This is a genomic window from Rhodococcus sp. MEB032 (genome assembly GCF_030208925.1).
In the GTDB taxonomy this organism is placed as follows: Bacteria; Actinomycetota; Actinomycetes; order Mycobacteriales; family Mycobacteriaceae; genus Rhodococcus_F; species Rhodococcus_F qingshengii.
Window position 1 is genome coordinate 1 of record NZ_JARVSY010000004.1, and the last position, 57,096, is coordinate 57,096.

At 62.9% G+C, this 57,096-nt stretch carries 57 protein-coding genes (1 of these 57 only partly in view); 29 read left to right on the plus strand and 28 right to left on the minus strand.

Translation table 11 applies throughout. The features are described from left to right. From QRN54_RS05460 to QRN54_RS05470, 3 genes are all read left to right on the plus strand, one after another. A partial coding sequence (locus QRN54_RS05460) for an ABC transporter permease (RefSeq protein WP_007730130.1) occupies positions 1 to 766 on the plus strand: 766 nt, incomplete at its 5' end. A 132-nt stretch (positions 767 to 898) separates the two neighbouring features. Then, positions 899 to 2,350: a M20/M25/M40 family metallo-hydrolase gene (locus QRN54_RS05465; protein WP_285181717.1), complete on the plus strand. Its 1,452-nt coding sequence runs from the start codon at positions 899 to 901 to the stop codon at positions 2,348 to 2,350. 113 nt (positions 2,351 to 2,463) lie between these two features. Next, positions 2,464 to 3,315, plus strand: coding sequence for an adenylate/guanylate cyclase domain-containing protein (locus QRN54_RS05470; RefSeq protein ID WP_007730127.1), 852 nt, complete (start codon positions 2,464 to 2,466; stop codon positions 3,313 to 3,315). Between the two features lie 18 nt (positions 3,316 to 3,333). Here QRN54_RS05470 and thiD read toward each other — a convergent pair whose 3' ends face one another. Beyond that, positions 3,334 to 4,176, minus strand: coding sequence for a bifunctional hydroxymethylpyrimidine kinase/phosphomethylpyrimidine kinase (thiD, locus tag QRN54_RS05475; protein ID WP_003945044.1), 843 nt, complete (start codon positions 4,174 to 4,176; stop codon positions 3,334 to 3,336). Positions 4,177 to 4,413: 237 nt separating this feature from the next. Here thiD and QRN54_RS05480 point away from each other — a divergent pair, with 237 nt between their 5' ends. Beyond that, complete coding sequence (locus tag QRN54_RS05480) at positions 4,414 to 4,764, plus strand: GNAT family N-acetyltransferase (protein ID WP_042453439.1); 351 nt, start codon at positions 4,414 to 4,416, stop codon at positions 4,762 to 4,764. A 44-nt stretch (positions 4,765 to 4,808) separates the two neighbouring features. Here the strand turns inward: QRN54_RS05480 and QRN54_RS05485 are convergent, their stop codons facing one another. From QRN54_RS05485 to QRN54_RS05495, 3 genes are read right to left on the minus strand one after another with little or no spacing between them, the layout of a single operon-like run. Further along, positions 4,809 to 5,609, minus strand: coding sequence for an exodeoxyribonuclease III (locus QRN54_RS05485; RefSeq protein ID WP_042926198.1), 801 nt, complete (start codon positions 5,607 to 5,609; stop codon positions 4,809 to 4,811). A 16-nt stretch (positions 5,610 to 5,625) separates the two neighbouring features. Then, the gene (locus QRN54_RS05490) at positions 5,626 to 6,567 is read right to left on the minus strand and encodes an N-acetylglutamate synthase, CG3035 family (protein WP_202426378.1); all 942 of its coding nucleotides are present in this window, start codon (positions 6,565 to 6,567) and stop codon (positions 5,626 to 5,628) included. Between the two features lie 10 nt (positions 6,568 to 6,577). After that, the gene (locus tag QRN54_RS05495; protein WP_003945053.1) at positions 6,578 to 7,177 is read right to left on the minus strand and encodes a peptide deformylase; all 600 of its coding nucleotides are present in this window, start codon (positions 7,175 to 7,177) and stop codon (positions 6,578 to 6,580) included. 244 nt (positions 7,178 to 7,421) lie between these two features. Here QRN54_RS05495 and napA point away from each other — a divergent pair, with 244 nt between their 5' ends. The 5 genes from napA to QRN54_RS05520 all read left to right on the plus strand — a co-directional run bounded on the left by napA (position 7,422) and on the right by QRN54_RS05520 (position 11,903). Continuing rightward, the gene (gene napA / locus QRN54_RS05500; protein ID WP_007730120.1) at positions 7,422 to 7,772 is read left to right on the plus strand and encodes a nucleoid-associated protein NapA; all 351 of its coding nucleotides are present in this window, start codon (positions 7,422 to 7,424) and stop codon (positions 7,770 to 7,772) included. 53 nt (positions 7,773 to 7,825) lie between these two features. Then, a complete protein-coding gene (locus QRN54_RS05505; RefSeq protein WP_054827817.1) occupies positions 7,826 to 8,416 on the plus strand; it encodes a LytR C-terminal domain-containing protein in 591 nt (196 codons plus the stop codon). A 95-nt stretch (positions 8,417 to 8,511) separates the two neighbouring features. Then, positions 8,512 to 9,213 (plus strand): superoxide dismutase[Cu-Zn], encoded by a 702-nt coding sequence (gene sodC / locus QRN54_RS05510; RefSeq protein ID WP_007730117.1) that lies wholly within the window; start codon positions 8,512 to 8,514, stop codon positions 9,211 to 9,213. A 90-nt stretch (positions 9,214 to 9,303) separates the two neighbouring features. Further along, complete coding sequence (locus QRN54_RS05515; protein ID WP_003945034.1) at positions 9,304 to 10,428, plus strand: glutamate--cysteine ligase; 1,125 nt, start codon at positions 9,304 to 9,306, stop codon at positions 10,426 to 10,428. Between the two features lie 107 nt (positions 10,429 to 10,535). Further along, positions 10,536 to 11,903 carry a phosphatase PAP2 family protein gene (locus tag QRN54_RS05520; protein ID WP_003945056.1) on the plus strand — a complete coding sequence of 456 codons (1,368 nt, stop codon included), beginning with the start codon at positions 10,536 to 10,538 and terminating at the stop codon, positions 11,901 to 11,903. Here the strand turns inward: QRN54_RS05520 and mnhG are convergent. From mnhG to QRN54_RS05550, 6 genes are read right to left on the minus strand one after another with little or no spacing between them, the layout of a single operon-like run. Beyond that, complete coding sequence (gene mnhG / locus QRN54_RS05525) at positions 11,869 to 12,213, minus strand: monovalent cation/H(+) antiporter subunit G (protein ID WP_003945045.1); 345 nt, start codon at positions 12,211 to 12,213, stop codon at positions 11,869 to 11,871. The genes QRN54_RS05520 and mnhG overlap by 35 nt on opposite strands. Beyond that, entirely contained in the window at positions 12,210 to 12,479 is a 270-nt protein-coding gene (locus QRN54_RS05530) for a monovalent cation/H+ antiporter complex subunit F (RefSeq protein WP_003945061.1), read from the minus strand. The genes mnhG and QRN54_RS05530 overlap by 4 nt, the downstream gene beginning before the upstream one ends. Beyond that, a complete protein-coding gene (locus QRN54_RS05535; protein ID WP_003945063.1) occupies positions 12,476 to 13,048 on the minus strand; it encodes a Na+/H+ antiporter subunit E in 573 nt (190 codons plus the stop codon). Before QRN54_RS05535 ends, QRN54_RS05530 begins: the two co-directional genes overlap by 4 nt. Next, on the minus strand, positions 13,045 to 14,745 hold the full coding sequence (locus QRN54_RS05540) for a Na+/H+ antiporter subunit D (RefSeq protein WP_003945059.1): 1,701 nt from the start codon (positions 14,743 to 14,745) through the stop codon (positions 13,045 to 13,047). Before QRN54_RS05540 ends, QRN54_RS05535 begins: the two co-directional genes overlap by 4 nt. Then, positions 14,742 to 15,374: a Na(+)/H(+) antiporter subunit C gene (locus tag QRN54_RS05545; protein WP_003945054.1), complete on the minus strand. Its 633-nt coding sequence runs from the start codon at positions 15,372 to 15,374 to the stop codon at positions 14,742 to 14,744. The genes QRN54_RS05540 and QRN54_RS05545 overlap by 4 nt, the downstream gene beginning before the upstream one ends. Beyond that, the gene (locus QRN54_RS05550; RefSeq protein WP_007730104.1) at positions 15,371 to 18,208 is read right to left on the minus strand and encodes a Na+/H+ antiporter subunit A; all 2,838 of its coding nucleotides are present in this window, start codon (positions 18,206 to 18,208) and stop codon (positions 15,371 to 15,373) included. The genes QRN54_RS05545 and QRN54_RS05550 overlap by 4 nt, the downstream gene beginning before the upstream one ends. A 190-nt stretch (positions 18,209 to 18,398) precedes the next feature. On the opposite strand from QRN54_RS05550, the gene QRN54_RS05555 reads away from it, so the two are divergent. After that, complete coding sequence (locus tag QRN54_RS05555) at positions 18,399 to 18,824, plus strand: NUDIX hydrolase (RefSeq protein WP_007730102.1); 426 nt, start codon at positions 18,399 to 18,401, stop codon at positions 18,822 to 18,824. On the opposite strand, the gene QRN54_RS05560 is transcribed toward QRN54_RS05555, so the two are convergent. The 3 genes from QRN54_RS05560 to QRN54_RS05570 form a co-directional block, all read right to left on the minus strand. Continuing rightward, positions 18,781 to 20,160, minus strand: a complete 1,380-nt coding sequence (locus QRN54_RS05560; RefSeq protein ID WP_223304380.1) for a hypothetical protein — start codon at positions 20,158 to 20,160, stop codon at positions 18,781 to 18,783. The genes QRN54_RS05555 and QRN54_RS05560 overlap by 44 nt on opposite strands. A 67-nt stretch (positions 20,161 to 20,227) precedes the next feature. Then, positions 20,228 to 21,655 (minus strand): hypothetical protein, encoded by a 1,428-nt coding sequence (locus QRN54_RS05565; RefSeq protein ID WP_073512164.1) that lies wholly within the window; start codon positions 21,653 to 21,655, stop codon positions 20,228 to 20,230. Positions 21,656 to 21,664: 9 nt separating this feature from the next. Beyond that, positions 21,665 to 22,300 carry a TetR/AcrR family transcriptional regulator gene (locus QRN54_RS05570; RefSeq protein ID WP_042926208.1) on the minus strand — a complete coding sequence of 212 codons (636 nt, stop codon included), beginning with the start codon at positions 22,298 to 22,300 and terminating at the stop codon, positions 21,665 to 21,667. A gap of 128 nt (positions 22,301 to 22,428) precedes the next feature. Between QRN54_RS05570 and QRN54_RS05575 the strand changes: the two genes are divergently transcribed. Genes QRN54_RS05575 through QRN54_RS05585 form a run of 3 tightly spaced genes read left to right on the plus strand, consistent with a single transcriptional unit; the run spans position 22,429 to position 25,517 of the window. Then, entirely contained in the window at positions 22,429 to 23,697 is a 1,269-nt protein-coding gene (locus QRN54_RS05575) for a cytochrome P450 (protein ID WP_285181719.1), read from the plus strand. Between the two features lie 45 nt (positions 23,698 to 23,742). After that, entirely contained in the window at positions 23,743 to 24,495 is a 753-nt protein-coding gene (locus QRN54_RS05580) for an isocitrate lyase/PEP mutase family protein (RefSeq protein ID WP_007730096.1), read from the plus strand. Positions 24,496 to 24,497: 2 nt separating this feature from the next. Next, positions 24,498 to 25,517 carry a DUF2804 domain-containing protein gene (locus tag QRN54_RS05585; protein ID WP_285181720.1) on the plus strand — a complete coding sequence of 340 codons (1,020 nt, stop codon included), beginning with the start codon at positions 24,498 to 24,500 and terminating at the stop codon, positions 25,515 to 25,517. 88 nt (positions 25,518 to 25,605) lie between these two features. Here the strand turns inward: QRN54_RS05585 and QRN54_RS05590 are convergent, their stop codons facing one another. Continuing rightward, positions 25,606 to 26,844 (minus strand): HNH endonuclease signature motif containing protein, encoded by a 1,239-nt coding sequence (locus QRN54_RS05590; RefSeq protein WP_285181721.1) that lies wholly within the window; start codon positions 26,842 to 26,844, stop codon positions 25,606 to 25,608. Between the two features lie 198 nt (positions 26,845 to 27,042). Here QRN54_RS05590 and QRN54_RS05595 point away from each other — a divergent pair, with 198 nt between their 5' ends. Next, positions 27,043 to 27,195 (plus strand): hypothetical protein, encoded by a 153-nt coding sequence (locus tag QRN54_RS05595; protein ID WP_047268844.1) that lies wholly within the window; start codon positions 27,043 to 27,045, stop codon positions 27,193 to 27,195. A gap of 90 nt (positions 27,196 to 27,285) precedes the next feature. Here the strand turns inward: QRN54_RS05595 and QRN54_RS05600 are convergent, their stop codons facing one another. The 7 genes from QRN54_RS05600 to QRN54_RS05630 form a co-directional block, all read right to left on the minus strand. Continuing rightward, entirely contained in the window at positions 27,286 to 28,908 is a 1,623-nt protein-coding gene (locus QRN54_RS05600) for an amidohydrolase (RefSeq protein WP_042450439.1), read from the minus strand. Positions 28,909 to 28,917: 9 nt separating this feature from the next. Further along, positions 28,918 to 31,095, minus strand: coding sequence for an AAA family ATPase (locus QRN54_RS05605; protein WP_003941536.1), 2,178 nt, complete (start codon positions 31,093 to 31,095; stop codon positions 28,918 to 28,920). 21 nt (positions 31,096 to 31,116) lie between these two features. Further along, the gene (locus QRN54_RS05610; RefSeq protein WP_029254795.1) at positions 31,117 to 31,947 is read right to left on the minus strand and encodes a CDP-alcohol phosphatidyltransferase family protein; all 831 of its coding nucleotides are present in this window, start codon (positions 31,945 to 31,947) and stop codon (positions 31,117 to 31,119) included. A gap of 59 nt (positions 31,948 to 32,006) precedes the next feature. Then, positions 32,007 to 32,720 carry a phosphatidylserine decarboxylase gene (locus QRN54_RS05615; RefSeq protein WP_003941540.1) on the minus strand — a complete coding sequence of 238 codons (714 nt, stop codon included), beginning with the start codon at positions 32,718 to 32,720 and terminating at the stop codon, positions 32,007 to 32,009. A gap of 72 nt (positions 32,721 to 32,792) precedes the next feature. Next, complete coding sequence (locus tag QRN54_RS05620) at positions 32,793 to 33,812, minus strand: DNA polymerase III subunit beta family protein (protein WP_042450437.1); 1,020 nt, start codon at positions 33,810 to 33,812, stop codon at positions 32,793 to 32,795. After that, complete coding sequence (locus QRN54_RS05625) at positions 33,802 to 34,254, minus strand: hypothetical protein (protein ID WP_007733713.1); 453 nt, start codon at positions 34,252 to 34,254, stop codon at positions 33,802 to 33,804. The genes QRN54_RS05620 and QRN54_RS05625 overlap by 11 nt, the downstream gene beginning before the upstream one ends. Positions 34,255 to 34,288: 34 nt before the next feature. Further along, on the minus strand, positions 34,289 to 34,759 hold the full coding sequence (locus tag QRN54_RS05630; protein ID WP_003941500.1) for an SRPBCC family protein: 471 nt from the start codon (positions 34,757 to 34,759) through the stop codon (positions 34,289 to 34,291). A 189-nt stretch (positions 34,760 to 34,948) separates the two neighbouring features. Between QRN54_RS05630 and QRN54_RS05635 the strand changes: the two genes are divergently transcribed. After that, positions 34,949 to 36,340 (plus strand): amino acid permease, encoded by a 1,392-nt coding sequence (locus tag QRN54_RS05635; RefSeq protein ID WP_165639224.1) that lies wholly within the window; start codon positions 34,949 to 34,951, stop codon positions 36,338 to 36,340. On the opposite strand, the gene QRN54_RS05640 is transcribed toward QRN54_RS05635, so the two are convergent. Beyond that, entirely contained in the window at positions 36,312 to 37,565 is a 1,254-nt protein-coding gene (locus tag QRN54_RS05640; RefSeq protein ID WP_165639225.1) for an NAD(P)/FAD-dependent oxidoreductase, read from the minus strand. The genes QRN54_RS05635 and QRN54_RS05640 overlap by 29 nt on opposite strands. 156 nt (positions 37,566 to 37,721) lie before the next feature. Further along, positions 37,722 to 38,867 (minus strand): PucR family transcriptional regulator, encoded by a 1,146-nt coding sequence (locus QRN54_RS05645; RefSeq protein ID WP_003941492.1) that lies wholly within the window; start codon positions 38,865 to 38,867, stop codon positions 37,722 to 37,724. Positions 38,868 to 38,949: 82 nt separating this feature from the next. Here QRN54_RS05645 and QRN54_RS05650 point away from each other — a divergent pair, with 82 nt between their 5' ends. The 3 genes from QRN54_RS05650 to groL all read left to right on the plus strand — a co-directional run bounded on the left by QRN54_RS05650 (position 38,950) and on the right by groL (position 42,273). Next, a complete protein-coding gene (locus QRN54_RS05650) occupies positions 38,950 to 39,735 on the plus strand; it encodes an HAD-IIA family hydrolase (protein ID WP_020906711.1) in 786 nt (261 codons plus the stop codon). Between the two features lie 81 nt (positions 39,736 to 39,816). Continuing rightward, positions 39,817 to 40,374 (plus strand): DUF6764 family protein, encoded by a 558-nt coding sequence (locus QRN54_RS05655; RefSeq protein ID WP_019744475.1) that lies wholly within the window; start codon positions 39,817 to 39,819, stop codon positions 40,372 to 40,374. Between the two features lie 273 nt (positions 40,375 to 40,647). Continuing rightward, positions 40,648 to 42,273: a chaperonin GroEL gene (groL, locus tag QRN54_RS05660; protein WP_003941476.1), complete on the plus strand. Its 1,626-nt coding sequence runs from the start codon at positions 40,648 to 40,650 to the stop codon at positions 42,271 to 42,273. A gap of 154 nt (positions 42,274 to 42,427) precedes the next feature. On the opposite strand, the gene QRN54_RS05665 is transcribed toward groL, so the two are convergent. Then, complete coding sequence (locus QRN54_RS05665; RefSeq protein ID WP_054781533.1) at positions 42,428 to 43,264, minus strand: DUF559 domain-containing protein; 837 nt, start codon at positions 43,262 to 43,264, stop codon at positions 42,428 to 42,430. A 565-nt stretch (positions 43,265 to 43,829) separates the two neighbouring features. Between QRN54_RS05665 and QRN54_RS05670 the strand changes: the two genes are divergently transcribed. The 7 genes from QRN54_RS05670 (at position 43,830) to QRN54_RS05700 (ending at position 48,519) form a co-directional block, all read left to right on the plus strand. Next, on the plus strand, positions 43,830 to 43,973 hold the full coding sequence (locus tag QRN54_RS05670) for a hypothetical protein (RefSeq protein ID WP_153212751.1): 144 nt from the start codon (positions 43,830 to 43,832) through the stop codon (positions 43,971 to 43,973). Positions 43,974 to 44,022: 49 nt separating this feature from the next. Further along, on the plus strand, positions 44,023 to 44,154 hold the full coding sequence (locus QRN54_RS05675) for a hypothetical protein (RefSeq protein WP_003941467.1): 132 nt from the start codon (positions 44,023 to 44,025) through the stop codon (positions 44,152 to 44,154). A gap of 55 nt (positions 44,155 to 44,209) precedes the next feature. Then, positions 44,210 to 44,404, plus strand: a complete 195-nt coding sequence (locus QRN54_RS05680) for a hypothetical protein (protein ID WP_031331808.1) — start codon at positions 44,210 to 44,212, stop codon at positions 44,402 to 44,404. Positions 44,405 to 44,871: 467 nt separating this feature from the next. Continuing rightward, positions 44,872 to 46,332: a wax ester/triacylglycerol synthase domain-containing protein gene (locus QRN54_RS05685; protein WP_058038503.1), complete on the plus strand. Its 1,461-nt coding sequence runs from the start codon at positions 44,872 to 44,874 to the stop codon at positions 46,330 to 46,332. 136 nt (positions 46,333 to 46,468) lie between these two features. Continuing rightward, the gene (locus tag QRN54_RS05690) at positions 46,469 to 47,914 is read left to right on the plus strand and encodes a wax ester/triacylglycerol synthase domain-containing protein (RefSeq protein WP_064688296.1); all 1,446 of its coding nucleotides are present in this window, start codon (positions 46,469 to 46,471) and stop codon (positions 47,912 to 47,914) included. A 212-nt stretch (positions 47,915 to 48,126) separates the two neighbouring features. Then, positions 48,127 to 48,312 (plus strand): hypothetical protein, encoded by a 186-nt coding sequence (locus tag QRN54_RS05695; RefSeq protein WP_223304379.1) that lies wholly within the window; start codon positions 48,127 to 48,129, stop codon positions 48,310 to 48,312. Between the two features lie 63 nt (positions 48,313 to 48,375). Continuing rightward, on the plus strand, positions 48,376 to 48,519 hold the full coding sequence (locus QRN54_RS05700) for a hypothetical protein (protein ID WP_003941503.1): 144 nt from the start codon (positions 48,376 to 48,378) through the stop codon (positions 48,517 to 48,519). 93 nt (positions 48,520 to 48,612) lie between these two features. Here QRN54_RS05700 and QRN54_RS05705 read toward each other — a convergent pair whose 3' ends face one another. Then, positions 48,613 to 48,816 carry a PspC domain-containing protein gene (locus tag QRN54_RS05705; protein ID WP_003941534.1) on the minus strand — a complete coding sequence of 68 codons (204 nt, stop codon included), beginning with the start codon at positions 48,814 to 48,816 and terminating at the stop codon, positions 48,613 to 48,615. Positions 48,817 to 48,961: 145 nt separating this feature from the next. Here QRN54_RS05705 and ppk2 point away from each other — a divergent pair, with 145 nt between their 5' ends. Continuing rightward, the gene (gene ppk2 / locus QRN54_RS05710) at positions 48,962 to 49,876 is read left to right on the plus strand and encodes a polyphosphate kinase 2 (protein WP_037129644.1); all 915 of its coding nucleotides are present in this window, start codon (positions 48,962 to 48,964) and stop codon (positions 49,874 to 49,876) included. Between the two features lie 51 nt (positions 49,877 to 49,927). Further along, positions 49,928 to 50,761 carry an alpha/beta hydrolase family protein gene (locus QRN54_RS05715; RefSeq protein ID WP_020906717.1) on the plus strand — a complete coding sequence of 278 codons (834 nt, stop codon included), beginning with the start codon at positions 49,928 to 49,930 and terminating at the stop codon, positions 50,759 to 50,761. A gap of 4 nt (positions 50,762 to 50,765) precedes the next feature. On the opposite strand, the gene QRN54_RS05720 is transcribed toward QRN54_RS05715, so the two are convergent. From QRN54_RS05720 to QRN54_RS05730, 3 genes are all read right to left on the minus strand, one after another. Continuing rightward, positions 50,766 to 52,817: a prolyl oligopeptidase family serine peptidase gene (locus QRN54_RS05720; protein ID WP_285181722.1), complete on the minus strand. Its 2,052-nt coding sequence runs from the start codon at positions 52,815 to 52,817 to the stop codon at positions 50,766 to 50,768. Positions 52,818 to 52,901: 84 nt separating this feature from the next. Further along, positions 52,902 to 53,918: an alpha/beta hydrolase gene (locus tag QRN54_RS05725; RefSeq protein WP_003941485.1), complete on the minus strand. Its 1,017-nt coding sequence runs from the start codon at positions 53,916 to 53,918 to the stop codon at positions 52,902 to 52,904. Between the two features lie 255 nt (positions 53,919 to 54,173). Beyond that, positions 54,174 to 55,223, minus strand: coding sequence for an alpha/beta hydrolase (locus QRN54_RS05730; protein ID WP_021343370.1), 1,050 nt, complete (start codon positions 55,221 to 55,223; stop codon positions 54,174 to 54,176). Between the two features lie 344 nt (positions 55,224 to 55,567). Between QRN54_RS05730 and QRN54_RS05735 the strand changes: the two genes are divergently transcribed. Next, positions 55,568 to 56,443: a dipeptidase gene (locus tag QRN54_RS05735; protein WP_502944041.1), complete on the plus strand. Its 876-nt coding sequence runs from the start codon at positions 55,568 to 55,570 to the stop codon at positions 56,441 to 56,443. A 49-nt stretch (positions 56,444 to 56,492) separates the two neighbouring features. After that, positions 56,493 to 57,096, plus strand: the 5' portion of a protein-coding gene (gene lpdA, locus QRN54_RS05740; protein ID WP_003941477.1) for a dihydrolipoyl dehydrogenase. It continues 800 nt past the right edge of the window; only the first 604 of its 1,404 coding nucleotides appear in the window; the start codon lies at positions 56,493 to 56,495; its stop codon lies beyond the right edge, outside the window.

Below are 57,096 nucleotides of genomic sequence, written 5' to 3' on the forward strand. Positions count from 1 at the left end.
TGTTCTCAGTGCTGAACGTATCAAGATCACCACGACCAAGTCGCCGCTGTGGTGCTCGGTCATCATCGTCGTGCTCGCGCTCGGCTTCGCGGCCATCATGGGCGCGGTTGCCAAGTCGGCTCTGACGTCCTCCGACGTCCAGGGAGCACCGGACCTCGACACCGCCGTTGCCACGGCCGGCATCTCGGGTTTCGGAATCATGGTTCTCATGATCATGGCGGCCCTCGCGGTCACCAGTGAGTACCGCTTCGGGACCATCCGCACCACCTTCCAGGCCGTTCCGAACCGTGCCTCGGTTCTGATCGCCAAAGCCGGCCTCATCGGTGCTTTCGGTGCTGTACTGACATTTGTTCTCGCCTTCGGCGCGTACGCCATGGCCAAGGCCATCGCCGGTACCGAGGCGAGTGCCGGATTGACTCTGTCGAGCGGCAGTGACTGGCGCGCGATCTACGGCATCCCGATCTACGCCTTCCTGTGCGTGATTCTCGCTGTCGGCGTCGGATCGATCATTCGCCAGTCGGCCGGCGCTATTGCGTTGCTCCTGCTCTGGCCGCTGCTCATCGAGAGCCTGTTCGGACTGTTCGGCAGCTTCGGCGAGAAGATCACCCCGTTCCTGCCGTTCGCGAATGCAAACCACTTCCTCAGTGCGAGCAGCGGTGGCGTCGACTTCCACTGGGGACCCTGGGGCAGCCTGATCTACTTCGCGGCCTTCGTTCTGGTGATTTTCGGAGCAAGTATTGTCATCGTGAATCGTCGCGACGCCTGATCTTGTCGCTCCCTCGGTAGGTGTTGTCGGGAGACCTACCGAGAACCAGGAGTGACAGCAGAGTAGGGACCCAGTACGAAAAACCATTCGTACTGGGTCCCTTTCCTGTGCTTCGGCCGATATCCTCCGAAGATGAGACTCTTCGGTGTGGTTGTGGTCGCAATGGCTGGAGCACTCGTGGTGAGTGGATGCTCGTCGGGAAGTGAAGCGGCCGTCCCGACAGACCCGGTTGCATTCTCCGAGACCGTCACCGTCGACGCCGTGACCGGGCATCTGGAGCAACTCGAGAAGATCGCCGCCAACAACGAGGGCAATCGATCGGCCGGTACCCCCGGCTATGACGCCAGTGTCGACTACGTGGCAAACCTGCTCGAAGACAAGGGTTTCGAGGTCAGCACCCCGGAATTCGACTTCAGCTCCTTCGATCCCGGCACCGAATCCCTGAAAGCCGCTGACGGCTCCGATGTTCCGGTGCGGGCGCTGACATATTCCACTTCCACGGGACCGACCGGAATCACGGCGCGTCTGGTGGCGATTCCCGCCGACGAGACCCCCGGTTGCGAGGCCACCGACTACGACGGCCGCGACGTGAACGGTGCAATCGTGCTGGTCACCCGCGGAGTGTGCCCGTTCGGCGACAAGCAGAAGATCGCCGCTGATCGCGGCGCGGCGGCGTTGCTGGTTGCCAACAACGAGGACGCAATGCTGGGCGGGGCTACCTTGGGTGAACCCGAAGACGCCCGCATTCCGACCGGCGGGGTGAGTAAGGCGTCGGGCGAGGCTCTTGCCGCAGCGCCCGGAGACCTCACGCTGATTCTCGACACGTCGACGGAAACGACGAAGTCGCGCAACGTGATTGCGCAGACCAAGACCGGCGCGACCGACAACGTGGTTGTCGTGGGCGCCCACCTGGACAGTGTGCCGGAAGGTCCCGGAATCAACGACAACGGAAGCGGTACCGCAGCCGTACTGGAAACCGCGCTGCAGATGGGAAGCTCACCGAGCATCGAAAATGCCGTGCGTTTCGCTTTCTGGGGAGCGGAAGAAGTGGGATTGGTCGGCTCCACCCGCTACGTCGAGGGTCTGAGCGATCAGGAACGGGCCGACATCGCCCTGTACCTGAATTTCGACATGCTCGGTTCGCCCAACGCCGGATACCTGGCTTACGACGGCGACAACTCGGATGCCGTCGAGGAGGGGCCCGGGCCCGAGGGGTCGGCGGGCATCGAGCGCACCTTCGTCGATTTTCTCGCCGGGCGAGGGATTGCGGCGGACGGAACGGACTTCGACGGGCGCTCCGACTACGGCCCGTTCATCGAGATCGGGATCCCGGCGGGTGGCGTGTTCAGCGGCGCGGACGAGCGCAAGACGCCGGCACAGGCCGAGAAGTGGGGCGGAGAAGCGGAGGAGACCTTCGACCCGAACTACCACAGTGCCCAGGACAACCTCGCGAACATCGATCGCGAAGCGCTCGCTGCCAACGCTTCTGCAGTAGCCTTCGGAGTTGCGACGTATGCCCAGGATTTGAGCGGGCCGAACGGAGTTCCCGTCGGCGATGCCCGGACACAGGCCAGAACCGAATGATCGACTGACCGAATGATCGACTGACCGAATGATCGACTGTGCGAGCGACCAGGAGGCCACTGTGCGAGAACGGCGGCAGCACACTGTCTGTAACTCTGAGTTACGCTTGAGTTATGGCTGATCTGTCCCCGGAGAACACCGACACGGCAGGTGCTTCTTCCTCCTCGGTTCGAGGCGTCGTCGACGTCGTCTTGAACTCTGCGGCAGAACTTAACCGTCGGCAGCAGCTCATCGACGCGCTACGACGCCTCAGGCGGGCACTACCCGGTGATCCAGGGTTCGGGGACCCGCTCTCGCTCGCCGGCCCCGGCGGTGCCCGCGCCGTGGCGCGCGTCGCTGACAGATTGCTCGATCAGAAGCCGGCAGCCACTCGCGAAGTGAGCCTCGGAGCACTGCAGGTGTGGCAGGCAGCGCTGGAAAAGATGGGCCGCGGACGTGGCGATCAAGAACTGACCATCGTCTTCACCGATCTGGTGGGCTTCTCCACCTGGTCGCTCGCAGCCGGTGACGGCGCGACGCTGACCCTTCTGCGTGCGGTGGCGCAGGCCGTGGAAACTCCGATCACCGACAACGGCGGACACGTCGTCAAACGGATGGGCGACGGTCTGATGGCAGTGTTCATTCGCCCGGATGCGGCTTTGAAGGCGGTGTTCACCGCGCAGGACGCGCTCGCGGAAGTCGATCTCGACGGATACACCCCACGCATGCGCGTCGGCCTACACACGGGTACCCCGCGTCAGATCGGTGACGACTGGCTCGGCGTCGACGTGACCATCGCCGCCCGGATGATGGGCCTGGGCGGCGACGGCAACGTCATGATGTCGGCGACAACTCTCGAGGAACTCGAAGCCGGCACCCTGGAGGATCTCGATCTCACGATCCGGCCATGGCGGCGAGGGTTTTTCGCGACCACGCCCAACGGAGTTCCCGTCGACCTGGGAATCTGGCGCGTGCGCCGGAACTAGCGCCCTGGACCTCGAGCGCTAGACCTGGAGCCGCCAGAGCGGGGACACCGGACCGTGTCCCGCGCCGAGGTCGTACGACGCCTCGAGACACTTGGTCACCCACTCCTTGCCGAACGCCACCGCGTCCGGAACGGAATAGCCGTGTGCGAGAGCGCAAGTGATCGCAGCAGCCAGCGTGTCTCCGCCGCCGTGATCGTTGCCGGTGTCGATCCGGGCACTGCTGAATTCGAGGAAACGGTCGCCGTCGAACAACAGGTCGGTGGACAACTCCGAAGTACGAAGGTGGCCACCCTTGACGATGGACCATTGAGCGCCGAGCGCATGCAGCGCTTCTGCCGCTTGGCGGGCGCTCTTGTCGTCGACGACCTCGATACCGGTGATCAACCGAACCTCGTCGAGGTTCGGAGTGACCACCGTGGCTGCCGGAATCAAGGTGTTGCGGACCGCGTCGAGAGCTTCTTCGTGCAACAGCGGATCGCCGTGCATCGACGCGCACACCGGGTCGACCACGAGCGGAATCGGACGGTCGCGGCCGATCCCAACCTCGGCGGCAACCGCGGCCACCGCTTCGATGATCGTCGTCGACGCGAGCATTCCCGTCTTCGCCGCACCGACGCCGATGTCCGAGACCACGACGCGCACCTGGTCGGCGACGATCTCCGGCGGAATCTCGTGGAATCCGCTGACTCCCACCGAATTCTGGACCGTCACTGCGGCGACGGCCACGCAGGCGTGCACTCCGCACATCGCCATCGTGCGGGAATCGGCTTGAATGCCGGCTCCGCCACCGGAGTCGGTTCCGGCGATGGTCAATGCCCGAATCGGGGTCTGTCCGGCGGGGGTCAGGGGCAGCAGCTTCACGACGACGAGCCTACCGATCGGACCTGGGGAAACGGCAGCTCGGTCCCACCTCTCGCGGGAACGACGGCGCGAACTGCGATTGCGATCCGGTCGTTCCCGGTGCAAAAATTGGTCGAACCCGGGACAGCGTCGTCGGTAGCTGATTCTATGAGTGGCATGGATCACAGTTATGGAGAGCGTGCGAACGCAGCTGTCGCCGATCGCGCAGGTGCACATCGTGCCGTGGAGGTCGCCGCAATGAACGACATCGAAAATTCGAAAACCGGAACCTCACCGGAAGTCACGCTCGTGGACAATCCGTCGCACGAACGATTCGAACTGCTCTCCGACGACGAGTTGGTCGGCATCCTCGGATACCGCGACGAAGACGAGATTTCGGGGAGCGGAGCCGAAGCGGGCGACGTGGTTGCGTACATGCATACCGTCGTCAAAGAGGAGTACGGCGGGCAGGGACTGGCAGCCGTACTCGTGCAGTTCGCAATGGACTGCGCCCGTGAACGTGATTGGTCGGTACGGCCCGTGTGTACCTATGTTCAGCGGTACCTCGGCGAGCATCCCGAGTATCTGGAACTGCTCGTCGAGGACTAGAAGCCCGAGGGTGCAAACAGACGATCAGGCTCCGAGATTCACGATCACCCGAGATTCACGATCACCGGAGCGTGATCGCTGGCGCCCTTGCCTTTTCGCTCGTTTCGATCGATCTCGGCCGCCTCGACGCGTGCTGCGAATGCCGGTGAGCCGAGGATGAAGTCGATTCGCATACCCTGCTTCTTCGGGAAGCGAAGCTGCGTGTAATCCCAGTACGTGTACACGCCGGGACCGGGTGTGTACGGGCGAACTACGTCCGCGAACCCGGACTCGGTGAAGGCGGTGAACGCAGCTCGTTCCGGCTGCGACGTGTGGGTCTTGCCCTCGAAGAAAGCGGGATCCCACACGTCGTCGTCCGTGGGAGCGACGTTCCAGTCGCCGACCAGGGCGATCTGCGCGTCGGGATCCTGCTTGAGCCAGCCCTCCGCGTCGTCGCGCAGCTTGGCCAGCCAATCCAGCTTGTAGGCGTAATGCGGGTCTTCCAGCTCACGGCCGTTGGGGACGTACAGGCTCCACACCCGCACACCGCCGCAGGTGGCACCGATCGCACGTGCCTCGCGGACCGGGTCTGCCTCGGGATCCTTGTCGAATCCGGGCTGATCCTCGAATCCGATCTGCACGTCGTCCAAGCCGACGCGGGAAGCGATGGCGACACCGTTCCACTGGCTCAACCCGACGTGGGCGACCTCGTAGCCGATCTCCTTGAAGCGTTCGTACGGAAACTGCTCGTCCTTGCACTTGGTTTCCTGCATTGCCAGGACGTCGACGTCGGATCGACCGAGCCAGTCGATGATCCTGTCGGTACGGGCACGGACGGAGTTGACGTTCCAGGTAGCGATGCGCACGAGGGCAAGCCTAGCGTCAGCCGCCGACAGGATCGGTGGCGTATCGGTAGCGGTGGTGTTCGACGAATCCGAGCTGCTCGTAGAGCGCGATCGCCGCGAAGTTGTCCGCCGAAACCTGGAGGTACGCGTGCGTCGCACCGTTCTCACGACCCCAGGAGAGTAGATCTCCGCAGATCAGCGACCCGATTCCGTGACGACGGTGTTCAGGGGCGACGTGAATGCCGGTCAGTCCTACCCAGCGTTTGTGGTCGGGTGCCTCGGTGAGCGCAGCGCGCCCGATGGCAAGCGTCGTGTCGGTGTTTCCGATCGCGCCGAAAGTTGCAGTGCCCACGACAGCCGTGAGGACCGCCTCGACGTACGCCGGATCGCCGTGGGCGTCGTACATCGACAGCCAGTTGTGGTCGGGGCGGTCGGCGAACGAGGTGACCGGAGGACCGAGCGGCAGCGTGACATTGCCCAGATCGGCGGCCATCACGATGGTTTCCTTCTCGCTGCTCCACCCGTCCGGAGCGGTGCCGAGTCGATCGGGGAGGAGCAGCAGGGTCGGCAGTCCGCGGTCACCGAACCACTGGCGTATCCGCTCGATGGTGCTCGCGTCGAAGCCGGCAACCGCCCCCGCACCACCGAGCGGCAAAGCCGAATTGGCGCGGCCGGTGACACCGTGACCGGCGCGCAGCAACCAACCGTCGATCCACGCCTGCTCGACCCCCGGCCACGCCGCCGCAGCAGCCGTTTCGAGGTTTCGAATCTCGCCGATGCGAATCGGGCGGGCCGAGAGACTCTTGAGCGCGATCACCTGATCGGCGGAGACCTGGACCAGCCGACCGTCGCCGGCGCGAACGGCGATGGGATCGGCGCCCTCGAGGATGCCGATGACGTCGGTCATGGGATGCGAATAGCCGGGTGGGAGCTTGTATCGCAAAACCACCCGGCTACCGATCGAAATGTTGCCGTTCAGAGCAGAATTCTCAGTCTTCGTAATCGTCGTCGTCGTGACCGAACGGATCGTCGACGGTCCCCGGCGTCCAGGTCAGACCGGGCTTGCCCCAACCGGAACGCTTGATGATCTTCTTGGCAGCGCGCGCGTTGCGGCCGATCAGTACGTCCGTGTAGAGGAAACCGTCGAGATGCCCGGTCTCGTGCTGGAGCATCCGTGCGAAGAATCCGGTGCCCTCGACCTCGATCGGGTTGCCGTCGGCGTCGGTGCCGGTGACCTTCGCCCAATCGGCGCGACCCGTCGGGAACTGCTCGCCGGGAACGGACAGGCAACCCTCGAAGTCTTCGTCCGGGTCGGGCATCGTCTGGGGGATTTCGGACGTCTCGAGTACCGGGTTCACGACGACGCCGCGTCGACGCTCGCTGCTGCGGTCGTCACCGGGGCAGTCGTAGACGAAGACTCGCAGTGGAACACCGACCTGATTGGCCGCCAGACCGACGCCGTTGGCAGCGTCCATCGTCTCGTACATGTCTGCGATCAGTTCGGCGATCTCGGCCGGGGACTGAGTGACCGGCTCTGTCGCCTTGTGCAGTACCGGGTCGCCGACGATTCGGATGGGGAGGATAGCCATGCGGACAAGGATAGTGCGGCGCGCCCGCGTAGTTATCACGGCCCGCACACTCGATCATGGTTCAATGGTTGCTGAAGAACAGCGATGTAATTCGTTGCTCGGTCGGAACGTGGGCCGCGGGGGAAATTGTGAGTTACCTTCGGGCCAGGGGACCGGGAAACTCACGGCCGCGAGAATTCGGTCGGAAAAAGAACACCGGGCATACGAGTCTCGCTGACGCCGAGCACAGCAGTCGAGGAGTGACATGGACGGCGCAACCGCGCGTAGTCGGAACCAGTCCGAAGGCACTGGCGCCGACGATTCGGTAGTAGATACAGCAGGCATGCACGAGGTCGGCGAAGACGGCCTCACCCGCCGGGAGCACGACATCCTCTCTTTCGAGCGTCAGTGGTGGAAGTACGCCGGTGCGAAGGAAGAAGCCATCAAGGAGTTGTTCGACATGTCGGCAACCCGCTACTACCAGGTTCTCAACGCCTTGGTCGATCGCCCCGAATCCTTGGCGGCTGATCCCATGCTGGTCAAGCGCCTGCGTCGTCTGCGTGCCAGCCGTCAGAAGGCCAGGGCCGCGCGTCGCCTCGGCTTCGAGGTCACCTGAATCACGCGTACATATGATCGGGCTGTCCACGCACTGGCGATAAGGTCGACATCGTGAGTACCCCGAAAGAGCAGCCGTCCGGACCTCCGCTTCGCGCAATCGCCATGGTGTTGATCGCGTTGGCGATCGTGTTCATCGGTCTCGGAGCAGCCTCACTGGGTGGATCGAGCGACGGTGGATCGGGCGACGAGAACACCGCAGCACAGCAGACCGAATCCTCGGCGTCTGCCACGACGAGCGCCCCCGCGCCTGCCACCACCAAGCCTGCAGCGACGACGCAACCCGCTTCGGGCGATACCACCACCACGTCGCGTCCCTCGGGAACTGCGACGACCACGACTTCCAGCTCCGCGAGCGGCGCCGACACGTCGAATGTCAGCGTTCGAGTTCTCAACAACAGCACCGTCTCCGGTCTGGCAGCAGGCACCGCCGAGGAATTGACGGCAGCAGGTTGGAACGTCGAGGAGACGGGTAACTACAGCGAGGGCACCGTCAGTACGACGACGGTGTATTACGGATCGTCCGCGGCGGAGAAGGCAGCGGCGCAGAAGATCGCGGCTGAACTCGGAGTCTCCGCAGAGCCTCGATTCGCCGGCATCGCGAACGCGTCACCTGGCGTGATCGTGATCGTGACCTCCAACTGACCGGTCGTGAAGGTGGAACTGACCCGTCGGTTCCAGCTACTACACGCGCCGTTATGATCAGAAGCACTTTCTCGCCACCTCAAAGGAGCGGTTCGATGGCCCCCAGCAGCACCCGGCGTATGTCCTGGCGCGTCGTTGCCCCTGTAGTCGCGATTGCCGCTTTCGGCTTGACCGCTTGCAGTAACAGCGAAGAGCCCAGCAGCGTCCCCGGCACGACTCCTCCGGTGTGGACCGGTGCAGCCGATCCCAGCGCGCACGAAAGCGCGGGCGGCCACGGTTCCGAGACGGCTCACGCCGGCGCTTCTGCCGAAACGGTCACCGCAACGCTGAACGGCACCGACGGCGCCAAGGTCGGAACGGTCACGTTCGCGCAGGAAGGTAGCGACGTCAAGGTCACCCTCGACGCCAAGGGCCTCACCCCCGGCTTCCACGGATTCCACGTCCACCAGGTCGCCAAGTGCGAGACCAATTCCGTTGCCCCCAGCGGCGGAGAGCCGGGTAACTTCCTCTCGGCAGGCGGACACTTCCAGGCCGAGGGTCACACGGGCCACCCGGCGAGCGGCGACCTCACTTCGGTTCAGGTCCTCGAAGACGGCACCGCCACACTGGTCACCACGACCGATGCATTCACCGTCGACGAACTGGTCGCAAACGGTGGAACATCCGTCATGATCCACGCCGGAGCGGACAACTTCGGCAACATCCCGACGCGTTACGCGCCGGCACCGGATCAGCAGACCCTCGACACCGGTGACGCCGGCGGACGCGTTGCTTGCGGTGTCATCACCAAGAGCTGACAAACTCACCTGAGTTTTGCATCACTTCCGGCGACTACCACGCAGTAGCCAGCACGGTGTTTTTACCGACACTGTGATTGGATTCTCTGCGTGGTAGTTCCATTTCCAGGTTCGCCGCGCCCGACGCTGGGCGTGGAGTGGGAGATCGCGCTGGTCGATCGCAAGACCAGAGATCTCTCCAACACAGCAGCCGAGGTGTTTTCGGCGGTCGAAGAGCTTGCCGGCTCCGAAACCCCGCACATCACCAAGGAACTACTGCGAAATACCGTCGAACTCGTCACGGGTATTCATTCGACGGTCGGCGAGGCGATGAGTGATCTCGACAGGTCACTGGATCTGCTGCGTCGCGCTGCGAATCCGCTGGGCGTCGACCTCATCAGCGCGGGCACGCACCCGTTCGCGCAATGGTCGACTCAGTTGGTCACCCGGACGCCCGACTACGACGAGCTCATCGAACGCACGCAGTGGTGGGGTCGGCAGATGCTGATCTGGGGCGTGCACGTCCACGTGGGTGTCTCGTCCGCGGACCGCGTTTTCCCCATCATCAACGCACTGCTGCAGCGCTATCCGCATTTGCTGGCGCTGTCGGCATCCTCGCCGATGTGGGCCGGTGTCGACACCGGCTATGCGTCCAATCGAGCGTTGATGTTCCAGCAGCTCCCCACCGCAGGTCTTCCGTACCAGTTCGAGAACTGGGCCGAATACGAGTCGTTCATCGACGACCAGATGAAGACCGGTGTGATCACCAAGATCGGTGGCATGCACTGGGACATCCGTCCCGCGCCGAAGTGGGGAACCATCGAGGTCCGGGTGTTCGACGGCGTCTCGACACGCGCCGAACTGGGTGCCCTCGTTGCTCTGGTCCACTGCCTCATCGTCGATCTGGACCGCAGACTGAGCGCCGGTGAGACTCTGCCGAACATGCAGCCGTGGCACGTCAAGGAAAACAAGTGGCGCGCAGCGAGATACGGACTGGACGCCGAGATCATCCTCGACTCCGACGCAAACGAGTGCCTCGTCACTGACGATCTGGATCGCCTGCTCGACGACTTGGCGCCGATTGCGGTCTCGCTCGGCTGCGCGGACGAGTTGGCGTCGGTGGCGGACATTCCCCGTCGCGGCGCGTCCTACCAGCGGCAACGTCGTGTCGCGGAAGCGACGGGCGGCGATCTGGTTGCGGTCGTCGACGCCTTGGTCGCAGAGTTGGGCACCTAGCAGGTTCACAGTGCGAATGGCTGTTTCGCGGACTGGAAATCCGGGCATACCAACCGTTTGTCCAGTGGGTGTCCATATTCAGTTCACACGCCGTTTACTATTGTCCGGTGTTGATAGACAGTTGGTCCCAACGAGGGGGCGCACCCGGACAGTCGGACCGTTCGTGGTCGAGTTCTCACCGACTCCTTCTGATCGGCACAGCAGCATTGACCGTGCTGGTCCTGGGCGTGCAGGCGTTCGCGTCGTACAAGGGCTATCTCGGTCCGGTGGAAAGCCTGTTTGGTGACTACTTCCTCGTTCCCCGCTCCGCGACCATGCCTTGGGTGGGCCTCGCTCTCGCGCTCGTCGGACTGAACAACAAAGAACGCATCTACGCGGTATCCGCGGCCGTCGTGATCGACGTGGTCGTCGGCGCGATCCGCTGGTTCTCGGGTGGACCGCTGACTATGGGCACCGGCGGCACCTGGGTGCTGACGGCCATCGCGGTGTACGCGGTGTGGAAGTTGTCCGGTGAGCGTCGACTCAGCGTTCTGCACGGCGTCGCGCTGGGCGCGTTGCTCATCATCGCGGCCAAGGTTGCCGAGACGTGGCTGGAGATCACCATTCTCGTCGGCACCGACGTGTGGGACGAGTACGTGTTCCTCGCCGACCAGGCTCTCGGGAATCCGTCGTGGGTGATGGGCCAGATCGTCGACGCCATGGGCCCCGTCGGTGCAGCAGCCCTCGACTGGATCTACGTCGAACTGCCGGTCGCGGTGATCGTGGTTGCTCTCTATCAAGTACGTAAGGGATGGCCGTCGCATCACCTGCTGCGCACGTTCCTGCTCATCGGGCTGATCGGCCCGATCTTCTACGTCCTGTTCCCGGTGGTCGGCCCGGTGTTCGCCTTCGGTCCGCGTGGGTTCGGATTCCAGATCGGTGACTACTGGCCGAACATCGTGCCCAACTTCGACTTCGCATCACCGTCGTCGCTGCCGTTCGACGACGCCGCACCGCGAAACTGCATGCCGAGCCTGCACACCGCGTGGGCGGTCGCATTGTTTATCCACTCGCGCAGCGGGCCGTGGTGGATTCGCAGCCTGGGATCGTTCTGGCTCGTTGCGACCCTGACCGCGACGCTCGGTTTCGGATTCCACTACGGCGTCGACCTCATTGCCGGTGCCGTCCTGTGCTTGACCCTCGATGCGGCGCTACGGGATCCGGAGCGAGGCTGGGGGTGGTTCCGAGTGCGTCTGTTGATCGGTGGCTCGGCACTCCTGGCGGGATTGTTGCTCTCGTACCGGTTCGCTGCGGTGCAGATGGCCGAGTACCCGGCGATCTTCGGGCCGCTGCTGATGGCTGTCCTGGTTCTCATGTCGGTGGCGTACTTCGCCACCTTCTTCGCCCGCCCCGGCACTGCTCTTGCGGTGTGGGGCGAGCGCGACGGCGAGTGGGATGCCGTTACAGGAGAGAGTCCGGGTCTTCCAGCTCGTTGATCTTCATGAGGTCGTCCTCTTCGCGCTGTTCGCGGTAGGCGACTCGGCCGACGCTGTGCGCGATCACGGGCGCCGTCAGCAGCGTGAAGATGCCCACCAGGACCAACATCCAGATGTCGACGCTCCCACGAAGCAGGAACACGGCGCCCATCAGGACCAGGATCAGTCCGACCACCTGAGGTTTCGTGGCCGCGTGCATACGACGCAGAGTGTCGGGGAAGCGAACGATTCCCACCGCGGCGGTCAGCGCGAGCAGCGCGCCGAGGAAGATGGAGATGGCCCCGATCGTGTCGAGGATGTTGCCGATCACTGGTCACTCACCCGGAAGCGCGCGACGGACACCGAACCGATGAAGCCGACCAGCGCCAGCGCGACGATCGCGGGAACGATGGTCGTGTCTTTGCTGTACGCGGCCCAGACCGCGAGTCCACACATCGAGACCGCGATGATCGTGTCCAGGGCGACGAGGCGGTCGAGTGAGCTCGGACCGTCGAGCAATCGGAACGTGGTCAGTACGGCGGCGATCAGCAGAATCACTCCGGAAATGATCAAGATCGTGGTGATGAACCCGTTCATGGTTGGTCCTCCTGCCGGGGTGCATCGAATTCGTAGTCGCGCTGGTGCCATGGGCTGGGTTGCCAGTCCGAATCACGTTCGAACGACGCGATGAACAACCGCTCGAGGTCCTCCACCGAGCGGTAGAACGCGCTGACGGCTTTCTGCGAGCCGACGTCGAGCACGTGGACGTAGACGATGCGTCGGTTCTGGTCGATCTCGAGAACCATCGTGCCGGGGATCAGGTTGAGAACGTCGATGCACAGCGTGAGAACCAGGTCGGACTTGATCCCGAGTTGGTACCGCAGAACTCCGGTGACCGGCGGCGGCGACGGACGGATCGCCAGCCACGCGACCTGGATACTCGACTGGATCGCGTAGTACACGATCATCCACAACAGACGCAGAATCGACAGCAGATGTACCCGACCCTCGACCGGTACGCGGGGGAGGGGAAGCAGGACCATGATGATCAGGCCGACGGCGAGTCCGCCGAAGATGTTGCCGAAACTGATGTTGCCCCACAACAGGATCCATACGACCATCAGCCACAGCAGGATCCCGACGCGGAGTACCTGTTCGCGTTTCATCGCGGAGCCTCCTCGGTATTCGGGACGTCGGTGTTCGGGGCCTCGGTATTCGGAACGGCTGCGGGGTCGTCTGCAGCGACGGGAGCTTCGTCGACCGGCACGGGCCGGTGGTTGCCGAGAACCGCGTCGATGTAGATGGACCGGTCCTGCAGATCCTTCGCCGCTCTGTCGCTGATGTCGATGATCCGGCCCGCGAACACCGTCAGTGCCAGACCGACGATGACAAGTCCGACCGTCGGAATCAGCATGAAGAGCGGAATCTTGCCGACATCCTCGCGGTCGACGAACGCGATGTCCTCTTCGGACTCGTCGATCAACGCTGACGGGCTGACGTCGGCGAGGTCACCTTCGGGCGCGTCGGCCCGGGCTCGCCAGAAAGCCTTGGTCCACACGCGGGCGACGGCGTAGAGCGTCAGCAAGCTGGTGATCGTGCCGCCGGCAACGAGGATCCAAGCCAACGCGCTGGCGTCGGCCGCACCGGCCTGAAGGAGCGCGACCTTGCCGATGAAGCCCGAGAACGGCGGGATACCACCGAGATTCAGCGCCGGGATCAGGAAGACGATCGCGAGGATCGGGCTGGCCGCCGCCAGACCGCCGAGACGGCGCAGCGACGACGACCCGGCTTGTCGTTCGATCAGACCCACGACGAGGAAGAGCGTCGTCTGCACGATGATGTGGTGGGCGACGTAGTAGATCGCGCCGGACAGCCCGGACGTCGTGGACAGTGCGATACCGAAGATCATGTAACCGATATGGCTGACCAGTGTGAACGAGAGCAGACGTTTGATGTCGCTCTGCGCGATGGCACCCATGATGCCGACCACCATCGTGAGCAGGCCGCACACCATCAGTACGTTGTCGAGTTCTCCTTGCGGGAACAGCAGTGAGTGTGCGCGGATGATCGCGTACACACCGACCTTGGTGAGCAACCCGGCGAAGACGGCGGTGATCGGTGCGGGCGCGGTCGGATACGAGTCCGGTAGCCACGCGGACAGCGGGAAGACCGCAGCCTTGATGCCGAACGCCACGAGCAGGACAGCGAAGATGGCGGTTCGTGTGCCCGGCGGAATGTTGTCGAAGCGCAGGGCCATGTCGGCCATGTTGAGGGTGCCGGTCGCCGCGTAGGCGAAGGCGATGCCCGCCAGGAAGATCAGCGAGGACACCATCGAGACCATCACGTACGAGACGCCTGCCCGGACGCGGTCGGCGCTGGCACCGAGCGTCAGGAGCACGAAACTCGCGGCGAGCAGAACCTCGAACCCGACGTAGAGGTTGAAGAGGTCACCGGCGAGGAACGCGTTGGAGATACCGGCAGTCAATGCGAGATAGGTCGGCAGGAAGATCGAGACCGGCTGGGCCTCGCTGCCGTCGCGAATACCCTGACCGATCGCGTAGATCATGACGGCGAGCAACACCACCGACGAGACCACGAGCATCATCGCCGAGAGACGGTCGACCACGAGTGTGATGCCGATGGGGGAGTCCCAGCCGCCGACCTGAACGGCCGTTGTACCGTCGCGGTCGGCGAGGTAGAGCAGCAAGCCCGACACCGCGACGACGCCGACGAGCGCGATCAGTGTGATCACGCGCTGGAAACGAGGACGTCGGCCGACGACCAGCGTCGCAGCAGCGGCCAGCATCGGGATCAAGACGGGCAGGGGCGCAAGGGCTCCCATCAGGTTGTCCGAGATGGTCATGCGCCCCCACCTCCCTCGATCTTGGTCTGGCGAGCGTCTTTGCGCCGCTTCTCGGATTCCTTCTTACGAGCAAGGTCGGTGGCCCAGTCGGGTACCGGTTCGTCCTCGAAGTCGCCGTCGTGGAGGTCGTCGTAGCATTCGATGTCCTCGAGGTTGACCAGTTGTTCGAGGGGAATAGGGTTGCCGTCCTTGTCGAATGCGTCGCCGCCGATGCTCGGGGCACCGGTGACCGGGTCGTCGGAGCGGTCGTGGTCGGGAGCGTCGGCAGGCAGGCGACGCTTGAGAACCTTGGTGTCCTCGGGATCGTCCTCGACGGCGTCGGCGGTGTTGATCTTGTAAGACCGGTACGCCAGTGCCAGAACGAAGCCGGCGATACCCATCGTGATCACGATCGCCGTCAGGATCATGCCCTGGGCGAGCGGATCCGCTATTTCCTCGTGGACCGAATCTCGGCCGACAATGGGCGGATTCCCGTCCGATCCACCGACGGTCAGGATCAAGAGGTTGATGGCGTTGCCGAATAGAAGTAGACCGAGCAGCATCCGAGTGATGCTTCGTTCGATCAGCAGGTAGACACCGGCCGACGTGAGGACGCCGATCAGGATCAGCATTCCGATGTTTGCGCTCATGGTGCTTTCACCTCGATTTCTGCGTCGAGGCGGGCGCCGAGACTTCGGAGTACGTCCAGGACCAGGCCGACCACGATGAGGTAGACGCCCAGGTCGAAGAACAGTGCGGTGACCAGTTTGACGTGGCCGATGAGCGGGAGTGTGAACTCGAAGACGGCGGACGAGAGCGCCGGGGCGCCGAGGAACAGCGACACCAGGGCGGTGCCCGCGGCCAGCGCCAAACCGAGGCCGAGAATCTTGCCCGCGTCGATGGGTACGGCTTCACCGAGTTCGTAGCGTCCGCCGGCGAGGTACCGAAGTACCAGCGCCAGGCCCGCCGTCAGGCCTCCGGCGAAACCGCCACCGGGGGCATTGTGACCGGAGAAGAAGAAGTAGATCGACAACACCATGATGGTCGGGAAGATCAACCTCGTGGTGACCTCGAGAACCAGCGAACGGTGTCGAGGATCGATGAGGTCTCCGCCGCGCAACCACGTCGTGTCCGAGTTGGCAGCTGCCTTGTCGACGATGACGGAGGGGGCGTCCGCGACGCGCGGCGCGATACCGAACCGGCGGTTGCGGAAGACGAGGCTGGCGACGCCGGTTGCCGCGACCAGCAGCACCGAGATCTCACCGAGGGTGTCCCATGCGCGGATGTCGACGAGTAGGACATTGACGACGTTCTTGCCGTTGCCCAGGTCGTAGGCCGCGTCGGGAAGCAGTTCGTAGATCGGACGAGTGTTTCGGGCATTGGTCGCGAAGGCCGCGATGGTGGTGACGGTGATACCGACGGCGACAGCGAGTGCGGCACGCGGCCACTTGAAGCCGATCGCCTTGCTCTCGTCGACTTCGGCGGGGAACTTCCGGAGCACGAGCACGAAGATCACCAGTGTCAGTGTCTCGACGAGGAACTGGGTCAGCGCGAGGTCGGGTGCGCCGTGCAGCGCGAACAACACGCCGCAGCCGTAGCCGGTGAGTCCGACGAGGATGACGCTGGCGAGTCGGTTGCGCATCAGCGTCGCGGCGATGGCGGCCGAGATCATCATCAGCGCGATAGTGAACTGGATGGGTGAATCCCACATCCGAAGGTCGACTCCGCCGCCATCGGTGTCGATGATCAGCAGGAACAGCGGCACAACGACCAGCGTCGCGAGAATCGTCGACTGTGTGCGGGGGAGCGAACCACGCTGAGTGGCACCGGTCAGGCGCATCGAGATGGTGTCCATGCCGCGCAGGGTCGCGTCGTAGATACGGTCGGCGTTGCCGAGCGGCGGGTGCTCGAAGTGCAGTCGGCTGATCTGACGCTGCGCGATGTAGAGCGCGATGCCGCCGGCGATGACGATGCAGGTGAGCAGCAGCGGAGTGTTGAATCCGTGCCACAGCGCGAGGTGGTAGTCGGCGTGAGGTCCGGGGGCCAGTGTGGTGGAGTACGGGGTCAGCAGCTTCTCGAGCTGGGGCGAGAGAATGCCGGCGGCCAGACCGAGAACAGCGAGCAGGCCGGGCGCGAACAGGAACAGCCAACCCGGCTTGTGCATCTTGCTCACGGCTGGGCTGGGCTTGCTCAGGGTCTTACGTCCGAAGGCGCCCCAGATGAAGCGGACGCTGTAGCCGACGGTGAGGATCGAGCCCAACACGATCACCGTGACGACGGCGATGGACGACCAGTGGCCGAGCGCGTTCGTTTCGAGCACCGATTCGAGTGCGGCTTCCTTGCCGACGAATCCGAGTAGCGGTGGCAGACCGGCCATGCTGGCGGCAGCGAGGCTCGCGATGATCGCGAGAGCGGGTGCCGCTTTACCCAGGTGAGCAAGTTTGCGCAGGTCACGGGTACCGGTCGTGTGATCGATGATGCCAACGACCATGAAGAGTGCGGCCTTGAACATCGCGTGCGCCACGACCATCGTCATGCCGGCCAGGGCGGCGTCACGCGTGCCGATGCCGACCAGGACCATCATGAAGCCGAGTTGGCTGACGGTTCCGAAGGCGAGGACGAGTTTGAGGTCGTACGCGCGCATGGCTCGCCAACCGGCGAGGATCATCGACAGCAGACCCAAACTGATGATGGTGATGCGCCACGGCGGCGAATCGGCGTACCCGGGAGCCAGGCGCGCGACGAGGTAGATACCGGCCTTGACCATTGCAGCAGCGTGAAGATAACCGCTGACAGGGGTTGGCGCGGCCATTGCACCGGGAAGCCAGAAGTGCAGGGGCACGATTGCCGATTTGGAGAGCGCACCGATCAGGATCAGGACGATCGCGACGGACGGGAGCCACCCCGTCGGCGGGTTCGCGACCAGTTCGGACAGGTTGTAGCTGCCGCCGACCTGGCCGAGGATGATCATGCCGACCAACATCGCCAGACCACCCGCGGTGGTGACCAGCAGTGCCTGGGTCGCGGCGCGGCGGCTGGTGGCGCGTTCGGCGTAGTGACCCACGAGCAGGAACGACAGGACCGTTGTCAGTTCCCAGAACACGTAGAGAAGCAGCATGTTGTCGCTGGTCACTAGCCCGAACATGGCACCCGCGAAGGCGACCATCTCGGCGGCGAAGATACCGAGTCGAGGTTCGTCGTCGGTGAAATAGCGGGCGCAGTAGACCAGGATGAGCGTGCCGACACCCAGGACGAGCACGGCCATGATGGCCGAAAGCGCGTCGAACCTGAAGTCGATGTCCATCGACAGCCCTGGAACCCAGGTGATGTGCAGCGTCTCGACGGTGCCCCATTTGTCGATGACCCAGCCGAGGCCGGCGAGGGGGACTATCGCGAGGGGGAAGAAGCCGTTTCGCCCTAACCTGCGCACCACAAGCGGAGCCAAGAGGGCGGCAACGGCATGGGCAAGCAAGATAGCGAGCAAAAGGCACTCCGTCGTGTTGTCAGCGGGCGGCGGGGTGTCCGAACAAAATCGAACCTATCGGATTAACGAGACAATTCACCTTGTCGGAGAGGTTGTCTTTGCGTACATATTACCGGGCGTGGCAGTTTCGATGTGCAGCGAGTCGATTCGGACATCATCGGCACTCGCTGATACACGTAGGTTGGACGACGTGAATTCGTCGACACCCACCACGATCATCCGTACCGCTGCCCTTGCACACATTCGTGACCGCAAGCTGATCCAGACCCGCTCCGTGGGCAAGACGGCGTTCTACATGGCCGGCGGAAAGATCGACCCGGGGGAGACGCCCGAGCAGGCACTGCACCGCGAAATTCGGGAGGAACTCGACGTCGATCTGGTCGACGGGACGGTCACGTTCCTCGACGTCTTCGAGGCTCACGCTTTCGGACATTCCGCGGACACGGGCCTGCACATGAGTTGTTATCTGGCGGAGATGGCCGGAGACCCGCACCCGACCAGCGAGATCGCCGAGTTCCGCTACTTCACGCTCGCCGAGTACGCAGCGATGGACGAGGTGGCGCCCGGATCGCTCAAAGTGTTCCATCGCCTGGCGTCGATGGATCTGATCGACTGATCGGCGGAGGAACGGATCGATTGATCCGCCCCAATCGGAGACTCACGTAGGCGCAGACGGCCACGATGATCAGCGCCACGGCGTCGAGTATCAGAATGTCGGTCGAGATTTCGAACGGGCCGACCGTCGTGATGCCGTTGAAGGGCTTGTTCTCGTCGAGCGGCGTGTACGCCGTCCATCCGTAGTCGAACTGCGGATAGACGAGCAGGGCCAGCGCCGTCGGGCCGAAGATGACACCGAGTCCGACGAGTGCTCGCGACGCTCCGGTCCGCGGTGGCTCTCGGTACATCGCGCTGGCGATCGCGTATGTGACGACCGCAGCGGTGAAGGCGACAAGAAGATCGCTGATCGTGAGAACGTCACCGATCTTCGGCGACGGCGACGTGGCGTAGCTGACGATCCCGGCGACCGTGACCGTCAGGAGCAATCCGTAGCCGACGACTCGCGAGGGAGCGATCGCGCCGATCGCTGCCGCGGCGACGATGACGAGTCCGATCACGACGGCGGTGGAGGCGGGGGTTTTCGACCATTCCATGGCTTCGGTTGCGGGACGGTTCGCCGAGACCGCCGCCAGAGTTGCGACGGCAGCGGTACACATCAGCAGGATTCGACTGCCGTCGCCCAGCACCCGCGCGCAGATCACCGTGATCACCAGCGCGACGAGTAGTAGAGGCACCGCCGCCGTGACGGTGGTGATCTCGAACCACCAATTCGCAGCGACCCCGAAGAGAGTGAGCACCGCCGCGATAGTCACCGGTCGAACGGCCATCCGTTCCTTGGGGTGGTCCTTGTCGAAGTCGTGGAACCAGAACGCGGCGACGCAGGCGGCGGCCAAAGCGAGCGCGAGCAGTGTTGCCCCCAACACTGGTGGTTGAAACTGGTTGGTGTTGTCGGCGATGTAGTCCGCGTACCGCCGAGGAATAGCGTCTTCGTCGAGGAGTGAATCCGAGACATGCACGGCAACAATCGTTCCCGCGACGGAAGCGGCTCGGACCCGGGGAGCGGCAGCAACCGTGACCGCGCCGACAGCGACTCCCGCACCGACGGGTGAGAGTGCCTCGAAGTTGTGATCGTAGAGCCCGGGCAGTTCGAGTAGGAGTCCACCGAAGACCGTCATGGCCGCGGTCCGCAACCGGCAGCGGGCCATCATCGCGGCTGTCCCGACCGCGACGACAGCCAAGACGCCGGCGCCGATGGTCGAGATGGACCAGAATCGGTCGCCCGTCGAAATCGACGTCGACTGGCTGTTCACGAACGGTGCCAAGGCGACGACGGTGACGACGAATGCCGTCACACCACTCAGCGCGACGAGCAGCGTCCTGCGGGCGATGGGCACTGCTCCAAAATAGTCAATCCGGTACCAGTTGCACCGCAATAGCAGGTCTCAGTCCGGTGACGGTGTGTCAGTCGACTGGCTCCGGTTCGATCCGAGATTCCGTGGTGTCGACGGGTGGATGGGATCGTCGGAGGATCGCTGCACCGCAGAAGCCGATGATCAAGGCGAAGAGGATTGCAGCGCCGACGGTCTGAGGGGTGACGTAGTCGATGGTGATGCCTATTCCGCGTCCGAATAGTCCTCCGTTGGCGCTGACGTGCGCCGGGATGGGAAGTTCCATCAATCGCTGAATGTCTGCCGCTGTCAACTCTGGCGGCGCGGTGAGCTGATCGGTGAGAATGGCGATCGACGAGAAGGTCATTGCGGCAAAGGGAATGGCGAGTCCGAGTGTGGCGTCGACCAGGCTGCCGGGAGCCAGGGCACCGAACAGCAATCCGGCGGCGAGACCCAGCGAGGCGATCTTCAGTGCGATTGACCAGACACCGTGCGCGGAGTCGAAGGGCAGTAGTTCTGACAGCGGTACCGCAACGAGAACGGCGATGGGAACGAGGTTTGGCACCTGCTTGTGCAGTCGCAATCCGACGGCGACCGGCAGGGCTGCGAAAAGCACCAGTACCCAGGGGGACTTCAGGTCTCCCCAGTGGCCGGAACCCTTCGCGATGTCGACGAACAGCGGAGCCGACGCAGCGGCCAGAGCGGTTGCGGCCCAGAGGAACTTGCCACCAGCACCGGAGGTGTCGCCGAGACGGTAGGCGGCGATCCATGTCAACGCGAGCGCAGCGCCCGCTGCCAAGACCATGACGATCCAGGCAGTTGCCTCGGACGCGTACTGCTGGCGATCGATCACGGCGCCGAGCACTCGATGCCCGATCGCCAGCGCGGCGATCACCACGAGCGCGATGCGGATTTCGCCCGCGTCGGGCTTGCGGATCCGGAAGCCGGATTGCGCGGTCACTGCACAGGCGATTGCTGCTGCGGCCGTGGCGCCGATCAGCCACCACGACGGCTCACCTACCGAAGACGTACTCATCCGGCCCGTCCCGCCGGCGAACGTGCGAACCGCGAGGAAGGCGGCAAGCACGCCGAGGAGGGTGGCGTTCTTCGTGGCGGTGCGATCCCAACTGACGGCAACCACACAACCCAGAATCGCACCGGCTGCAACACTTTTGACGATGATCACGGCGATCAGCAGGTCCAGTGACGCAACCTCGGGCACGACTGCCCGAATGATCGCGATGACGGCGACCCCGACGGTGATCGCGATCCAGGCTGCCCGACGGGAGCCGCGACGCTGTGAGAGTGCGCAGGCAAGCACGGCAACCACGGCGCCGAGCCCGACAGCGGTGGGTCCACTGCTGATCCAGCGATCTACTTCCGACGGAGAGGCCACGATGGCCCAGTCACGGAGAACCGGATTGGTCAGGGCCAGCGCAGCGAGTATCCCGGACAGGAGCGCAGCGACGGTGGTGAGGATCGCTCGAAGATCGAGTGGCATCGGGCCAACCTATCGCGGCGCCGCGACATCGGTCGTGGGCGGCGTGAGTGCCGGAAACCAGATGTCGGTGAGAACGTCTGCTGCGACGTCCGCACCCGCGGTGATCGCGCCCTGTTCCGCCCAGCGAATGAAGAAGCGCTCGACTTGTGTCAGCAGGAGTTCGACCCGGAGTTTCGCCTCGTCGTGTCGGCTCTGCGGCCAGCGTGCCAGGTACGACGGCATCGCGTTGGGCAGTGCGGAGATGCCTTCGCGGGCCAGTGTGCGGAACTCGGGTTCGAGGACCATGGCCTCGTCCCACGCCCGCATCATGTGGTGGTGATCGCGGCACCAGTCGAGAGCGCGGTTGATCCAGCCGGCGAATTCTTCGCGCGAACCGGAATCGAGTACGTGGTCGAGATCCTGGAATATGGCGAGGGTGCTGGATACGACGGTGTTCGAGCCGAGCGCCTTGAGGATGTCGATCTTCCCGGGAAAGTGCAGGTAGAAGGTGGCTCGGCTGCAACCGACCCGGCCGGCGATGTCCTCGACGGTGACAGCCGCGTATCCGCGTTCGGTGAAGAGCGCGCCGGCGGCATCCACGAGGTCTGCGCGGGTTCGCTGCTTCTGCTTCTCTCGCAGCGTCAGTCTGCCGGAGGTATCTGTCATTACCAGGATCCTAGTGCCGCGGGGGCTCTCACGGGTCAGTTGCACGAGACTCTCCGTCTTTCACTTGACAGTCCGTTAGTGAAAGCTACTCTGTGGTGTAGCGCACATTCGACCGATCAGAGGACGCCATGACCATCTCGGACACAACACGCACGCCTGGCCTGCCGGCCGGATTCGACGTCACCGATCCTGCTGTCCTCGGGGAGCGGATCCCTTTCGAGGAATTCGCCGAACTGCGTCGCAACGCACCCGTGTGGTGGTGTGAGCAGCCGTCGACGGTCGGTGGATTCCAGGACGAGGGCTACTGGGTGGTCTCGCGTCACGCTGACGTCAAAGAGGTCAGCCAGCGCAGCGATGTGTTCTCGAGCTGGGAGAACACCGCGATCGCGCGTTTCGCCGACGACATGCCACGTGAGGCCGTCGAGATGCTCCGGCATCTTCTGCTCAACAAGGATGCACCGGAGCACACCAAGCTCCGCAAGCTGATTTCGAAGCTGTTCACGCCTCGCGCGATCAACGGCATGCGCGACGAATTGGATCGTCGTGCACGGAGCATCGTCGACACCGCTGTGAGCGAAGGCCCGGGCGACTTCGTGAAGCAGGTTGCCAGCGAGCTGCCGCTCCAGGCGATCGCGGATCTGATCGGTGTACCGCAGGACGATCGAGACAAGCTGTTCAAGTGGTCCAACGAGATGATGGGCTACGACGACCCGGAATACCAGGGTGATCCGGCAGTCGCGTCCACCGAGGTCCTCGGATACGCGTACCAAATGGCAGACGCACGTCGTACCTGCCCGGCAGACGACATCGTCACCACTCTGGTCCAGGCCGACATCGACGGCGACTCCTTGAGCCCGGAGGAGTTCGGGTTCTTCGTGCTCATCCTGGCGGTCGCAGGGAACGAGACCACCCGCAACGCCATCACGCACGGAATGATCGCGTTCCTGGACAACCCCGAGCAGTGGGAGCTGTACAAGAAGGAACGTCCCAAGACGACGGCCGACGAGATCGTCCGTTGGGCGACACCCGTCACCGCCTTCCAGCGCACCGCGCTCGAGGACACGGAATTGGCAGGAGTGTCGATCAAGAAGGGGCAGCGCGTGGTGATGCTGTACAGCTCCGCGAACTTCGACGAGGACGTCTTCGAGAACCCGATGACGTTCGACATCACTCGTAACCCCAATCCGCACTTGGGCTTCGGCGGAACGGGCGCGCACTTCTGCATCGGTGCCAACCTCGCTCGTATGGAGATCGACTTGATGTTCAACGCGATCGCCGACAACGTCCCGGACATCACCAAGATCGGTGATCCGCGCCGTCTGCGCTCGGGTTGGATCAACGGCATCAAGGAGTTCCAGGTCGATTACAAGAGCACAGGCTGCCCGGTCGCTCACTAGAGTCGGTAGGTGAGAGGTACACCCACGATCTCGAGGAGCCACCGCATGACTTCGATCAACGACAAGGCAACTGCTCTATTGGCGTTGCACCAGCCAGGTAATCCGGTCATTCTCCCGACGGTATGGGACGCGTGGTCGGCGAATCTTGCGGTGGCTGCCGGTTTTGCAGCCCTGACGGTAGGCAGTCATCCGGTTTCCGATTCCATCGGCAAGCCGGACAACGAGGGCATCACCTTCGACGAACTTCTGCACCGGATCAAGCAGATCACCGGTGCGGTCGACGCCCCGATCTCGGTGGACATCGAGGGTGGTTACGGGCTCGAGCCGGCAGTTCTCATCGACGGGTTGATCGATGCCGGCGCTGTCGGACTCAACATCGAGGACACCGTTCACAGTGAAGGCGGACGCTTGCGCGAGGCGCAGGAGCACGCCGACTTCGTGGGTGGGCTTCGTCAGGCCGCCGACGCAGCCGGAGTTCACGTTGTCGTCAACGCGCGCACCGACCTGTTCGTGAAGCAGGTCGGTGACGAGTCCGATCGCGTCGATCGCGCCATCGCACGCCTCAAGCTGGCGGCCGACGCCGGCGCCGACGTTCTCTACCCCGTCGGGCGGCATGACGACGCGACCCAGCGCCGCCTGACGTCCGAGCTCCCACTTCCGATCAATGCGATCGGAATCCCGGACCAGGACGACCCGGCAAGTTTCGGTCCGCTCGGAGTGGCACGTGTGAGCTTCGGTCCGTTCTTCCAGATGGCATTGGCCAACCGTGCGAACGAGATCTTGGGACGCTGGAAGTAAGAATGCAGACACTGATGTCGCCCGGCCCGCTTCTCGACGATGGCGGACATTTGGTCGAGACGGGTTGGGCCCCATCGGAGATTCGCAAGTATCGACGCTCTGCGATCACCGCTCCCAAGTTCCGGATCAAGGAGTGGGACTTCTACTGCGTTCTCACTGCGGATTACGGCATCGCGCTGACCGTCGCCGACAACGGGTACATGGGCTTGCTCGGGGTCTCCTGGCTCGATTTCCGAACACCACACGAGATCACCGAAAACGTGATGCTGCCGTTCCCGATGGGAAGGCTCGGCCTGCCCGAAAGCGCGGACGACGGTGATGTGGTGGTGTCGAAAGGTAAAGCTCGCTTCGAGTTTCGCCATGTGGACGGTGGGCGCCACCTGATCGTCGACTACCCGGCTTTCGACGGTGGACGAGGTCTTCATGCCGATTTGTTCCTGGCGAGTCCTGCCGATGACCGGATGGTGATCGCCACACCGTTTCCGAAGGCGTCCCGTTCGTTTTACTACAACCAGAAGATCAACTGCCTACCCGCTGCCGGGACCGTGCGAATCGGGAGCGACGACTTCACATTTCGCTCGGAGGACTCGTTCGGCGTTCTCGATTGGGGCAGGGGAGTCTGGACTTACGACAACACCTGGTACTGGGGTTCTGCATCCGGACTGGTGAACGGCGAGCGGTTCGGATTCAACATCGGTTACGGCTTCGGCGATACTACGGCGGCCAGCGAGAACATCGTGTTTGTCGGAGGGCGGGCACACAAACTGGACAGGATCGACTTCGGCATCCCGCAGGGAACGTACGACGGCGCTCCGTGGAACTTCTCGAGCAACGATGGTCGCTTCGAGATGACTTTCGAGCCGATCATCGACCGTGCCGCGACTTTCGACGTCGGGGTGCTGCGTTCGATTCAGCATCAGGTGTTCGGAAAGTTCTCCGGCACAGTGATCCTCGACGACGGTACCTCCGTGGTGGTTCGAGATCTCCTCGGATTTGCCGAGGAGGTTCGGAACCGCTGGTAGGCCGTACGTCTCCGCGAAGATGACGGAACGCAGCATGAGCACCGGGGCATGATCGTGCCCCGGTGCTCGCGTCTCGAGTTGTTTCACTTCAGGCTGCTGTCGGTGGGCTGTTCCCGCCGATCGGCTGCTGATACGGATCGATCGACATCGGTGGATAGAACACTGTTTTCCGATCCGGCCCGATCTCCACCCGCCACTCCGTGTGGTGCATCGTCCGATGATGATGACCGCACAACAAGATCAGATTGTCGAGATCCGTTGGGCCGCCATCGTTCCAGTGAACAATATGGTGAGCATCGCACCACCCCGACGGCGTCCCGCACCCTGGAAACGCACACCCGCCATCCCGAACCGCCAACGCCCGCCGCTGCGGCACCGTCGCTGTTCTCGCTTCCTTACCGCACTTGAGCGGAACACCATTCTCATCCAACAAAATCCGCGTCACGGTGCAGTCGCACGCCAACATCCGCGCGGTATCGATACTGATCGGACCTACCCAATCCGTCCACGCGAACCCCAACTCCTCAGTGGACGGCAGGAGGTCTTTCAGAACTTTAAGGTCCGTCATATCTTTTGCCGACGCGGTCACGGTGATGTGCGGTTTCACTCCGCCTTCGATCGGACCCAACCCCGCCCGCTCGTACCGCCGCAGTAATTCGCAAAACCCATCCGCCCGCCGCAGCGCCGGGGTGCGGGTGTCTTTGACGCCGTCCTTCTCCGGTGTCGGAGCCGACAGGCTCGACAATAACGTGATCAACCGGGCCCCGTTCACAGCATCTAGGTCGCCCTTCACAGTTACTCTGCCGTACAGGCCTTTCGACGCGTAGAACTCGTTACGTTCGGAATCCTCACCGACCGGAACCCCGTCCTCGCGTTTGCCGTACTGCTTCTCGATCCGCCGGATCGCCGCCCGCACCGCATCACAATCAGCGATGTTCTTCGACGCCAGGCCAAGCAGGATCCCGCGGGCCTTGTCCACATCCGCCAGGGTCATGTTCTTCGGCGGATGCTGACAAAACGACGCCACCTGACGGGCTTTCAACGCATCCACGTCACCGCGATGAAACGCATCGCCCACCACGGGTTCGAGCATCAACAACCGCGCCAACCCGACCAGCAGACTGCACTCACCGATCTCCAGATTCGTCGAACCATGCAACCACTGAGCGATCGCCCGAAAACCCTTCCCACCGAGAACGTCCCGGGAAAACATCTCCACGATCAGCAACACCATCCGCGACTGCAACTCGTGTCGGGCGCGCACCAGACCCAGAACCTCACCCTTGAGGTCCTCGCTATCCAGTTGCCATGCTTCCCGACTGTCCATGCTAAAAGTCTAATCGAACAAAGTTTCGAACACAAGACTTGTATCTCGAAAACTGTTCCTATGCAATAATTTTCGACAATTCCGATTTTTGGGACTTTTCGGATCTTCATTCGATTTGCGGCAGGCAATCTCGACTGCCTCATTGCATGGACTCTGCTGACACCGAGCACTCGGCATACATTCCGGCTTCATGTTGACGTGGACGAGGGCACTTGGACGCGTGGCCGCGCATGGGCTCTGTCGATTGCATTGGTTGCCTTGCCGTACTACCGCGACACGAACGAGCAGATCACGGCCTGGGCGAAACATGCGATTGCTCAGGTCGTTGACGACATCCGCACTGAACCCTGAGACCACCTGCGCCGTCTCCGTTTTCGCAACAATCCTTGGAACTCGAGCAGAGAAGGTTATCGGCCTTTGTCCACGGCGTTCGGCGACCGATCAGCCGATCGCGCTCAGGTCTCCGTACACCGTCCGACCCTCCAGGATGGTGGCGAGCACCGTGATGTCGGCCAGCCTGGTCGGCTCGACGTCGAGGGGATTTGCCGACAGCACAACAAGATCCGCGTAGGCACCGGGAAAGATGGACCCGATGTGATCTTCGCTGAACAGCTGCCACGCGGCGTTGACCGTGTGGGCGCGCACTGCGGCATCCACGGGGATCCGTTCCTGGGGTGCCACGACGCGGCCGCTGGGCGAAAGTCTGGTGACGGCGTCCTGCATATTCCGTAGCGGATTGGCGGGGGTGACGGGACCGTCGTTGTGGAAGGTGAACCGTTGCCCGGCCGCGAGTGCAGATCCTGCTGCGGCCCAGACGGATCCGTATTCGGGGCCGAACAGGTCATCCACCAGAACGTCACCCCAGTAGTGCAGGTGGTCGATGAAGATGCTGACCGTGACGCCCAGTTCCGCCGCGCGGACGAACTGATCCGGACGCATCGCGCCGACGTGTTCGAGACGCAACCGGTGATCGGGCCGGGGGTGCTCCTTCAGAAGTTGCTCCCACGCATCGAGAACCATGGTGATCGCGTCGTCACCGTGGGCGTGGCACGCCATCTGCCACCCTTTGGCGAAGTAGGCGGAACTGATGTCGTGGATCTGTTCGCCGGTGTAGTTGGCGTGCCCGTGCGTGCAGGCGATCCCGAGCGCGCGGGTGGCTTCGGTATCGAGATACGGGAAGCTGGTGGCGATGTTACCGACCCACGGTGAACCGTCGGACCAGACCTTGATGCCGATCTGGCGCACCAGGTCGTTTCCGTCGCCCGGTGACGCCTCGGTAGTGCGCGCGTCGTTGGACATCTCGTAGAGCCGCAGGCGGGTGGTGAGGAGTCCGGCGTCGGCTATCGCTGCCAGGGCGGGCCGCATCTTGGGGTCGAACGACAATTCGGCGATGGTGGTGATTCCCGCGGCGTTCAGCCGGGCGCATTCGGCCGCCACCAGTGCGGGGAAGTCGTCACCGATGGTGACTGCGTGGCCCGCGACTGCGAACACCGCAGGCATTTCGTACGCGGCTCCGTCGAGTGCGCCCGTCGCGTCGTGGCCGTACGATCCGCCGATCGGATCGGGGGTATCGCGGGTGATGCCGGCCTGCACTGCTGCCGCCGTGTTGAAATACGCGACGTGTCCCGAGTTGTGCATGATCACGAGGGGGTACTCCGGCGCTACGGAGTCCAGCCAGTCGATGGTCGGATCGGGTAGGCCCTTCTGCAGCAACGGGTCCCAACCGTTCAGAGAAGCGCCGGCAGCACCTCGCGAACGAACAGTGTCGACGACGGCAGCAACTACGGCGTCCGCCTCGGCGATCGTGACAGGCCGGATGTCGACGACGTCAGGCCCGAGCACGATGGCTTCTTCCAAAGGGTGACCGTGTGGCTCGATGAACCCCGGCAGAACAGTGGCACCTCCGACGTCGACGACGCGGGTATCCGGCCCCACCAGTTCCTCGACGTCCGTGCGCGCGCCGACGGCTGTGATCCGGCCGCCCGTCACGGCGAGCGCCTGGGCGCGTGGTGCTTCCTCGTGCATGGTCACGATGTCGCCGTACAGAACCAGATCAGCAGCCATGGTCAGTCCTTATCGGTTGTCCGCGTACGCCTGTAGGTGTGCCACCTGCTCGGGATCGAGTGAGGGACGTACCTTCTCACGGGCGGTTGCCACGTCCGCGGCCGTCACGTCGGCCGCGTCCATGCTCCGACGCATGGCGGCGAGTGCAGCCTCACGCAGGAGAGCCGAGCAGTCTGCTGCCGAGTATCCCTCGAGATCGACGGCCAGAATGTCCAAATCGACATCTTCGGCGAGCGGTACCGACTTGCCGGAAGCACGCAGAATCGCTTTGCGGGCCTCCGCATCCGGCGGCGGTACGAATACGAGACGTTCGAGTCTGCCGGGGCGCAGAAGAGCCGGGTCGATCAGATCCGGTCGGTTGGTGGCGCCCAACACCACGACGTCGCGTAGCGGTTCGACGCCGTCGAGTTCGGTCAGCAACGCGGCTACGACGCGATCCGACACCCCGGAGTCGGAACTTTGACCACGACGCGGGGCAAGGGCGTCGATTTCGTCGAGGAAGATCAACGAGGGCGCCGAATCGCGTGCGCGCTGGAACAACTCGCGTACGGCCTTTTCGGAGGCGCCGACCCACTTGTCCATCAGCTCCGCACCTTTGACGGCGTGGACGCTGAGGTGACCTGAGCTGGCAAGGGCACGAACGAGATACGTCTTACCGCAGCCGGGAGGGCCGTAGAGGAGCACGCCGCGGGGTGGGTCGACACCGAGGCGTGCGAAGGAGTCGGGGTGCTGTAGCGGCCACAGCACCGCTTCGGTGAGGGCCTGTTTGGTTTCGACCATGTCGCCGACGTCGTCGAGGGTGACGCTGCCGATCGACAGTTCTTCGGTACTCGAACGGGACAGTGGCCGAATCACTTCGAGGGCACCGACAAGATCTTCCTGCGTGATCTCCGGAGAATCACCGGATTTGGACGCCCGCGTCGCCGCTCGCAAGGCAGCTTCACGGCAGAGCGCCGCGAGGTCGGCGACCACGAATCCCGGTGCGCGCGAGGCGATGGCGTCGAGTTCGAGGGTTCCGGTGGGCACGCGGCGGAGCAGGAGTTCGAGCAACGCCTTGCGGGTTGCGCCGTCCGGCAGGGTAAGTGCGAGTTCTCGATCGCAGAGATCCTGGCCGCGAAGGCGCGCGTCGACGGTCTCCGGATGGGCGGAGGTCGCGACGAATGCCACGCCCGGGGTTGCGACGGCGCTGCGCAGTTGTTCGAGGATCAGTGCGGACACCGGTTCCGCGGTGGCCGGAAGCAGAGCGTCGATGTCACTGATCAGCAGTACACCACCGCCGCGCACGGCAGCAACGGCGTCGACGATTCGCTGCAGGCGGGTATTCGCCTCGGTGGCACCGACTCCCGGGCCGTCGAGTTCGACCAGTTTGCGCGAGGACAGGACCGAGCGGGCCAACGTGGCTTTGCCCACGCCGGCGGGGCCCGTGATGAGGACGCCGAGGTGCGGTGAGGCGCCGAGCGTACGGAGCAGTTCTGGTTCGTCGAGTGCCAGGCCGAGCCACTCGGTCAGCTTGGCTGCCTGCGCTTGCGCGCCGACGAGGTGATCCAGCGGAACCGACGGTGCAGGCTCGATCGCGACGGCGGCCGGACTGGAAACAAGCGCACTCGGTGTCAGTGTGCCCGCCGAGCCGGAACCCCAGTTGACTGCCGAATTCGGCTGGACGCTGACCGGACCACCGGCAGGTTCGACGGCCGTGACGGTGAGCAGTTCGGATGTCCACGCGACGCCGAAGGTACGGGAAAGCGCTTGGGTGGCTTCGGAAGTGCTCGTACCCGGACCGAGATCGCGGGGGAGGAGCGAGACCGTGTCGCCGACGCTGACGACCTTGCCCAGAAGAGCTTGTCGCAGAACCGTCGAGCTGATCGAATTTGTCGCCATGGACGAGCCGGTGACGGAGACGGATCGCGCTCCGTACACCGTCACCGGACCGACCACGACGGAAGAGTTCTCGGTCAGGCCGACGTTCGACATGGTGACGTCGTCGAGAAGGATCGTGCCTGCCGGGGTTCCGGTGGGTGCACGGCCCGCGACGGTCGCGGTGCCGCGGGCTCCCATGAGTGCGATGGCATCCCATTCGCGGATGCCCAACGCCGCCAACGCTTCGGGGTGCAAGCGCACGACCCCGCGGCGTAGGTCGGCGGCAGAGGTGTTGAGTCGAACGGTGAGGGCGAGTTCCGGCGAAGTCACCTCTCGAGCGTACGTCGTGGACTAGCGGGGTCGCCGCAATCCGAGACGAGCGGCCGAGCGGCGACCACCGACGTTGGGTTGGCGTCGGATCGCGCGGCGTTCGGAAGGCTTGATGTCCCAGGTTTCGGGACGTGCTGCCACCCACCGCTTCGAGTGCACGGCAAACGGGATGTGCACCAGGTAGATCGCGATGAGAACGATCAGCAGGATGTACGGGTAGGTGATGAGTGCGGCCGCAGCCAACGTCACCAGGACGAGCAGGCCGGCCGCCATGTGCGGCGGCACGGATACCGACTTCATCGCCAGCGTCGGGATGCGGCTGACGATCAGTGCAGCCGAGAAGAGCGTCCACACGATGACGACGAAGTGCGAAGACCACCAGCCGTCACCCCACTGAGCCGTCGCGGCCAGGGGAGTGAGGGCGATGAGTGCGCCGGCCGGAGCCGGAACGCCGACGAAGTACTCACGTGCGTACGCGGGGACGTCGTCGTCGTCGAGCAGAGTGTTGAAACGTGCGAGTCGCAACACGATGCTGACCGCGTAGATCAACGCGATGATCCAGCCGATGCTGGTGCCGTCCAGCAAGGTCACGTACAGGACCAGGGCCGGGGCGACGCCGAAGGAGATGGAGTCGGCCAGTGAGTCGAGTTCGGCGCCGATCTTGCTGGTGGCGTCGAGCAGTCGCGCGATGCGGCCGTCGAGTGAATCGAGGACGGCAGCGGCGCCGATCATCGCGAGCGAGGTACCGGGTTGTCCGTCGAGAGCGAATTTGACGGCGGACAGCCCGGCGCACAGCGCCAGGATGGTGATGACGGACGGCAGCAACCGCACCGCCTGGGTGCGTTTGGGCATCTTCGCGCCGGGTTGGGCTGCTCCCGGCTTCTTCACGGCTGACTTCATCTTCGGCGTCTTCACGGCAGTTGCGCGATAACTGTTTCAGCACCGATCGTGCGTTGTCCCGGCTCGACCAGGAGTGTGGTTCCGGCGGGGAAATAGGTGTCGACGCGTGAGCCGAAACGGATCAGTCCGTACGTGTCGCCGATCGGCAGGACGTCACCGACACCGGCGTAGCAGACGATGCGGCGTGCAAGCAGTCCCGCGATCTGGACAACCGCAACGTCGTGACCATCGGCGGTTTCGATCAGCATGCTGTTGCGCTCGTTGACCTCGCTGGCGTCGGCGAGATCTGCGGAGAGGAACTTGCCTGCCTGGTGAACGACCTCTTTGACCGTTCCACCGACAGGGCTGCGCTGGACATGCACGTCGAGAACCGACAGGAAGATGCTGACGCGCGGGCGCGGCTCGCTTCCGAGATTGAGCTCGGCGGGCGGAACGGCGTTGTCGACCAACGCCACCTCGCCGTCGGCGGGTGCGACGACGACGCCGATGCGGTTGGGCGGCACCCGGTGCGGGTGACGGAAGAACGTGGCGCATGCGGCGGCGGTGGTCAGACCGGCTCGGCGCACCCACTTACGGTTGCGGCCCAGAGCTGCAACTCCCAGCGGGGCCAGCACGAACGGCAGGCCGGCGGGATGAAGTGGCGGAATCGCATGGCGAACCAGATCGACGATATGTCCGATCCCGGTGGGTTGCGGGGTTCCGGGGGGTGTGGGTCGGCGTGCCACAGGCTCCTCTAACTACTCGGTAGGTCTTCTGCTGGTCGCACTGACAGTACGGGGTGGTAGAGCATCCATAGATTACGTGAACGCCTTCTCTCCTACAGGCTGTAGTGGCATCAAGTACGAGTAGTACCCGACACAGTCGCCGGTGCGTATCGCCAGCGGGAGCGTCGCACCGCTTACTCGGATCACCAGTTGCCGCCCCGGTTGGGCTGCGGCGGCGTCGCGCAGTCGCTGCCGGTCGACCAGTACTCGGAACTTCTCACGGGGATCCGTTCCGCCCGGATCCACCCGGGCACCACCGTCTTCGCCGACGCTGACGACGGCACTGTCCTCGGTGCCGTTGAGCAGGGCGGCAAGGTGGTCGCCGCTCAGTTCGACGGCGTTGTGGTGCTCGCGCAGGATTCGGTGATCGGGGAACTCTCCGTCCTCGATCAGGGGGCTGGACACCTCACCTCCCGGATACGACGCAGTCACCGTGCGCGCGGAGAAAGTCAGCGTCACGACGCCGGCGACGTCGCGCAACAATCGCGCGAAGGTGACGGGAACGACAGCGGACACCGTCAGAGCGGAGTGAACTGTCACCTCGGCGACCGCGAGCCGGAACTGATCAGTGGTGACAAACGCAGCGACGCCGTCGTGAATGTCGAGGTGGACGCCGCGAAGTATCGGGAACTCCGATTCCTCGTTCACGGCGAACAGCACGGCGTCGAGTGCGCGTCGTAGATCCCACGAGTCGATGTCCACGCCGCCGGAGATAGGTAGCGCGTCGATCAGGCGGTGGATTCGTCCCAGTTCGGCCCGGGCGTCGGCGAGACCGTCCTCGAGGTTGCGCAGATGGGCGTCGAGGCACGAATGGGGTTCCGGTCCGGTCAGGACGGCCATCATGTCGCGGATCGGAACACCGACGCGCCGCATACCGGCGATCACGCGTGCGTCGCGGAGTTGGTCGTCGGTGTACCAGCGGTAACCGGTGTGCGGATCGACGGAATGCGGGACGAGCACGCCTTCCTTGTCGTAGAACCGCAGCGCGCTGATCGGGAGCGCCGACGCCCTGGACATCTCGCCGATCGTCAAGAGGGCGGAACTAGTGGTCACGGATCAATTCTGCCCGCAGTCGCTCGATAGCGCCCCTGATCATCCGGCCGTAACCGTCGTCGGCGAGTGTGCCGACCGACGCCTCGGCCTTCGTCAGATGCTCGACGGCCTCGGCGTCGCGTCCGAGTTTGCGGTAGTCGGCAGCCAGGTTGAGGTGCAGCGATGGATAGAAACCGGCGACCTGCAGCGATGCGTGGTGTTCCTGGGCTCGCGCGTCGGTCAACGAATCTGCAGCGTCGAGGGCGCGCAGGTCCCAGCAGAGCTCTTGAGCCGGATCGTCTTGAACGTCGGCCATGTAGTGCGCGAGGGAGACGATGTGGAGCGCATCGGGGGCGGCGCTGATCTCTTCCCACACCTTCTCGAACGCAGAGCGAGCCCCGGCTCGATCGCCGGAGCTCGCCAATTCTTGTGCCTGCGCTATCTGTGTCATCACGGGATCCATGGAACGGATCCTGATGCCTCGACCAGGTCGAGGGTCAAGCAGAGGTGCGTGCAGCCGCCTCGGCCTCGCTCTTCACACGCTTCAAGGTGGCATTCATGCCTTCAACGAGCTCGACCTCGAAGTCGGCGTTTCCGCCCAGGACGGTCTTGACGAGGAACTGCGAGACCTTCGACGTTCCGGTGGGAGCCTCGCGACGCTCGGTCACTTTGGTGCCGGTAGCGGTCGGCTCGAGTTCGTAGGACCAGATCGTGCGGTTCTCCGCGATGCGGAACGCCACCGACTTGTTGGGCTCGAAGCGAACGACCTTCGACGACGTCGGCCAGACCAGCAGGCCCTTGCGGTTGACGTTGATCGTCTTGGCACCCTCACGGACGGTCCCGCCGATTACCTTCATCACCTTGCACTGGGGGCTCCATTCGCCCATGCGCTGCAGGTCGGCGACGATTGCCCACACGTCCTGCGGTGATGCGTCGATGTCGATGCTTGCTTCGAGGGTGTTGGACACAGTCTCTCCAGTCGAGTTGATGCTACGTAAAGTTACAAACACTTTTGTCGATCGTAAGCGATCCGTCAATGGACCATGTGTGTCAGGTCACTGTACGGCCGTCCAACAGGGTCGTGCGGGAACACGCGCGGTGGTAGCGGACAATGGTTCGCGCACGTATGACGATCCATCCGACTGGAGTACCGAGAAGTGAACAGCGACGCAGCGACGCAGGATGGCCTCAAGCGAGGGCTGACAGCGCGCCATATCCGCTTCATCGCCCTCGGATCAGCCATCGGAACCGGACTGTTCTACGGCAGCGCCGAGGCCATCAAACGAGCCGGCCCGTCGGTGCTCCTGGCCTACCTGATCGGCGGTATCGCGGTCTACCTGGTGTTGCGAGCGCTCGGCGAGATGGCGGTCCGTAACCCGGTTTCCGGTTCGTTCAGCGAGTACGCGAACAAGCACCTCGGACCACTCGCCGGTTTCATGACCGGGTGGACGTACACGTTCGAGATGGTGATCGTGTGCCTCGCCGACGTCACCGCCTTCGGCCTTTACATGCAGTTCTGGTTCCCGGACGTACCGAGATGGATCTGGGTTCTGGCTGTCGTCTTCTTCATCGGCGCGATAAACCTGTTGAGCGTCAAGGTCTTCGGCGAACTGGAATTCTGGTTCACGCTCGTGAAGATCACCGCCATCATCGCGATGATCGCCGGGGGCATCGCGATCATCGTGTTCGGATTCGGCGTTCACGACACCGATGCCGGAATCAGCCACCTCTGGTCGGACGGCGGGTTCTTCGCGACGGGCTTCGGCGGATTCGTCGCGTGCTTTGCGATCGTGATGTTCGCGTTCGGCGGCACCGAGATCATCGGTATCACCGCGGGCGAAGCCGAGGATCCGGCGCAGACCATCAGGAAAGCCGTCAACACGGTCCCGGTGCGCATCATTCTCTTCTACATCTGCACCCTGGCTGTCATCATGGCGATCATTCCGTGGCAGACCATCAACTCCGACAACAGCCCGTTCGTCCAGATCTTCGAGAATCTCGGATTGGGAACGGCCGCTTCGATCCTCAACATCGTCGTCATCACCGCAGCCCTGTCGGCCATCAACAGCGACGTTTTCGGTGCGGGTCGCATGATGTTCGGAATGTCGCATGCCGGCCAGGCCCCGCAGGTGATGAAGAGAGTCTCCGCCAACGGTGTTCCGTGGATGACCGTTGTCATCATGACCGTTGCCCTGTTGGTGGGAGTACTGCTCAACTACCTGATCCCGGACCAGGTGTTCCTCGTCATCGCCTCGCTGGCGACCTTCGCCACCATTTTCGTCTGGATCATGATCCTGCTCTCGCAGTTCCGTTCCCGCGCTCAGATGAGTGCAGACGAAACAGCGGCACTGAAGTTTCCAGTGCCGCTGTGGCCGTACGGTCAGATCTTCGCGATCGTGTTCCTGGCTTTTGTCATCGTGTTGCTCGGCGTCATCGTCGATACCCGAGTTGCCTTGCTCGTCGGTGCCGGATGGCTGGTTCTGCTGACGGGCGCGTACTACAAGTGGGTGAAACCGGCTGTCAGCGCAGCGGATCGAAGCGGCGCATGACGGTCGGCGTCTGAGCGCCGGTCATCGAGTCGGCCACCATCTTTCCGGTCAACGGACCCAGGGCGATTCCCCACATTCCGTGACCACCGGCGACGTGCACGCGCGGCGAGCGCGTGGCGCCGATCAACGGCAAACCGTCGGTAGTGCACGGCCGTGAGCCCACCCACTCCTCTTCCCGTGCAGTCCAGTCGATGCCGCTGAGCATCGGCTTGGCTGCATCGATGATCGCCTGCACCCGGCGCGGATCCAGCGGCGCGTCGGGGCTGCGGAATTCCATCATTCCGGCCACGCGGAAGCGATCGTGCAACGGCGTGCACGCAACGCGCTGGGTGGGGAAATACACAGGGTTCTTGGGGAGGTGCTCAGGCTTGACACTGAAGCTGTATCCGCGTCCGGCCTGCACCAGTTTGCGCACACCGAACGGTGCGGCGAGCTTGTTCAAGCGGGCACCACTCGAGATGACTACGGAGTCACCGTCGCGTGAATCACCCTGTGCACTGCGAACACTGACTCCGCCGACCCGATCGTCGATCTGCGTGACCTCGAAACCGCTGACGATTTCTCCACCGCGTTCACGAACCGCGTCCGCCAACGAGTTCACGAACAACGGGGGATCGATGAAACGCTGATTACGCAGACGCAAACCGGCTTTCACACCCTGGCCGAGTGAAGGCTCGAGCGAATGAATCGCGTCGTAGTCGAGGAGGTCGAAGTCGACCTCGCCGCCGGCAGCTTCGACGTGATGGAACTCGTCCACCAAGGTCTGTCGGTCCTTCTCGGACGCAAACGCGGCGAGGAAAGGATCGGCAAGGCGCGTCAGCTCTTTGACGCCACCGTCGGCGAGTTCGTCGTACGCGCCCAAGGCTGTTCGGTTGACCTCGGTGTAGACCGACATCGCTTCCTGCCACTTCGACTGCGTGCAGTGGCGCGCGAACCCGACCAGGAACCGAATCAGCTTCAGATCGGTGGTCAGTGGCACGTACACCGGGGACGACGGGCTGAGCATCGCGCGCAAGCCGTATTGGAGCACTGCGGGTTCGGGCAGCGGAAGCGTCAATGCGGGGGCAAGCCAACCGGCGTTGCCCCAGCTCGCGTCGGCTGCGACCCCGTCGCGATCGACGACGGTGACCTCGACTCCACGTTCCTGCAAGAACCAGGCCGTCGACAATCCGACAACGCCCGCACCGACCACGACCACACGATCGGGGCTCTGACGAGTTCCCATGACGCACTCCTTCTACAGACTCTGCTCGAACCGAGACGCCGGTCACATCCGGCTCTTCTCTCAAGCATGAATCGCGGGGGCGGCAAAAGGACTGGCCGTTCGGCCATCGTCGGAGCTACCTCGTTGTGGATTCGCACAACGCACCGCCGCGCCTGCTCAGCGAGCGAGTTTGAACTGCAGCATCAGAATCAAGCGGGTGTCGGCGTCGGTCAGGTCGACGCCGCACATCTCCTTGCCTCGACGCAGGCGGTTGCGGAGCGTGTTGGGGTGAACATGCAGTGCGGCAGAAGAATTCGCCACGTCACCGCCGTGCTCGAGAAAGGCCTTTGCCGTCGCGACCAGATCGCTGCCGTGCTGAGAGTCGTGACGTTCGAGGCTTCCGAGTGGTGTGGAGTCGCCGAGTCCGTCGATGATGTCGGCGACGTGCAGGGCGAGAACGGAGGCCAACGTGTCCCTCATTCCCGCGACGGTTCCGCCGGACCGGCCATGACGAAGCGCTCCGAGAACATGGTCGGTGTCCGAGCGCGAAAGATGTGATTCGCTTGCAGACTTCACTGTCCGACCGACGGCCACTGCCAGGAATTCGCGGCCACGGGCGCGGGTGAGGAAGTCGGCGGACAATCGGCGAGCGTTGGTCTCGTCGGTCGCGATGACAAGGTAGATGGTCTCGGACAGTTGAGCGGCAACGGCGTCGACGGCCAGAGTGTCGAGGTACAAGCTCAAGGACGCGACCAACCCCGCCGGCAGTGGTCCCGCAACGGTTCCGACGGCGACGACGGTGAGCGGGCCTGCCAACCGCAAGTCGTCTGCGGCGCGGAATGCGGGTTCGCCACCGCCGATCAGAGCTTGGACGCGCTGGGATTGGCGACGGCGTGTGCTGTCGACCCGGTCACGCTCCGAGGCGATTCTCTCGGCCACGACAGATACCGCGGATCGAAGTATCGATTCCTGTGTGGGCGTCGGTGTTCCGGCGAGTGCGACCCAGATCGAGCCGACGGGGTGATCGTTCTCGCGAACTGCGATGACCAGGCGCGGCGTGATCGCAGGGTCTTCGAGATCAACGTAGATTGGGTCGCTCTCTCGGTGGAGACGATCGAATACTCCTGCGTCGGAGAGTAATTGGCGGAATCGGCTGGGTACCTGCCGGCCGAGGATCGTGCCGATGCGGGCTTCGTCCACGGCCTGCTCGCCGCCGGAGTACGCGAGGACAGTCGAGTTCTCGTCCTCGATCGTGACGGGAGCGCCGAGCAATTCGGCCAGAGAACCGGCAACGGAGAATAGGTCGTCGTCGCGCAGGTCCATGGGTGGGAGCCTACTGAGCGATCGACGGATTTCGGGTTCCGACGCCTCGGCAGGACCTCGATGGCGAATATAGGCTGGTGCAATGGCCGACATCGAAGGTGTTCTGTTCGATATCGACGGAGTCCTGCTCACGTCCTGGCAGCCGATCGAGGGAGCAGGGGAAGCCGTACGCGAAGTTCGGCGGCGGGGATTGGCCTGTGGGTTTCTGACCAACACCACTTCGCGCAGTTCGTCGCTCATCGCGCAGGGGTTGTGCGACGCCGGTATCGAGGTCGAGGCGAGCCAGATAGTTACTGCCGCCAGGCTCACAGGGGAGTACGTGCGGGCGACGTATCCGGACGCGCGGGCGTGGGTCCTCAATCACGGTGACGTGTCTGCCGATCTCGAGGGAATCGAATTCGACGACGCCGATCCTGAGGTCGTGATTCTCGGCGGTGCCGGCCCGGAGTTCACTCACGAGGCGCTGAGCCGAGTGCTCGAACTTCTGCTCGCCGGTGTGCCCGTCGTCGCGATGCACCGCGGGATGATGTGGGAGACCGTAGACGGCCTTCGGATCGACACCGGAACGTACTTGCCGGGCTTCGAGGAAGTGGCAGGTGTAAATATCGCCGCAGTGGGTAAACCGTCTCTCACGGGGTTCCTGACAGCCACGGAGCTGATGCATGTCGAACCTGAGGCGACGGTGATGGTCGGCGACGACCTGATCGGGGACGTCCTCTCCTCACAACGAGTCGGCTTGACCGGAGTTCTGGTGCGCACAGGCAAGTTTCGGCAAACAGTGCTCGATCTGTCGGTTCAGAAGCCTGATCATGTCATCGATTCGGTCGCGGATCTTCCGGCCCTTCTCGGGGTCGTCCTCGAGGCTTGACCAGGCGGGGGTGACGGACTTCACTCGAGCGGGTACTCTCGCGCCCGAATCCAATGAACTTGTTCCACGAAGGAGTTTTCTATGCCCTTGATCTCGTCAGTCTGGTTCCGTCGCTCATCCTCTCGAGTCAGCGGAATTTCCAGTAGTCGGTTGGGGGGCCGCCTGGCGAGAACAGGGGCTGTGATGACTGTAGGTATGGGGCTCGCCGCCGGGCTGGCGCTGACCGGTGCGGGAGCTGCTTCGGCAGCCCCCGTCACGTGTGTCTCGCCGCCGTCGGCCAATGACATCCAGGTCTCCGAGACCGCGAGCTGCGGCGCGCAGTCCGTCGGAGCCGGCCGTTCGCAGGCCGGTGCTGCCGAGAGCGGTACCGCTGTGAGCGTCGCCGCCGACAACGGCTACTCCAATTCATATGCAAACGGCTTCGGAACCGCGCTGGGGGCTTCTCGCGGTAACGGTCAGGCGCAGGCATTTGCGCTCGGCGGCGGTATCGCGCGGGCCGGGGCGGCTGACGGCAACGTCACCTTCGCCATCGCTGGTTACGGAGCGGGCGCTACGGCCGATGCCAACGGCGTCGACTGCGTCGGAGTGCTCTCGTTTGCGGTCAATTTGAGTAACGGACAGTTCTGCATCGCGGGCTGAGGCTCAACCTTGCACTCGGCACGCTCGAGTGCTAAAAATGCAGTTGGCACTCGCGAACCGTGAGTGCCAGGTCGAGGCAGTGAGACCGGGAACCATAGACACCCCCGGTCGTCCGTCGCGGGCACTGACTAGACCACAGGCGTAGATGGGTGACCAGGCAAATCGGTCGCCCGTGTAATGAGGTGACTGGTCAAACGGTCGCCTTGTGCCGATGAGGTGACCCGACGAGCGGTCACCTTGTGTGTCACCCCCTATCCGGAGGATCACTTCGCAATGGCAAAGATCATCGCGTTCGACGAAGAGGCACGTCGTGGCCTCGAGCGAGGCCTCAACGCCCTCGCCGACGCTGTCAAGGTGACGTTGGGCCCCAAGGGTCGCAACGTCGTTCTCGAAAAGAAGTGGGGCGCCCCCACGATCACCAACGATGGTGTTTCCATCGCCAAGGAGATCGAACTCGACGACCCGTACGAGAAGATCGGCGCCGAGCTCGTCAAGGAGGTCGCCAAGAAGACTGACGACGTCGCTGGCGACGGCACCACCACCGCTACCGTTCTCGCACAGGCTCTGGTCCGTGAAGGCCTGCGCAACGTCGCAGCCGGCGCGAACCCGCTCGGCCTCAAGCGCGGCATCGAGAAGGCTGTCGAGGCTGTCACAGCTCGCCTGCTCGAGACCGCCAAGGAGATCGACACCAAGGAGCAGATCGCTGCTACCGCCGGTATTTCCGCCGGCGACCCGTCCATCGGTGAGCTCATCGCCGAGGCTATGGACAAGGTCGGCAAGGAAGGCGTCATCACGGTCGAGGAGTCCAACACCTTCGGCCTGCAGCTCGAGCTCACCGAGGGCATGCGCTTCGACAAGGGCTACATCTCGGCGTACTTCGCCACCGATGCAGAGCGTCAGGAAGCCGTCCTCGAAGACGCGTACATCCTGCTCGTCAGCTCCAAGATCTCCACGGTCAAGGACCTGCTGCCCCTGCTGGAGAAGGTCATCCAGTCCGGCAAGCCGCTCCTGATCATCGCCGAGGACGTCGAGGGCGAAGCTCTCTCCACCCTCGTGGTCAACAAGATCCGTGGCACCTTCAAGTCTGTTGCCGTCAAGGCTCCCGGCTTCGGTGACCGTCGTAAGGCTCAGCTCGCCGACATCGCCATCCTCACCGGTGGCGAGGTCATCAGCGAAGAGGTCGGACTCTCCTTGGAGACCGCAGGCCTCGAGCTCCTCGGCCAGGCACGCAAGGTCGTCATCACCAAGGACGAGACCACCATCGTCGAGGGTGCCGGCGACGCCGACGCAATCGCCGGTCGTGTCAGCCAGATCCGCGCCGAGATCGAGAACAGCGACTCGGATTACGACCGTGAGAAGCTGCAGGAACGTCTGGCCAAGCTGGCCGGCGGCGTTGCAGTCATCAAGGCCGGCGCTGCTACCGAGGTCGAGCTCAAGGAGCGCAAGCACCGCATCGAAGATGCAGTGCGTAACGCAAAGGCAGCCGTCGAAGAGGGCATCGTCGCCGGTGGTGGCGTTGCACTTCTCCAGGCAGCTCCCGCACTGGACGACCTCAAGCTCGAAGGTGACGAGGCAACCGGCGCGAACATCGTTCGCGTTGCACTGTCCGCTCCGCTCAAGCAGATCGCATTCAACGCAGGCCTCGAGCCCGGCGTTGTTGCGGACAAGGTCTCCAACCTGCCCGCAGGTCACGGCCTCAACGCTGCGACCAACGAGTACGGCGACCTGCTCGCTGCAGGCATCAACGACCCGGTCAAGGTCACCCGCTCGGCACTGCAGAACGCAGCGTCCATCGCGGCTTTGTTCCTGACGACCGAAGCCGTTGTCGCTGACAAGCCCGAGAAGGCCGGAGCGCCTGCAGGCGATCCGACCGGCGGCATGGGCGGCATGGACTTCTGAGTCCATCTCCACCTAGCTCCTAGAGCCCGGCCCACCATTCGGTGGGCCGGGCTTTTGCTTGTGCGGAGGTATTTGCGGGCATTTTTGTCCACTACTGCGACGCGATCGCGGTTTCCCGTTGCGCGCTCGATGCTGTGTGCGTTTACGCCCGCGCTTACGCCCGGTTGTGTCGGCGTCTTCGGACCACTGTGATGATTTCGTCCGCCACAGCGTCGAGATGGGCCATCGCGGTGGCGGCGGAGTAACGCAACACCATCCATCCGTCGAGAACGAGTGCGTTCTGACGCCGTCGATCGTTGTTGAAAGTTGCGGGGTCGGTATGGAATTCGCGCCCGTCGATCTCCACGATCACCCGGGCTCGCGTGTCGACCAGATCGCCGAAGTAGGGTCCGACCCGAGCGTTGATCTCCAGGTGAACGTTGCGCGCAGTCAGTGCACGGGCGACTGCTCGCTCCGGTTCCGAACGAGTGAGCGGGCAACAGGTGCGGAGTTGTTCGCGTACGGCGGGGATCCCGTGCCTGCCGCGGCTCGCATCACACAGTTGGGCTATCGACTTCCACGGCACTCGGGTCGATACCGCCGCGTCGAAGAAGGCCTCGAGTGCGGGCCGTGGCAACGTGGTCGCGACGTCGATGAAGCACTGCTCGATCGGCACGATCGGTAAACCCATCCACTCATCCGACGAGACTCCTGTTCGTCGGTGAAGCCGTACCCACTGCGGACTGGCTGCTCGGACGCTGGGAGCCACGGTGGCCTCGACGAAGAGTGGTTCCTCCGGCAGGAGATCCCACAGCCAGGCTGCGCTGGTATGGCTGAGGACGGCCTCAGGCTTCCACAGTGTGACCGCGACGCAACGCTCGAAGTATCCAGGTTCTTCGGTGGAGTACACCGACGGCAGGATTCGATGGAGTCGCCCTGACCGCGTGGATCGGGAGATCGAACTGCGCGAAGTGCCCTGCTCGAGCAACTGGTTTCTTGTGACAACTTCCACGTATGCACTGTGGCGGCAAGAGCCTGACGACGCGGATTCAGAAGCCACTTTGTGGATGGCCGCGTGTGTGTGGACAACCTCATGGCGTAACAGGTGTATCGAGAAGGTGGGGAACGAGAAGCTTCATCTATCCGAATGTTGAAGGATGTTTGATATTTTCCGTCCCGATTGTTCGCCTCCGCTAACCTGTGAAGTGCGGATACGTCTAGTTCTTTTGGTGGATAATTCTGTCCTGAATACCCTCAAGTACTAAGCCTTTCGGACGACGTAAATTCCGGTTGCTATTCCATTTTGCTCGATTTTCAGGCGTCTTGGACGCTAGACCTGCGAATATGGAACAGGTTTCAGATCCATCTGAAATTCTTGGGCAAAAAGCACCCAAACCGGATCCTATTGCACTACCTTGATGTCAGTCACAGCCGCGGAAAGTGGGCACCAGCCCCGGAGGATCTCGGCTTCATCGTTCGACTGGGATTCTTTAATTGCTGCTCGGACCGGTTCTTTGTGGGCTGCATCAAGCATTCCAATGTAAATGTTCCGTGAGTATTCGCGGCCAATCGAAAGCGTGGGATTCAATATGATCGTCATGTTCCTGCAGACAACGGCGGCATTGTTCACCGACCTGCTGGGTAACGTCTGGTCCGGTTCGCTCATGCCGGGAATCGACGGGGTCACCGGATCGTTGGTTTCGGCAATCGACCTCAGTTGACGGCACCTGCAAGTTCTTCTTCCAATGTTTTTGATGACAGGAGCGAATGATGGATCTGGGATCGATTGCGGACGTTCTCGAGGGCGAGGCCGGGGGGTTGATCAAAAACATTCTCGGGATGGCTTTGTTTACCCCGTTTATCGCCTCGGTTGACTTCGGCTGGTTCCCGAACGTCGACTGAGAAGTGAATTGCTTTAGCCAGTGAACGAAATCAATCTCAAGGAGTGTGAAATACGGTGGACACAGCTAGTTTGATAGGTGCGCTCGCAAGCGTTGACGTCGGATCCCTCGTGGATCCACTGTTCTACTTGGTCAAGGTCGTTGACGGAATCTTCGTGTCGATCACCGGAAGCCTCAACATGGGCGGTGCGCTCGGTGAGGCTGCGGCGGGCAGCGTCCAATCGGTCCTCGGCTCCGTAGCCGGCCTGTAAAAGGAGAAGGAGAAAAGATGTTCGATCTCTTCCTGGACTACCTGTCCAAGATCGTCGATTTCGGATCGGTCGATCTCGTGGGCACGTTTGTGAAGTATTTGAACGCGCTGTCGTCTTCCCCCACGCCATAGAAAGAACGGAATCGGTCATGCTGCAAACTTATTTAACCGGAATGATCACGTGGGTATCGAACATGCTTGGTCTCACTTCCACTGGAAGCAAGATCATCAAGGATCCTCCACAAAAGCCGTGATCACTCCAGCGACTGCATCATATTGTTCGGTTGTCGAGGACAGCATCGTAGCGGAGCAGTCAGGCGAACCTGCACAACCTGCACTTGCTTGAAACTTTGGTCCCCGTAGCCCTCTGGCTTCGGGGACCATCGGTTTTGCAATCACTGGCCTCATAGTCACAAGCTTTGCACTCAGGCGAATGTGCGGGCAACCAGCCGCGATACAAGGAGTTCAATGGGCGCGTCCAACACGTCAGGCGCAAGGATGGCGCAGCTGAACCCACGCGATGCCGAATTCATCTATCACGAGGGCGCTGGTCACCTGAACCATCTGATCGCTGTGTACTTCTTCGAGACATCGTTGCACCCAAGCGCGGAATTCACGGCAGAACAGGCAGTGGACTGGGTTACCGCACGCCTCGGATGTGATCGCATGTTCACTCAACGAGTCCAACGGACTCCGTTGGGACTGGACCATCCCTACTGGGTGACAGACCCTGACTTCGACGTCCGAAAGCACGTGTACGTCAACAAGATCAACGACACAGGATGGGCAGCGCTGCAAAAGCCGTTGAGCGCGTTGTTGACCACGAAGATGGACCTGCGCCGTCCGCCGTGGGAACTGCACTTCTTCGTAGGTTTGGAGGGACTTGAAGAATTGCCGGGCCGACTGACGGCGGTGGTGCTCAAGTCTCACCACAGTGCAGCTGACGGTATCGCCATCAGGACGTTGGGCGAGGCTATCTTTTCGGGCAAGGTGCAGCAGGCTGGGTCCGAACCGTCTGTGCCGTTTGTGCGAGCGAGGATATTCACCAAGTCGCTACTGGGGTTTCCCGGCCGAATATATCGCTTCGCAAGGCAGGTACCAGGCAACCGACGCGCTCAGAGAGATGCTGACGCTGCGAAGAAGGCAGGAGAATGGGTGGAGAGCCTCAACGAGAGGCCTGCAATTCGATTCAACGGCAAGGTGAGTGGAGCTGCCTCACTCGAACCGATGACAATGTCCGGGGAGCAGGTCCGTGAGATCAAGGATTCGGTGCCCGGTGCCACTGTCAACGACGTTCTACTCGCCGTTGTCGGAGGCGCTCTGACGCGCTACCTCACGGAAAAGGATGAAAGGCCAAGCGATTCCTTGATCGCGATGGTTCCTCGCTCGGTGCGTAAGGTCGAAGCGTGGGAGTCGGCGAATCAGTTGGTGGCTCTGCTGGTGGATATGCACACCCAGGTCGAGTCCCCATTGGAGAGGTTGGCGCTCATTTCGAGTTCGGCACGGTCGGAGAAGGCGCGCACGTCCCATCCCGCGGTCAGGCGTGCCGGGGCCGCAGTCGAGACCACGCCCGCGCCTTTGATGAGATTGATGGCGTATGCGCGCAAGCAGAACGATCACAGCCTCGATCGACCGCGTTACCAGCACACGATGGTGAGTAACATTCCACTCTCGGTCGAAGGGTTGACGCTTGCCGGCGCCCCGGGCGCGGCTGTGCTTGCAGTGCAAGCGCCCATCGACGGGGATGGGCTACGGCATTTCATGGTCGCCGCAGCAGGTGGGGGACTGACCCTCAACGTCATCGCGGATACCGCGACCATGCCCGATCTCCACCATTACATCGAACTACTGCGAGCAAGTTTCGATGACTTGGCAGCGGCAGCCGCGATGCAGACTGCGGATTCACCTAACCAAGAGGTTGCCTCCTGATCGATCGGAATCGCAGGCACCTTCTCCGATTGCTGGATTTGGTGACACCCAACGATTCCGAGCAGAACCCAGAGGATCTGCATGTCAGCTCGCTACAATTCGGACATTCGTTCAGCGTCGGAATTGAGGGGCATGCATGATCTTTCGGAACTCGTTGCCAGCCGCGGTATCTCAGATGGGACCGCGAGACGCGGAGTTCGTCTACAACGAGTCCGGCGGACATCTGAGCCACATGGTCTGCGCCTACTTCTTCGACACGACGGGCCATCCGCTCGCAGAGATGACGCACGACGACGCGGTTCGGTGGATCACCGAAAGATTCGGGTACTGGCCACTGTTCACGAGTCGACTCCAGCGAGTTCCGCTGGATCTGGACTATCCCTATTGGGTCCCGGCCGATTTCGACGTCGATGATCACGTGCACGTCCATCGTGCCCCTGTTGCCGGGTGGGCCCCGGTTCGTGAATTGCTCGGGCGCTCGCTCGGGGAGCCGATGGACCTGTCCCGGCCGCCCTGGGAGTTGCACGTCATGACCGGCGTGCACGGGATCGACGAGCTACCGGGCAATCTGACGCTGATCATGCTCAAGACCCACCACGGGGCCGGTGACGGTCTGGCGATCCGCGATCTGACCAACCTTCTGTTCTCCGGTCCGCCGAAACCGGAGACGAAGCGTGCCGGTTCGGGGCTTTCGTCGCTGGATTTGATCGGGCGCACGGTCGTGGGTCTGCCCGGCCAGGCGATCCGTTTCGGCCGGGGTCTGTCCGTGACAAAGGTTGCGGCCGAGACGGTTCGGGAGGCGGAAGAGGCCGGAGAGCTGCCTACGTACTCGGCCGACCGCCTACCGACCCGATTCAACGGCGTGCTGGGCGGAGACATGACGATCGATTTCCTGACGCTGGACGGCGCAGACATCAAAGCGATCCGAGCGGCCGTTCCGGACGTGACGGTCAACGACATCTTCCTGACCGTGGTCGCCGGTGCTCTCGACGCATACCTGTCGGAAAAGGGCGAGAAGTCGGCCAGTGGGTTGGCGGCGATGGTTCCCCGATCGATGCGGCAGATAGCCGAATGGGAATCGGCCAACCAACTGGCGCTGTTGACGGTCGATCTGCACACGGACGTCGAAGATCCGGTCGAGCGGCTGACACTGATCAGGGATTCGGCGCTGATGGCAAAGGGGCGGAGTTCGCACCCAGCCGTCCGTCGTTACGGCACACGCATCGAAACCTCGCCTGCGGCTCTGCTCAGACTCACCGGTCTCTCGCGTCGGCTCAACAAGCTGGACCCTTCGCACAAGGTCATTCAGAACACGACGATCAGCAATGTCCCGGTATCGGTCGACGGCAATGTTTTCGAAGGTGCGCCGGCGGTGGCAGTTCTCGGCGGGCAGGCGCCGGTCGACGGAGACATTCTGCGCCACTTCCTCATTGCCGCGCGTGGAGGTTCTCTGACGCTCAATGTCATCGTCTCGCGAGAGACGATGCCGGATATCGAGCACTATGTCGAATTGTTGCGGGTGGGGTTCACGACGCTTCTGCAGGCAGTTTCTGACCAAAATCGTGAGGTAGTCGAACGATAAAGAGTAACTTGCGTCGGAACTTGTGGTGAATCGACGATTTGTGTTCGGGAAATTTCTGTCGAATTCGTCCTAATTAAGGTAATTGTCCGTAGTGGTGTCGAGTCGTTATCTCGCGGATTAATGTGACTGTCGACACGTCGAGTGTCTACCGCCGGACTGGTTCGATAATCGTCACCGACGGTAAAAAGAATCACCTACGCGAGGAGCTGAACATGGGTTCGTTGATGGATATTCTCGGTGGTCCGAATGGGGACGGTGCACCGATGCAGGCTTTGCTGACAATGCTGCTGGGATTGGACAATGTCGGTGCAAACCTCTTCGGTTCACTGGCTGACACCGCCGGTGGAATCTTCGGATCTCTCGACACCCTCAGCTTTACGCCGCCTGTCGTTCCCTGAGTTTTCTGATCGGCGTCATTTGCTCGTCCCAAGTGAACCACTGAACATCTAAAGGAGAACGTCATGCTTGAAGGATCTGTCATGGACGCTGCCGGCTCAGTCGGTGCGATCATCGGTCAGGGGTTGGGCAGCGTCAGTGGCCTGGCCGTCAAGGGTCTCGAGGCCCTCGCTGCGCTCAGCGGTGGAGAGTTGAAGGCCGCCAAGTAGATTGTTGATTTCGCGGCCTGCTCGTGTTGGCGCGTAGGCCCCGAAATACCTTTTGTCGGCGCGTAATTCTCGCCATGCCAAGTGCCGGAATTCTCAACCTAACGGCATGAGCATCCAGGCGGCGAGATATACCAAAGCCGCGGTTCCACCCGTGCAAATAGCGGCGATAACCGCGAGTAGACGGACAAGATTGACGTCGGCGCCGAAGTAATCTGCAATTCCGCCGCACACTCCGGCGAACATTTTCTTGTCGTTGGAACGGGTGAAGGGGCGAGGTGTGTTGCTTTCGAATGTCATGCTTCAATTCTGAAGCGAGATGGCGCCGCGCACCATCGGGGACGACCCCCATTTGCACCCTGATCTTTTGAGTCCGCCGTGTCATACCCCGGTAGTTCATCCCAGCTTCACCGAACGGTTGCTGCGGGAGACTAACTTGTCGGCGGTGACCGATTTAGCAGAACGCCGACCGTTCCTCAGCGCCTTCGCGGATCTTTCGACCGCCGTCGATCTGGCCGACACCGCCGCCTTCACCGTCGACGACAATGACGACGACGATCCGGTGCTGCTGACGTCGCCGGACGGTTTCGAGGTCGACACTTGGCGGGAGGGCTACCCGTACGAGGCACGGATGCCTCGGGACGAGTACGAAATGTCCAAGCGTCTGCTGCAGATCGAACTCCTCAAGCTGCAGAACTGGTCGAAGGAAACCGGCGCACGGCACGCCATCGTGTTCGAAGGACGCGACGCTGCCGGCAAGGGCGGAACGATCAAACGATTCATGGAGCACCTCAATCCTCGCGGCGCTCGCGTCGTGGCGCTGGAGAAGCCGTCGGCCCGCGAGTCGACGCAGTGGTACTTCCAGCGCTACGTGCAGCACCTTCCGGCTGCCGGGGAACTGGTGATGTTCGATCGGTCTTGGTACAACCGGGCCGGGGTCGAGCGGGTCATGGGTTTCTGCACCGACGAGGAGCACGAGCGTTTTCTGCGCCAGGTGCCGTTGTTCGAGCAGATGCTCGTCGACGACGGCATCAGCTTGATCAAGTTCTGGTTCTCGGTTTCCCCGCTGGAGCAGCGCACGCGGTTCGCGATCAGACAGGTCGATCCCGTGCGGCAGTGGAAGCTTTCGCCGATGGACATCGCTTCTCTGGACAAGTGGGATGCGTACACGGCGGCGAAGGAAGAGATGATCCGGTTCACCGATACCGACACCGCTCCGTGGACCGTCATCAAGAGCAATGACAAGAAACGCGCACGGATAAACGCGATGCGTCACGTGCTCAGTCAGTTCGATTACGACAACAAGGATTACGAGATCGTGGGTACTCCGGATCCGCTGATCGTGGGAAGCCTCGAATAGTCGGCGCGTGGGCTCTGCCCATCCGCGGCGTGGGTGGTTAGTGTGAGTTGAATGGAGACCGTACCGATCCAACTCCCCGACGGCACCGTGACCCCGATCCGTCTGTTTCCCGGACCGAACGACGACGCACCCGTGGTGGTGATGTTGCCCGGGCTCGGAGTTCCCGCCGGGTTCTACGATCCGGTGGCGCAGGCCCTGGTCGAAGCCGGCTTCAATGCGGCCATCGGTGAACTGCGTGGCCAAGGTGACAGCAAACCGCGCCCGAGCGCGTCGAGTGTTTTCGGATATCAGGAACTGGTCTCGATCGATTGTCCGGCGACGTTCGAGGTGGTGCGTGAGCGGTTTCCGGCCAGCACACCATTTCTGATGGGGCACAGCATGGGCGGCCAGATCGGGGTCATGTACGCGTCGAGGATTCGGGGCCGGCTCGGCGGACTGATCCTGGTTGCCTCCGGATCGCCGTATCACCGCGGATTCCCCGGAATCCGTGCGCCCGGACTCTATCTGGGTTCGTCCGCGATGTCGGTGACAGCCAACATCGCCGGCTTCTGGCCGGGAGACCGGGTCAACGTCGGCGGCTTCGGTCGACAGTCGAAAGTTCTGATCACCGATTGGGCCCGGTTCGCCAGGACCGGTCGCATGGAACCCGTCGGTGCGGATATCGACTACGAGGAGCGGATCGCTCGCCTGACCTTGCCGGTTCTGTCGATCACGATCGAAGGGGACGATCTCGCTCCACGCCGGTCGGCAAAGAACCTGGTGGACAAGCTCTCCGGGGCCCAAGTGACGATGACGCACATCGACGAACCACTCGGTCACAACGGTTGGATACGCAATCCCACCGCTGTGAGCGAGCGCGTCGTCGCGTGGTTGCGCGACCGCTGAAAGATCAGCCGAGTTTCTGCCAGAGGAACTCGTAGGTCAGCGCAGTCTTGAAGGCCAGCTGAGCATTGTCCGCGGCGCCGCCGTGGCCACCCTCGATGTTCTCGAAATACAGCACCGGCTTGCCCAGCTCTTCCAGCCGTGCGGCCATCTTGCGGGCATGCGCGGGGTGGACGCGGTCGTCGCGGGTGGACGTCGCGATCAGGATCGGTGGGTACGACGCGGCGGCGTCGATGTTCTGATACGGCGAGTACTCCGAGATGAATGCCCACTCCTCCGGGACATCGGGGTCACCGTATTCGGCCATCCACGAAGCGCCGGCCAGCAGGAGATGGAATCGGCGCATGTCCAGCAGCGGGACCTGACAGACGATGGCGCCGAAGAGCTCGGGGTACTTGGTCAGCATGATGCCCATCAGCAGGCCGCCGTTGCTACCGCCCTGAGCTGCCAGAAGATCCGGGGTCGTGATTCCGCGATCGACGAGGTCTCTCGCGACGGCAGCGAAGTCTTCGTGCACCTTGTGGCGCCCGGCCTTGAGAACCTGTGTGTGCCAACCGGGTCCGTACTCGCCGCCACCACGAATGTTCGCAACCACATAGGTTCCGCCCTGCGTCAGCCAGGCACGGCCCAGAGAACCGCTGTACGACGGTGTCAGCGAGATCTCGAATCCGCCGTACCCGTAGAGCAGGGTAGGGCCGGGCTCGCTACGCGGACTGCGCACCACGAAGTACGGAACTTGGGTGCCGTCGGCAGAGGTGGCGAAGAACTGCTCCGTGGTGATGCCCTCGGCGTCGAAGAACGCGGGAGCCTGCTTGAGGGCAGTGGGTTCGGTTTCGCCGATCACGCCGTGCAAAAGAGTTGCAGGGGAGGTGTATCCACTCGAATTGACGAAGTACTCGTTGCTGACATCAGGGTCGGTGTCGAGAATTTCGATACTGGTCAGTTCTGGAAGCCCTTCGAAAGGTCGATCCTCCCAGCCGTTTTCGCCCGGCGTCAGGATTCGCAGCGTCGTGCGCACGTCGGTCAGGACCACCAGAATCAGATGATCGCGTGTCCAGGTGTAGTGCTCGAGCGAGGAATGTGCGTCGGGTTCGAAGATCGATGTCAGTGCTCGTGAGCCGGCAAGGAAATCGTCGTAACGGATGGCAAGCAGTGCGCCGGTCGGATATTCGGTGTCCTCGACGGCCCACACGGACTTGGTGCGGATCAACAACCACTCGTGGTGAATCGAGATCCCGGCGTCCTCGGGGACGTCCACGAGCACCAGTTCACCGTCGGGGCGAACTTCGAAATGCTGAGAGTTGTAGAAATCGACCGAGCGAGTGACGAAGTCCCGTTCGAACCCGGGCGTCGGATCGTGCGAAGCCGAGATGGCCACGTCCGTGGCCTGGCCCGCGTAGACGGTCTCGGCGCTGGAGAGGGGAGTGCCGCGCTTCCACCGCTGGGCCAGACGGGGATATCCGGAATCGGTGAGCGACCCCGGTCCGATATCCGTTCCGACGTAGACGGTATCGATGTCGATCCAGTCGATGTCGGTCTTGGCCTCGGGAAGGTAGAAGCCGGGATTCTCGCCCTCGGGAGCGAGGAACTCGCGCTTGTCGATGTCGAACTCGCGAACGACCGCCGCGTCTGCCCCGCCGCGGGAGAGGCTGATCAATGCACGGTTGCGGTGTGGCCGTAGAAGTTGCGTGCCCTTCCAGACCCAGTTCTCGCCCTCGGCCTCGGCCAGGGCGTCGAGGTCGACCAGGACGTCCCATTCCGGGTCGTCGGTGACGTACTGATCGAACGTCGTGCGTCGCCACAATCCGCGAACGTGGGTGCTGTCGCGCCAGAAGTTGTAGAGGAACTCACCTCGACGGCGGACGTAGGGGATTCGCGCGTCGGTATCGAGGATCTCGCGCACGTCGCTCTGTAGTCGATCGAAGCGCTCGTTGTCGGTGAGCTGCTCCTCGGTCACGGCATTGTGCTGACGGACCCAATCGAGTGCAGACTCACCGGTCACGTCTTCGAGCCAGAGGTAGGGGTCGTCGCCGGTGGTGGGCTGCTGATCGGAAGTCATACGTCCATTCTTACTGCTCGCTCCCGACAGCACTCGACCCCGCTCCCGAAACACTGGAGCGGGGTCGAGTGAGAACGAATCGGGTCAGACGCCCAGGGAGTGAGCGAGCATCGGCCAGGAGTTGTGGAGATCGTCCTGCCAGTAGCCCCACGAGTGGGTGCCGGTCGGCTTGAAGTCGAAGGTGGCCGGGATCTTCAGATCGCTCAGGCGGTAGGCGAGGTTGTGGGTGCAGTAGTTGACCGCTGCCTCGATGACGCCGCCGACGATCGCCTGGTTGGCGAGCGCACCGACCTGACCGTTGATCGCGGGATTGGCGAGAGTGTCGTGTGGGCCGGGGAGTCCGGAGCCGGTGGAGACGTAGAGTTCGGTGCCGCGGAGCTTCTCGGCGTTGAGGACCGGATCGTTGTCCTTCCAGCCCTGACCGTCGAGCGGGCCCCACATGTTGGTGATGTCAGCTCCGCCGCGGGTACCTGTGACAAGTTCGATCGCACTCTGACCGACGGGGGTGCTGGTCTCAGCGCATCCGCTGTACGCCCCGACGCCCTTGTAGAGGCCGGGAGCCGCGATGGCGAGGTTGAGGACCGAGGTCGCGGTCATGGAGATCGCGGAGATCGACTGGACCTTGTTGGTGTTGAACTCGGCGTCGATGACGGGCGGGAGTTCCTTGGTGAGGAACGTCTGCCACTTCTGGCGACCGAGAACCGGATCGTCGTTCACCCAGTCGGTGTAATAGCTGAACGCGCCTTCGAGTGGAGTGACGACGTTGACGTTCTTGTCCTGGAAGAAGTTCATGACGTCGGTCTTGCGTTGCCAGGTCGCCGAGTCTTCGCCGCCGCCTGCACCGTTGAGCAGGTAGAGCGTCGGGCGGGGTTCGCTGCCATCTGCGGGGAGGATGACCTCGAGCGGGATGTTGCGATCCATCGCCGGGGAGAAGACCGAGATGGTGACCTTGCGGTCGCCGGTCTTGGTGTTGCTCACGACGTGCGATCCGGACGTGTCACCGCCCGCAGAAGCTGTCGCCGGACTGATCAGCATCGGCAGCACCGTGGCCACTGCGAGAGCTGCGATCACACTGCCACGCTTGAAAATTCGAGCACGCATACGTTCGGATCCTCCACCTGAATGTCTTCGGATCCGGAACGGATCGAAGTGCCTGTGAGCCCTTACTGGAACAGGTTCACTTTTTGTTATGTGTCAGTAAAGCAGAGCGGGCGCAGAAAGTGACGCGATTCGATTGCCTGACAATTGAATTGGCCCCGGAATTAACCCCCGAATCAACCCCCGAATCGGCCCAGACAAGCACTCGACCCCGCTCCCGGAAGTGCAGGGAGCGGGGTCGAGTCGGAACGATTTCGGTCAGATGCCCATCGAACGAGCGAGCATCGGCCAGGAGTTGTGGAGATCGTCTTCCCAGTAGCCCCACGAGTGGGTGCCGGTCGGCTTGAAGTCGAAGGTGGCCGGGATCTTGAGATCGTTGAGGCGGTAGGCGAGGTTGTGGGTGCAGTAGTTGACTGCTGCCTCGATGACGCCGCCGACGATCACCTGGTTGGCGAGTGTGCCGACCTGTCCGTTGATCGCCTCGTTGTTCAGGGTGTCGTGCGGGCCGGGGAGTCCGGAGCCGGTGGAGATGAAGAGCTCGGTGCCGCGGAGCTTCTCGGCGTTGACGACGGGGTCGTTGTCGATCCAGCCCTGGCCGTCGAGGGGGCCCCACATGTTGGTCACGTCAGCGTCGCCGCGCATGCCCACAACCAGTTCGATGGAGGACTGGCCGACCGGTGTGCTGGTCTCGGCGCATCCGCTGTATGCACCGACGCCCTTGTAGAGGCCCGGAGCTGCGATGGCGAGGTTGAGGACCGAGGTCGCGGTCATCGAGATCGCGGAGATCGACTGGACGCCGTTGGTGTTGAACTCGGCGTCGATGACGGGCGGGAGTTCCTGGGTCAGGAACGTCTGCCACTTCTGACGGCCGAGGGACGGGTCGTCGTTCACCCAGTCGGTGTAGTAGCTGAATGCACCTTCGAGCGGGGTGACGACGTTGACGTTCTTGTCAGCGAAGAACTCGTTGACGTCGGTCTGACGCTGCCACGTCGCCCGGTCTTCGCCGCCGCCTGCACCGTTGAGCAGGTAGAGGGTCGGGCGGGGTTCGCTGCCGTCTGCCGGGAGGATGACCTCGAGCGGAATGTCGCGTCCCATGGAAGGTGAGTACACCTTGATGGTGGCGATGCGCCCGTTGTCCGTGCGGCTCGAGAGCTTGGAACCCGTTGTGTTTGCCTTGGCAACAGTTGCCGTGGTGGTCGACGGATCTCCGCCTGCGGACGACACTGCAGGGCTGATCAGCATCGGCAGCACGGATACTGCGGCTACAGCGGCGACCAGACGGCCACGCTTGAAAGTGCGAGCACGCATACGTTCAGAAACCTCCACCTAAAATTCCTTCGAATCCGCCCAGGAGTGAACGGTCCTTTGTTGCTGTTCCCGTACGGGAATTCATGCTGGGTACATGCTCTGTCGATAGGTACAGGGCGTGTGAGTCTTGTAAGTTCTACCGCATCGGTGCGTTATCCGCCAGTGAACCAGAGATTTGCTGAACGTACGACCAGTTTCAGGTGAATTTCCCTGATCATCGACGGGATTAGTGAGTGAACCGGACATATCCACTATGGGAACAACATTGTTGCCTACCTCTGCAGTCGAACGCGTCTGTCGAAGATCTTCTCCGATATCAGCGCCCAGCGGGGAGTTACGTTTCGGTGAACGTCGGTTACTCGCCGCAGACTCGCGCGGACTCGACGGCAATCGCCAAGAGTTTCGCGTGGCAGGCGCGGGTCGAGTTCCCGGAGATCACCCCTGTCTTCACCGTCGACGGCGTCGTCGAGATTCAGGAGTCCGGCGGAATCGCCCTGGCCTTCGACCTGGAGGACTCGAATCCGCTGGAGGGAGACCTGGCCAACGTCTCGTACTTCTACGACCTCGGAGTCCGCTCGATGTTGCCGACGTATAACTACATGAACGCTGCCGGCTGCGGCTGCTTGGACCTGGCGGACACGGGGTTGAGTGGATACGGCCGTGACCTGGTTGCCGAGATGAATCGCGTCGGAATGACGGTCGACGGCTCGCATTGTTCTGTACAGACGGGGTTGGACATCTCAGCTATCACCCAGCGAGCAATGATCTACAGCCACTCGAACCTCCGAAGGTTGTGGGAGCATCCGCGCAACATCACCGACGATCAGGCCAGAGCGTGTGCGGAGACCGGCGGCGTCGTCGGGATCAACGGCGTGGGCATATTCCTCGGCGTCAACGGACCGGATGACGACCAGGCTCGGCTGTCCGCGATGGCCGACCACATCGAAGAGGCTGTGGGACTCGTCGGCATCGATCATGTCGGGATCGGCTCCGACTTCTCATTCGACGCCGACGACTTCCGCGAAGAGATCGAGCAGAACCCGTCGTCGTTCTCCGAGGCGTACACCGCGTGGGGGCCACTGCAGTGGACTCCTCCGGAGGACGTGCTGACACTTGATCAGGTATTGCGTGAGCGGGGCTTCGACGAGCCGTCGATCGAGGCCGTGTACGGCGGAAATTTCGCCCGAGTTGCCCGAGAAGTGTGGGCTACCGACGGGTAATACGACCATCTGGGGACAGCGAAACGATGCAGGACTACCCTGGTGAATCGTGACCTCACACTATGACGTCGTTGTCCTCGGAGCCGGCCCCGGTGGGTACGTCGCTGCTATCCGCGCGGCACAACTGGGCCTGAGCACCGCCATCATCGAGCAGAAGTACTGGGGCGGTGTATGCCTGAATGTCGGCTGCATTCCGTCCAAGGCGCTTCTCCGTAACGCCGAACTCGCGCACATCTTCACGAAAGAAGCGAAGACGTTCGGCATGTCCGGAGACGTGTCCTTCGATTTCGGCTCCGCTTTCGATCGCAGCCGCAAGGTCGCGGACGGGCGAGTCAAGGGCATTCACTTCTTGATGAAGAAGAACAAGATCCCGGAGTACGACGGCAAGGGCACGTTCGTCGACGCCAACACCATCAGCGTGGAGCTGAGCAAGGGTGGCACCGAGACGATCACGTTCGACAACGCCATCATCGCGACCGGTTCGTACACCAAGCTGCTGCCCGGCACCTCGCTGAGCGAGAACGTCGTGACCTACGAAGAGCAGATCCTCACCCGTGACCTTCCGGGTTCGATCCTCATCGTCGGTGCCGGCGCGATCGGCATGGAGTTCGGTTACGTCCTCAAGAACTACGGCGTCGACGTTACGATCGTCG

Excerpts from the sequence above, each read along its gene's own strand:
- QRN54_RS05465 (WP_285181717.1), top strand. The coding sequence starts at position 899 with ATGAGACTCTTCGGTGTGGTTGTGGTCGCAATGGCTGGAGCACTCGTG.
- QRN54_RS05700 (WP_003941503.1), top strand. The coding sequence starts at position 48,376 with ATGCTTGAAGGATCTGTCATGGACGCTGCCGGCTCAGTCGGTGCGATC.
- QRN54_RS05640 (WP_165639225.1), bottom strand. The coding sequence starts at position 37,565 with ATGGGAACTCGTCAGAGCCCCGATCGTGTGGTCGTGGTCGGTGCGGGC.
- QRN54_RS05655 (WP_019744475.1), top strand. The coding sequence starts at position 39,817 with ATGCCCTTGATCTCGTCAGTCTGGTTCCGTCGCTCATCCTCTCGAGTC.
- groL (WP_003941476.1), top strand. The coding sequence starts at position 40,648 with ATGGCAAAGATCATCGCGTTCGACGAAGAGGCACGTCGTGGCCTCGAG.
- QRN54_RS05600 (WP_042450439.1), bottom strand. The coding sequence starts at position 28,908 with ATGGCTGCTGATCTGGTTCTGTACGGCGACATCGTGACCATGCACGAG.
- QRN54_RS05610 (WP_029254795.1), bottom strand. The coding sequence starts at position 31,947 with ATGCCCAAACGCACCCAGGCGGTGCGGTTGCTGCCGTCCGTCATCACC.
- QRN54_RS05470 (WP_007730127.1), top strand. The coding sequence starts at position 2,464 with ATGGCTGATCTGTCCCCGGAGAACACCGACACGGCAGGTGCTTCTTCC.
- QRN54_RS05675 (WP_003941467.1), top strand. The coding sequence starts at position 44,023 with ATGGATCTGGGATCGATTGCGGACGTTCTCGAGGGCGAGGCCGGGGGG.
- QRN54_RS05715 (WP_020906717.1), top strand. The coding sequence starts at position 49,928 with ATGGAGACCGTACCGATCCAACTCCCCGACGGCACCGTGACCCCGATC.
- QRN54_RS05545 (WP_003945054.1), bottom strand. The coding sequence starts at position 15,374 with ATGAGCGCAAACATCGGAATGCTGATCCTGATCGGCGTCCTCACGTCG.
- QRN54_RS05650 (WP_020906711.1), top strand. The coding sequence starts at position 38,950 with ATGGCCGACATCGAAGGTGTTCTGTTCGATATCGACGGAGTCCTGCTC.
- napA (WP_007730120.1), top strand. The coding sequence starts at position 7,422 with ATGGACGGCGCAACCGCGCGTAGTCGGAACCAGTCCGAAGGCACTGGC.
- QRN54_RS05565 (WP_073512164.1), bottom strand. The coding sequence starts at position 21,655 with ATGCCACTCGATCTTCGAGCGATCCTCACCACCGTCGCTGCGCTCCTG.
- QRN54_RS05685 (WP_058038503.1), top strand. The coding sequence starts at position 44,872 with ATGGGCGCGTCCAACACGTCAGGCGCAAGGATGGCGCAGCTGAACCCA.
- QRN54_RS05575 (WP_285181719.1), top strand. The coding sequence starts at position 22,429 with ATGACCATCTCGGACACAACACGCACGCCTGGCCTGCCGGCCGGATTC.
- QRN54_RS05625 (WP_007733713.1), bottom strand. The coding sequence starts at position 34,254 with ATGGATCCCGTGATGACACAGATAGCGCAGGCACAAGAATTGGCGAGC.
- QRN54_RS05720 (WP_285181722.1), bottom strand. The coding sequence starts at position 52,817 with ATGACTTCCGATCAGCAGCCCACCACCGGCGACGACCCCTACCTCTGG.
- QRN54_RS05590 (WP_285181721.1), bottom strand. The coding sequence starts at position 26,844 with ATGGACAGTCGGGAAGCATGGCAACTGGATAGCGAGGACCTCAAGGGT.
- QRN54_RS05540 (WP_003945059.1), bottom strand. The coding sequence starts at position 14,745 with ATGACCATCTCGGACAACCTGATGGGAGCCCTTGCGCCCCTGCCCGTC.
- QRN54_RS05645 (WP_003941492.1), bottom strand. The coding sequence starts at position 38,867 with ATGGACCTGCGCGACGACGACCTATTCTCCGTTGCCGGTTCTCTGGCC.
- QRN54_RS05580 (WP_007730096.1), top strand. The coding sequence starts at position 23,743 with ATGACTTCGATCAACGACAAGGCAACTGCTCTATTGGCGTTGCACCAG.
- QRN54_RS05690 (WP_064688296.1), top strand. The coding sequence starts at position 46,469 with ATGATCTTTCGGAACTCGTTGCCAGCCGCGGTATCTCAGATGGGACCG.
- QRN54_RS05730 (WP_021343370.1), bottom strand. The coding sequence starts at position 55,223 with ATGCGTGCTCGCACTTTCAAGCGTGGCCGTCTGGTCGCCGCTGTAGCC.
- QRN54_RS05480 (WP_042453439.1), top strand. The coding sequence starts at position 4,414 with ATGAACGACATCGAAAATTCGAAAACCGGAACCTCACCGGAAGTCACG.
- QRN54_RS05570 (WP_042926208.1), bottom strand. The coding sequence starts at position 22,300 with ATGACAGATACCTCCGGCAGACTGACGCTGCGAGAGAAGCAGAAGCAG.
- QRN54_RS05725 (WP_003941485.1), bottom strand. The coding sequence starts at position 53,918 with ATGCGTGCTCGAATTTTCAAGCGTGGCAGTGTGATCGCAGCTCTCGCA.
- QRN54_RS05585 (WP_285181720.1), top strand. The coding sequence starts at position 24,498 with ATGCAGACACTGATGTCGCCCGGCCCGCTTCTCGACGATGGCGGACAT.
- QRN54_RS05535 (WP_003945063.1), bottom strand. The coding sequence starts at position 13,048 with ATGAAACGCGAACAGGTACTCCGCGTCGGGATCCTGCTGTGGCTGATG.
- QRN54_RS05705 (WP_003941534.1), bottom strand. The coding sequence starts at position 48,816 with ATGACATTCGAAAGCAACACACCTCGCCCCTTCACCCGTTCCAACGAC.
- QRN54_RS05530 (WP_003945061.1), bottom strand. The coding sequence starts at position 12,479 with ATGAACGGGTTCATCACCACGATCTTGATCATTTCCGGAGTGATTCTG.
- QRN54_RS05695 (WP_223304379.1), top strand. The coding sequence starts at position 48,127 with ATGGGTTCGTTGATGGATATTCTCGGTGGTCCGAATGGGGACGGTGCA.
- QRN54_RS05495 (WP_003945053.1), bottom strand. The coding sequence starts at position 7,177 with ATGGCTATCCTCCCCATCCGAATCGTCGGCGACCCGGTACTGCACAAG.
- sodC (WP_007730117.1), top strand. The coding sequence starts at position 8,512 with ATGGCCCCCAGCAGCACCCGGCGTATGTCCTGGCGCGTCGTTGCCCCT.